Consider the following 57,671-nt stretch of genomic DNA (forward strand, 5'->3'; position numbering starts at 1 on the left):
TCGGTGTCAAGGGCTGGATCATGGCCCACCTCTCGCACTCGTACCACTCGGGCGCGTGCCTGTACTTCACGTTCGCGTACCTCGACGAGGGTGACGCCATCGCGCACTACGACGTGGTCAAGCAGGCCATCCAGCAGGCTTTCATCGACGCGGGCGGAACGCTGTCGCACCACCACGGAGTGGGCCTCGAGCACGCCCCGTGGATGGAGCAGGACATCTCGACCGAGGGCGTCAAGATCATGCGTGGCCTCTTCGGAGCTGTCGACCCCGGTCGCCACTTCAACCCGGGCAAGGTTCTTCTCGACGAATGAGCCGCGCCCGTCTCGGCGGGCCAGTCGGTGCGGCGGGTCTCGTCGTCGCCGGGCTGGCGTGCCAGGAGGTCGGCGCAGCCTTCGCCGTGCTGCTGTTCCCGAGCGTCGGCGCTCTCGGTATGGTGGCGCTGCGCCTCACGTTCTCCGCGCTCATCCTGCTCGCCATCGCCCGCCCGTCCGTGCGCGGCCGCAGCCGCGGCGACTGGATGACGGTGGTGCTGTTCGGCGCGGCCCTCGCGGTGATGAACGGGTTGTTCTACGAGGCGCTGGCGCGCATCCCGCTCGGGGCGGCCGTGACCATCGAGGTTCTGGGGCCGCTCGTGCTCTCGGTGGCCACGAGCCGACGCGCATCCAGCTGGCTCTGGGCGGTGCTCGCCTTCGTCGGCGTCTTTCTGCTCGGGCAGGGCAGCTTCGGCGAGCTCGACCCCGTGGGCGTGCTGTTCGCCGCGGGAGCCGGTGCGACCTGGGCCGGCTACATTCTGCTGTCGTCGCGCACGGGCAGCCGATTCGCGCGCCTCGACGGCCTCGCCCTGGCCATGGCGATCGGGGCCGTTCTCACGCTGCCGCTGGGGCTCGCCGCAGCCGGCCCCGTGATCGTGCGTCCGGACATCCTGCTTCTGGGCGCTGCCGTCGCCGTGCTGTCATCGACGATTCCTTACGCCCTCGAGCTGTTCGCGCTGCGTCGCATCCCCTCGTCGACCTTCGCCATTCTCATGAGCCTGGCGCCGGCGATCGCGGCCCTCGCCGGGGTGGTGCTGCTGGCCCAGCACATCACGCTCGTCGGAGTGCTCGCCATCGCGCTCGTGGTGACCGCCAGCATCGGAGCGGTGCGCAGCGCGGGGCCGGGAGCTACTCCCGTCGCTCGTGCCGACGTGGTCTGAGCCGCGCAGGGGCATCCTTCGCCTCGGGGAACGTGCACGTGAACGCGCCGTCGTAGCCGAAGAGAAAGCCGAATCGACGGTTGGTAACGGTGAGACTGATGCGGTAGACGCCGGCCTCATCGTCGAAGCTCTCGCGGAGCTCGGCCCGTCCGCTGAAGATCATCGGAAAGCGGAACGCAATCGGTCCCTCGTAGAAGCGCTGCGCATCTGAGCGCAGCAGCAGGGAGCCATCGTCGTTCACCGTGAGGTCGAGGTCTACCGCCAAGTGCTGGTGCGTGCCGAGGTAGTCGATCACGCGCCCCGCACGCTCGCTTTAGATCATGGTGGCATCGAAGCGATGCGGCCGAGAGACCGCGCCGTATGTGCGCACGAAGGTGATCGTTTCGCGCCCCAGCGGATCGAGGTAGGGATAGTTCTCGACAGTGAACGGAACGTCGGTGCCTTGGATGGGCACCAGGATGTTGCGGATGCGCCCGACCCACAGAAAGGGAATCGTCCACCAGGGTCCGCGCCGGATGCGGCTCATCACGCCTGTTCCCACACACGCGTAGCCGGCCTCGAGGCCCACTCCGAACCGGCGCCGCATCATCGGGTGGAGCCTCGCGAAATCGTCGCCCAGGGCGGTTTCGAAGATACCCGTCATCACTCAACCAGTCCCGAGAGAGATGCTGGTGCGTCACTCATCGCGTCGTGCGAGCGCGGAGACCGTGCCGGGCGTGACAGGCAGCGTGAGGCCTTCGGACGCTCGGTTTTCCAGAGCGCGGCGACGGATGCGAGGGGCCAGGATTCCGGCGGTGTTCCGGTCTCGGCCCAGATGCGCAGCCGGTCGAAGCTCCAGGCTGTCATCCACCACACCACCCGTCGCAGCACTATGCGGTCGAGCAACGCTCCAGCCCGGCCAGCGAAGGGCACGTAGTCATAGCCCGTGGTGAAGGTGGTCGAGCCGTCGGTATTCGGCTGATAGCGCCAGTAACCGCGGCCGGATGCGAGTGGAGAGATGGGATCGTGGGTCGAGAACACGAGTGCCGAGGTTCGGGTGCCGCGCGCACCGGTGCGCTCGCCGAGGGAGACTCCGGTGCCCCGAATGGTGTGAAACGGCAATCGCCGTTCGTACCGGAACCGCGAGGGGGTGTCGGCCTCCGCCGGCGGCTCCGTGGTCTCGGGCGCGATCAGACTGAACCGTAGGTCCCAGCGCGAATGCAGTTGCGGGGTCTGAGTGAGCCGCCAGACCTCGTCGATGTCGGCCCTGATCGTGGTCTCGACATACAGTGCGCGATTCTGTCGAACCATAGCGTGCTCCTCCAGAATCATTCTGCTTGCCAGCGTAGTGTCGGTGCAGCAGACCATCGACCCGGAGGACCCCCCCATGCCACTGACAGGCGAGTACGAACCGAGCACGTCCGACTGGGCGCGCAAGCAGGTCGAGGAGTACGAAGGCTCGGGCGGCACGAGTGGCACCACGCTACGGGGCATGCCCGTGATCGTGCTCACCTCCGTCGGCGCGAAGTCGGGCAAGCTGCGCAAGACGGCCCTCATGCGTGTCGAGCACAACGGTGAGTACGCGGTCGTCGCCTCACTCGGAGGCGCCCCGAAGCATCCGGTCTGGTATTTCAATCTTCTGGCTCAGCCGCACGTCGAGCTGCAGGACGGACCGGAGAAGCGCGATTACCTCGCGCGCGAAATCACCGGTGAGGAGAAGGCCCTGTGGTGGCAGCGAGCCGTCGATGCTTACCCTGACTACGCCGATTACCAGAAGAAGACCGAGCGCGAGATCCCGCTGTTCGTGCTGACCGCGAAGGACTACGAATGACGAACCAACAGCCTTTCGACAATGTCACCCCTGCGGGCTGGTTCCCGGATCCTTCCGGTGGGCCGGGGAGCCGATGGTGGGATGGGCAGAAGTGGACGGAGCACGTCTCCGACCCCACCCTTTCGACCTTCGCTCCAGTAGGAGCGCCGCGACGAGTGGCTCAGGGCACTCCCGTCTACACGCCCTTCATCTGGCTGATCACGCTGCTTCCCCTCGTCTCGATCCTCGTCGTCGCCCTGTGGGACACCGATGCGTATATGCGCGCCTCGCTCAACTCCGCGAGCGATCCCTTTGCCCAATTCCGCGACCCGGGGTACCTGCTCATTCAGGCACTCGGGTTCGTCTTCTACGGCGTATCGGTGCTGCTTGCCTACTTCGACTTCAAGACGCTGAGTGCGCGAGGCTTCGACCGACCGTTCCACTGGGCGTGGACCTTTCTGGGCTCGACCGTGTACATCATCGGCCGAACGGTCATCGTTCGGCGTCGGGCGGGCGGCGGCGCGATGGTGCCCATCTGGATCACCATCGGCGTCTTCGTTCTGTCGATGATCGTGGCGACGGTCAAGATCGTCGACATGGTGTCCGTCGCGATGTCGTACGTGAAATCGTACTGACGCGGAATTCTCCCAAGTCGCCTGGATGGTCGGCCGGGCACACCCGCAGGGCCTATCGTCGAGTCAAGGGTCACCCGGGCTCTCGAAACGAGGATGCACCATGGGCGAGAAATCAGCACGCAAGGCCGTTGCCAAGCCGGCAGCACGCTCTCTCAAAGAGAAGCGAGCAGACAAGAAGACGAAGAGCGGCGCGGCGAATCACTCCTCCGACGCCGTGACCAACGTCAAGAAGAAGTAGCGCCTCAGGCTCAGAACGACAGCGGCGAGCTCGCCGAGAATCCCGGCAGAATCAGGAATGTCGCACTGCCCGTCGGTGTGGCGTACTTCATCAGGTCGTCGTTCTCGTCGAGCCGCTGCTGCGTGACGACGAATGTGCGCAGGGTGTTTTGGAAGCAGATGAACGCCAGGCCCGCATCGGCCTCACCATTCGGCAGCAGCCCGTCGTCGAACGCGTATCCGCGCCGCAGCATCAGCGATGATCCGGTGAACGAGGGGTGTGCCGCGCGCGCGTGACTGCGCAGCGGGGTGATGAATTCGCCCTCTGGCGTCTTCGCGTTCAGATCGACCTCGCCGTCTTTCGGCCCACCCGAGAGCGGTGTTCCGTCGATGCGCTCGCGGCCGATGACGCGCTCCTGCGCGGGCGTACCCAAGGCAGCGAATCGGGCCGTATCGAGGCGCAGCCGCCGGATGACGCACACGGTGCCCGCTGCCAGCGCAGCGTCGGCGGCCCCAGACCCGATCCACACGTTCTCGGCGAGTTCCTCGTCGCCGTGCGGCACGATGACACCGTCGAGGAAGCCGAAGGGGTTGCGCACCACGCCACGTTCACCGTGGCCTCGGAACAGGCGCTGACGCCACCGCGGGGTCGCACCCGGCACCAGAGTGAGCAGATCGTCGCCCACAGCCGTGAGCACGCTCGGATCGTCTGAGTAGAGCGCGAGCAGAAGGTCTCCGCCACGACGGTGAGGCTCGATGGTCTCGTCGCCGGCAAAAGAGGGCAGGTCTTCGGCGCCGGGCAGCGACGCGTCGCGCGCCGCAACGATCCGCGGGCCCAGGCCGACCGTGACCGTGAGATCGCCCGGGCCGTCGGGCAGAACGTCTGTCGGCGTCGCCTTCGTCGTGAGCTCGAGGATGCGCTGTCCGAGTGCGCCGAGCCAGGAGGTGTCGGTGCCGTCGAGGTCGCAGACGAGCAGCAGGCCGAAATGCTGAGGAGTCGCGGGCCTGGCTATTCCCGCCTGATACCGGCCGCTGGCGAGCACCGGCTGGCCGGACGAACCAGCGGGCGTGCCACCGGCATCCGGTTGCTGTGTCTCGCCGGGCCAGGAGCCCGTGGCCGTGAGCGCGCCCGCGGCGCCGGCGGCACCAGCGCCCACCGCGACGCCGAGCGCTCCGAGCAGCGCGCGACGGCTGGGGCCTTTGGCAGGTTCTGCGTCCGTCATCGGGTTCCGGTGCTGCTGACGAGCAGATCGGCGGCGGGAAGCGTGACGCTGGTCGTGTTGAAGGAGCCGGCGGGGCCGCTCGTCGGGAGTGCATCGGGAACAGCGGTCAGGTCGCCGTCGAGGTTGGGCTGAAGCACGGGCCGCCCCACCTTGAGGAAGGACACTCCGGCGGGCACCTGCACCTGGGGCAGGGCGGAGGCCGCTACGCCCGCAGAGGCACCGGCAGAGCAGGATGCCGCCAGGTCGCCGGGCAGCAGGCTGAGGCCGGTGTCCGGGGTGATGCAGGTGGTGGTCGTGGGGCTGCGCGTGGCCGCGACGTCGGCGACATCGACCCCGTTACCGGAGAGGGCGTTGTCGGTCAGGCGCGTTCCTGTCGTGGCGATGTCCTCGGTGTTCGACAGTTGCACGCCCGAGACGCTGTTGCCGGAGACGAGGTTGCGCTCGAGGGTGTCACTCTGTGCCCCTGAGAGACCCACGCCGATGCCGAACCCGCCCTGCGCCTGAGCGGGCGAATCCGCCGAGTTGTTGTCGGAGATCACATTGCCGACCACGGTTGCGCCGCGCTGAGGAACGAAGGCCTCCTGATACCAGCTGAGCAGGGTGAGCCCCACACGATTGCCCGAGAACCTGTTGCCCGTGATGACCACGGAGTCGGAGGCATTCGCGTTCTCATAGCCGATGGCATTGCGCTCCGCCACGTTGCCCGAGACCAGGATCGAGCAGTCCTGGCATTGGCCGACGTAGAAACCAGAATCCGCCGAACCGGAGGCGTAGTTGTTGCTGAGCACGCCGTTCTGCGAGTTGAAGGCGTAGATGCCGTAGAGGCCGTTGTTCGTGGCGGTGACGTGATCGACCTCGAAGCGCTGCAGGGGAGGGAACTTGGCCGGGTCGAGCTTCTGGTAGCCCGTGAGGTTGTGTGCCTGGGGGCCGTTCTCATCGTGCATTCCCGTGACGAGCACACCGTTGAATGTGTGCCTGGTGACCGTGAGGTTCTGCACGCGCACACCGTCGGCGATCACTTGGATTCCGTTTGCGCGGAGGCCCTCGCCATCGATGATCACTCCGTCGCGGTCGAGGCCGCGCAGGGTGATGTTCCTCGTCGACACGGTGACCTCTTCGGTGTAGGTGCCGGGGGAGATGAGCACCATGCCGCCCTCGGGCACCTTGTCGACCGCCTCCTGAATCGTCGCGGCATCGGCCGGAACACGCACGGTCGTCGACGACGAGCTCGTGGGGCCGGATGGGTTCTCACTGACGGCGCAGCCGCTCAGCGTGACAACGAGTGCGAGTGCCAGTACTGCGGGGAGGATGCGAAAATTCACATCGCGAGTTTATCGTCACAGAGGTGGCGACTTCGCTCGACTTTCTTGGCCGTCGGTTCAGACTCCGGTTGTGCCGAAGAGCAGACCGAGCAGATAGGTGACGGCGGCGGCCCCATAGCCGATGGCGAGCTGGCGCAGGCCGCGTTTCAGCGGAGAGGCGCCCGAGAGGATGCCCACGATGGCTCCGGTGCCGAGTAGCGCCAGGCCCACGAGCACCGCCGCGATCAGTAGCGCCGGAAGGCCTTCGATGCCGAACAGATAGGGCAGAACGGGAATGATCGCGCCCGAGGCGAAGAAGCAGAAGCTCGAAAGGGCGGCGCTCAGCCCTGTGCCGACAGCTTCGTGCTCATCGCTTTCTGCGTGAACGGTGGGGTCGGCCGTCAGAACGAGGTCGTGGGTGCGCAGCACTTCGCGTGCATGCTCCTCTGCTTCGGTCTCGCTCATGCCCCGTGCTCGGTACACGAGAGCGAGCTCATTGGCATCCACATCGAGGTCGGCGACAGCCGTACGGGCCTCGGGGTCTGGAGTGGACGACTCCAAAAGCTCGCGCTGCGAGCGCACCGAGACGTACTCGCCGGCCCCCATCGAGAGAGCGCCGGCCAGCAGACCCGCAATTCCGGTCAGCAGCACCACGTGGGTTGGCACGCCGCTCGCCGAGATTCCGATGACGAGGGCGAGATTCGACACAAGACCGTCGTTCGCGCCGAAGACTGCTGCCCGGAACGTTCCCGAGAGCCGCATGCGCCCCCGGGTCGCCAATCCACGCACGACCTCTTCGTGGATGCGCTCGTCTGCGGCCATCGCGGCCGTCGCGTCGGTGTCGGTGTCATAGGGCGACCGCCCCTCGGCTCGCTGCGCGAGAGCCAGTACGAAGACAGATCCGAAGCGTCGGGCCAAGAAACCGAGCACCCTGGTACGCAGGGCACCACGCATCGATGCCCCCGCCCGATCTCCGAGAAGGGCGCGCCAATGAGCTTCATGCCTGGCCTCGGCATCGGCGAGGGCCAGCAGAATCTCGCGTTCCTCACCCGTGCGTCGCTGGGCCAGATCGCGGTAGACGGCGGCCTCGAGCTGCTCGTCGGCGAGGTAGCGCCGCCAGCGCCGGATGTCGGCGGCACGCGGCGAGGCCGTGACCGGCCGTTCAGGAACCGATGCGCTCACCGCAGGTCAGTTCGAAGCGGCGGCGGCGCGCTGGCTCTCCTGGCGCGCGAGATGGGCGGCCTTGCGGGCCTTCTCCTCGTTCAGCTGCTTGACGCGAGCCGCCTCGCGGCGAACCTCGGCCTGCGTTGCGCGCTCGCGCACGAGCCACTCCGGACGGTTCGCCAGCAGGTCCTGGATCTCTGCGGTGGTAAGTGGCTCCGTCACTCCGCCGCGGGCCAGGCCCGAGATGGTGACTCCGAGCTTCGACGCCACGATCTGGCGCGGATGCGGGCCGTTGAGCCGCAGCTGCACAACCCACTCCGGGGGCGTGGCGAGCAGCTCGTCGAGCTGGGTGCGCGACACCGTGCCCTGCTGGAAGTCGGCGGGCGTCGCATCCAGAAGCACGCCGAGCTTCTTGGCCGCGGTGGCGGGCTTCATTGTCTGGGGGGTTTTCGCGGGCGTCATGATGCCAAGGGTAGCCTGAGACCGCACCGGTTGCCCGGTCACAAGCCTTCGAGGAGCCCCGTGGACATCGACCCGACCACCCTGAGATGGTTTTCCGCCGTCGCCACGGAGCTGCACTTCGGCCGTGCAGCCCTCTCGCTGGGAATCGCCCGTACCCGCTTGAGCAAGGCGGTGGTCGATCTCGAGGCGCAGCTCGGCTACCCGCTGTTCGACCGCGAGCAGCCCAGCACGCAACTGACGGATGCCGGTCGCTCGCTTCTCGAAGCCGCCCCCGAGCTGATCGTCGCCGCCGACGAGCGGGCCGCCATTGCCGCGGAAGAGGCGGCGCGGCCTGTTCCCTTCCGCATCTCCTTCGTCCCCGGCGTCACGATCACCAAGTGGACGACGGAGTGGGAGGCGCGCCATCCCGATGTTCCCCTTGTTGTGGTGCCGACGCCCGGCGACGAGGCAGTGTCTGTGCTGCGAGAGAGCGCCGTCGACGTGGCGTTCGTGCGCCTGCCCATCGACCGTGACGCGCTCAGCGCCATCCGGCTCTACGACGAGGTGCCCGTCGTTGTGGTCGCGAAAGACAACCCGTTGTCTGTGCTTGAAGAGGTTCGCCTGGCCGAGCTGGCCGACGAGCACCTCGTGCAGCATCCTGACGAGGTCGAGGGCTGGTCCGAGATCGCCACCGAGATGATCGAGGGGACTCGGCCCGATCTGCCCGAGCCCGCCTCTGTAGAGGACGCGCTCGACCTGGTGGCCGCGGGAACGGGCATCGTCGTGCTGCCGCACTCCGTGGCCCGGTTGCACGCGCGCAAAGACGTGGTGGCACGGCCCGTGCTCGACCTTCCGGAGACGCAGATCGCCCTGTGCTGGCTCACCGGCGACCCGAGCGACCGTATCGAGGAGTTCATCGGGATCGTGCGTGGTCGGCGGGCCACGAGCTCCCGCGCCGCGGGGCCCGGCGTCTCACCGAAGCCATCCACCGGTGAGAAGGCGCCCAAGGCGGAGCCCAAAAAGCCTCGCACGGGGGCGAAGGGCGGCGCGAAGGGCGCAGCCGCCAAGACCCCGCGCCCCCTGGGAACAGCGCGCAAGCCTCGGCCCTCCGGCGGCTACCGTCAAAAGGGCCGCTAGGCGCAAATCGAGTAATGGCTGCCCGAAACTGAGTAATCGATCGGTGTACCGTGCGCGACGCTCACCCATAGCGTGGAGGAGCCCGCGATCGTCGTGAGGCAGCCTCGAGACTCGAGGCGAGCATCCCGGGGGATCCACCGTGAAGAGAACACTGTCCGCCGTCGCGGCGCTGAGCCTGGCCGTTCTGGGGATAGCCGTCGCCCCGAGCGCCGCCTGGGCAGCGACCACCACGGTCTCAGGCACCGTCACCGACGCTGCTCTCAACCCGATCGTCGGGGCAAAGGTGCGCTACCTGACCGCGAACTCGGAGTACGACTTCTATACCGACTCCGCCGGCCACTACGGCGGATCCATCTCGCCGGAGAGCTATGTCGTCAAGTTTCAGGCCGCGGGCTTCGCCGCCGAGTACTTCGATGACTCCGTGACGCTGGCCGGTGCGACCCCGCGCGTGCTGGCGCAAGGCAGCGACACGGTGTCTGATGCGGTGCTCGGAGCCGAGTCGACTCTGTCGGGCACGATCACGGCGTACACCGGTGACCCGGTGCAGGCCGGAGTGCAGCTCTTCTCCGAGAACGACGGCTGGGAGTCCGTGGGTTACGTGCAGTCGTCGTCTGTCGACGGCGGCTACGACTTCGGCGGCCTCGCAGCGGGCAACTACAAGATCTCGGTCGTGAGTCCCGACTCCGACAACCTCGTCGACGAGTGGTATTCCGACAGGCTTACCGAGGTAGAGGCGACGATCATCGCCGTTCCTCCCGTCGGCTCCGCAACGGCCGATGTGCAACTGGCCGAGGGGGCAAGCATCGGCGGAACCGTGAAGAACACCATCGGGTCACCCGTCGACATGCAGCTTTTCGCGAGCAATACCATCCAACCCGATGCTGTGCGGGCCATCACCTCGGGTGGTGTCTATTCGTTCTCCGGGCTCGCCCCCGCCAACTACACGATCAGCACGTATGAACACGACCTCGGGGGATTCTTCGCCGCGCAGACGCTGCCGCCCGTGGCGGCCGTCGTCGGCAGTCCGGCCACGGCAGACATCGTCGTCACGCCTGCGCTCCCCGCTGAGTCCGAGATAACCGATGAGATCGTGCCTCATTCCGGACCGCTTGTTGTCGCGCCGGGTGGAACGTACACGTGGACGGTGCCTTCCGACGAAGACAGCGACGTGTACGCCATTCTCTATTCGACCCCCGTGTACATCGGGGCAGCGCCGGCTGCGGTCAACGGCGTCGCCACCCTGACCCTCACCATCCCGTCGGACACGGCGCCGGGCGCGCACAAGCTCAGTATTTCGAGCTACTCAGACAGCCACGAGGGCACACAGATCGAGCGCGGATACTTCGCGCTCACGGTGCTGGCCGCGACGGGTCCCACCGTCGATCCCGGAACGGATCCCGCGACGGCAGTCGGTGCCGGAGGCGATCCTTCTGAGGGAACGGCTCCGCACGGGGCGGCGGCATCGCTCGCGAACACCGGCCTGCCGGCAGCCCCGATTCTCGCTGTGGCGCCGATGCTGCTTGTCGCCGGTGTCCTCCTACGCACAGTGCACCGCCGCCGCGCCTGAGTAGGCCAGAATTGGGCGGGTGACTTCATCTCGCCGCCTCGGACTGCTTCTCGACGTCGACGGACCTATCGCCAGCCCGGTGACCAGATCCATCAACATCCCGTCGATCGGTCGTGATCTCGCGGCGTTGGCGAACGCGGGCGTTCCGGTGATCTTCAACACCGGGCGATCGGATGCGTTCATCGCCGACGAGGTCGTGGAGCCTCTGCTGGCCGCGGGACTCGAGGCGCACGCGCGTGTCTTCGCCATCTGCGAGAAGGGCGCGACCTGGTTCGCGATCACTTCGGAGGGCGCCGGCGAGTTGTCGATCGACACATCGCTCGCGCCGCCACCCGGATTCGGCGACGATGTGCGTGCCCTCGTGACGGAGCACTACGCCGACCTCGTCTTCTATGACGAGACCAAACGTGCCACGGTCACCTTCGAGCAGCGCCTCGACGTATCGAAGCACGCTTTCCTGGCGCGCCAGCTCGAGATCGACGAAGCCGCGATCGCGCTCCTGAACGAACGCGGTTTCGGGGCGCGACGAGGCTCGGCCGACTATCCCGACGCATCCGGTGCCGTGCAGTATCGGGCCGACCCGTCGATCATCTCGACCGACTTCGAGTCGATCAGAGTGGGCAAGGATTTCGGGGCCGAGCGCGCGCTGATGCTGTTGGAGGGTGCTGACCCGATGCCCACCGAGTGGCGCACGATGGGCGACTCCCGCGGCGACTACGCCATGGCCGCGTGGTTGCACGAGCGCGGCGAGACCGTGGCGCACGTCGACGTGCGCCCGGAGGACGGCATTCCCGAGACCGACTACCCGGTTCTCACGGCGGGCGACCTCATCCACGACGACGCGGGAGCGGCGTTCCTCGCCCGCTGGGTCGAGATGCTCGGTGACGACAGCCTCAGCGACGTCGATCTAGCCGGATAGCTTGCGATCGTCACAGGCGTCGGATGCGTGCGGCCGTTCCCCGAGTCACGGCCAGCAGATCTGCGGGTGCGAGCTCGATGTCGAAGCCGCGCCGCCCGCCTGACACGAGGATCGTGTCGAACTCCAGCGCCGAGTCGTCGAGCACGGTCGGCAGGGCCGTTTTCTGCCCGAACGGGCTGATACCGCCGACCACATAGCCGCTCTTGCGCTCGGCGAGGGCGAGATCGGCCATGGCTGCCTTCTTTCCGCCGAGGGCCGAGGCCAGCGCTTTGAGGTCGAGCATGCCGCTCACGGGCACGATGCCGATTCCTAGCCCCGCATCGGTGTCGACCATCAGGGTCTTGAACACTCTCTCGGCTTCGATTCCGAGCGCCGTTGCAGCCTCGATGCCGAAGTCGGTGACCGCGGGATCGTGTGTGTACGCGTGCGGAACGAACTCAACACCGGCTCTGCTCAGCGCCGTGGTGGCAGCGGTCGTGGGGCCGGACGCAGACGATTTCTTGGACATCGTGCCTAGACCTCGGCCGCGACCAGCAGCGTCTGGTCGAGGAACTCGCGCACGGCGGTGATCTCGTCGCCCACGATGCCGTGCCCGGCGCCCGGATACAGGCGGGCATCGACCTCGGCATGTGTCTCGAGCCAGGTGGCCGTGCGTGCCACGGCCGACGGAGGAATGACGGGGTCGCGCTCGTCACGCCCCCAGAACACCCTGGGTCGCAGCGTCTCGAGCGCGGTGTCGGCGGGGGCATCGCCGGAGATGACAAAGCCCGACAGATTCACCGAGGAGGCGAAGCGTTCCGGCGCGTGGCGCACCAGCTGCAGGGCCATGGCGCCGCCCTGCGAGAATCCGAGGATGGACACGGCGGCGGGCGCCCCATAGGCGGTCTCGAGTCCGTCGAGCCAGGCGAGCACTCCGCGGGCCGCGGCATCCACCCCTGCGGGTTCGGGATTGCCCGGCTCGCCGATCTGGAACCAGGCGAAGCCGTTCTGAATCGGGGCCGGCGCGATGAGCGGCGCTCGCAGACTCGCGCAGACGATTGTGCCGGGCAGATACGGCGCGAGCGAGATGAGATCGGCCTCGTGCGAGCCGTAGCCGTGCATGATCACCAGCAGGGGCGAGCCGGGCAGCCGCGTCGCCAGCTCGTCGCGGGGGATCGACCACATAATGGCCGAATCGTCGATCTGCGGCTGGGTCGAAGAGAAATCGGTCACGCCGACGACGTTACCGGATGCCCGTTCGGGCACCGCGGGTCAGGAGCGGTTGCGGCTGAGCTCGTAGATCTTGACGAGCTCGTCGATCGCGCCGTCGCGGGTCTCGCCGCCGGCCTCGAACATGTCGGTCACATGGGTCTTCAGATGGTTCTCGACCATCAGCTTGTTGAGTGATCCCAGCGACTTCTGAATGGCGAGCGACTGCGTGATGATGTCGAGGCAGTACTCCTCGCTCTCGATCATCTTCTCGAGGCCTCGCAGCTGGCCTTCGAGAATTCGAGTGCGGTGCAGGGCACGCTTCTTGATGTCGTCGATCACCCCGCCAGAATACTCGCCTTGACCGAGTACCTCCCCGGGGTACTTTGCCGAGTTACGTCTGGCAGCGCGGGCACCAGTACACGTCGCGCAGCGTCAACTCGTCGGCGCCCAGCTTGCCGGCCCGGATGCGCGTGCCGCAGCGACGGCACGGCTGATTCTCGCGGCGATAGACCCAGCTCTGTCGACCCGCGCGCAGGTCTCCCGTCGTAGACCTCTCGGTGCGGTCGCGGTTCACCAGAATCGCGCGGTGGGCGAGGGCGATGAGCGGCGGCAGGTCGACCGACGAGACCGGCCTCGTGGGAAGAACACCTCTGAGGAAGCAGAGCTCGTTTGCATAGACATTGCCGAGGCCGGCCAGGTTGCGCTGGTCGAGGAGCGCGACGTGAATCTCCTTGTCGGGGGACGCCGTCATGAGGGTGGCCGCCCGGGCTTCGGATGCCGAGCTCCAGTCGGGCGCGAGAACATCCGGCCCCAGGTGACCGACGACGGAGGCCTCGTCGTCGCGGGCGACGACGTCTATGGTTCCGAGATCGAACCCTACGGCGACCCAGTTCTCGGTGGTGAGGATGAGCCGAGCTGTGGAGGCGGGACGCTTCCATCGTGAACCGGGTCGATAGAGATGCCAGGAGCCCTCCATCTTCAAATGGCTGTGGATGCTCACCTCGCCGACCCGGGTGAGCAGGTGCTTTCCGACGCTGATGACGCCGTCGATCGAGCTGCCGGAGAGGTCGATCTCTGCGTACCGGGGAACCCGGAAATCGGAGACCAGGAGAGTCTGGCCGGTCAGGGCCGCGTCGAGGTGCCGAGCCGTGCGATAAACGGTGTCTCCCTCGGGCATGGTTCCAGCCTACGTGGGCCCGCAGTGACCGGTTGCGGGGGAAAACATCTCGGGACGGGGTGAATTCGCGGGTGAAATCGGCCCGGTTCGATGCTTGTGACCGATTTTCGGAGCAAAAGTCGGCATATTCTCAGCTTTTCAGTGAGAAAACCTCGCGTCTTCTCATCCGGGCGGTGCCGCCCTCAAATCAGACTCCCCACGGAAAGAACTGTCTTGCACTTCAGCGTCCAGAAAAACCCTCGAACCCGGGCACACAAGCGCGGAGCGGCGGCGATCGCCCTCTCCGTCGTCACAGCCCTCGTCGCCGGCGGAATGCTCGCAGGAGCGAGTACCCCCGCCTTCGCTGCCGACGGCAGCGTGTCTGGTCGTGTCTACCGCGACTTCAACTCAAATGGATCGTTCGACTCCGGCAACGGTCCCACGACCGGTATCGCGAACGACAAGGGTCTCGCCGGCGTCGTCGCAACGGCGACGGACGGCCACGGCAAGGTCTGGTCGGCGACCACCCAGGCAGACGGAACCTATTCGATTCCCGTGGTCGATGCATCCGGAACCGCGGTTCGCGTCGCGTTCACCGACGTGCCCGACGAGTACAAGCCGGCCAGTCACGGAGCGGACAACGGCACCAGTGTGCAGTTCGTCTCTGTCGGCGACAGCGGAGTCGACTACGGGGTGAACGCTCCCGATGACTTTTCACAGGGCAACCCCCCGATCGTCACGGCGATCCAGTACGCGGGGCTCAGCTCCTCGCCCGGCCTGTCTGACACACCGGCCATCGTGGCACAGCCCTGGGGCACGAGCTTCACGAGCAACCAGGCGCAGGGCACCGACAGCTATCCCGACCGAGTGGTTCTTGCCACGGTGCCGCAGGTGGGAAGCACATGGGGCTCCTCGTTCCAGGCGAGCACGGGCAGCCTCTTCGCTGCCGCCACCTACAAGCGTCACGCGGGCCTCGGCCCGCTGGGCCTCGGTGGCATCTACCGTGTCACCGGTGCGGTCGAGGCCGATGGCGACCTGGCCCCGTCCGGCTCCTCAGCCGTTCAAGAGTGGCTCGATGTCAGATCGCTCGGAATCGATGTGGGCTCCGTTGCAGCCGACGCGACGCCCACAGCTCAGGGAGGCCGCGGATTGGGCGGGCCAAGCACCCCCACGATCGACGCGGATGCGTTCGTGCAGGCGGGAAAGGTGGGCATCGGCGGTATCGCCGTGAGCACCGATCAGAAGTCGCTGTACTTCGTGAACCTCTTCGACAAGAAGATCTATCAGCTCGACATCAGCGATCCTGCTGTGCAGCCCACCGTCAAGAACGTCATCGACCTCGGCCTCGGCGACGGAGAACGACCTTGGGCTCTGACCGTGCACCGCAACCAGCTCTTCGCCGGCTACGTCGACAGCGGTGAGCAACTGCCCACCGGGTCATCGGCGACGTCCCTGCAGTACCACGTGCTGAGCGCCCCCGAGTCCGCGCTCAACGCCGACTCCACTCCGGCGGCCTGGACCAGTGTGCTCGACGGGTCGCTCGGCTACAAGAAGGGCGACCCGCTGACGGGCGCGAACGTGTCGGCGGATGATCAGAAGGCTCTTCTGCGCTGGAACGCCTGGGTCGACGAATGGTCGGGATCGTGGGGATCGGTCGGTCGGTCGGCGTGGGGCTCTCCCGTGCAGGCATACCCGCAGCCCATGCTCACCGATCTCGACTTCGACACCGACGGATACTTGAACCTCTCGCTGGCAGACCGCACGAGCATCCAGGGCGGAAACCGCAACTACGGCACCGACGACACGACCTACTACCAGACCGTCTCCAGCGGTGACCTCCTGGTCGCCGCCCCGACGGCAACGGGCTACGCGCTCGAGAACAACGGCACGGTCGGCGACCGGCCCGCCTCCGCCACCGCGGGCAACAACGAAGGCCCCGGCGGCGGCGAGTACTACAACGATCGCCAGGCGCTCGGCACGGGCGGCATCCACCACGAGATCGGGTTGGGCGGTCTCGCCACCCTCGCAGGAGTCGACTCGATCGTCGCCACCACCTATGACCCGCTGAACGATGTTCGCGTCACCGGACTCAACTGGTTCCAGCCCTCGACGGGCAATGTGCTTCGCGGATACCAGCAGATCGCTGACGCGGGCGGCGGCTTCACCCCGGGAGCCTCGGGCACGTTCCAGAAGGGCGGCGGGCTCGCAGTTGTGCAGGCTCTTGCCCAGCTCGCCCCCGTGGAGATCGGAAACCGGGTCTGGTTCGACGCCGACCAGGACGGCATCCAGGATGCCGACGAGCCCGCTCTCGACGGCGTGACCGTCGATCTCGTGAATGCAGACGGCAAGGTCATCGGAACCACCACTACGGCCAATGGCGGGGAGTACTACTTCTCCACCACCGATCCGGCGCTCGAGGCAGAAGGCTTCGTTCCCGGCAGCGGAAGTTACACGGTGCGATTCACCAAGCCCGCAACCGGCAACGCCTTCACTGACGACTCGCGCTTCGGCACTGTGAGCTGGAGCGACGTCAGATTCACGACACCCGACCAGGGTGATGACGACACCGTCGACTCCGACGCGATTCCCACCCCCGGAGACGACTCGTCTGCCTCGATCTCGATCCCGACTATCGGAGCGCCGGGCGAGAACAACCACACCTTCGACGCAGGACTTCTTGCCGACGGCACACTCGCCGTGGTCAAGAAGATCTCGGAAGACGGAGGTGTCGCCCCTGCGGGAGCCACCTACACGGTCGATCTGGCCGCCACGGACTTCCGTGGCGACGCACTCGACGTGGGTGCCAACGCGAGCATCGTCGTCGACCCGACTGATCCGGTCGGCAAGACGGTCACCCTCCCGGTCGGCTCGTCGGCCACGATCACCGAGGGGGCGGATGCCACGGTCAAGAGCTATTCGGTGAGTCCGAAGGATGCCGTCAAGGTGACCGGAACGCGCACTGCGCCGACCATCATCACCGTCACGAACACCCTGTTCGCGGATGGCTTCTTCGAGGTCACCAAGTCGGTGACCGGCGCCGCCGCAGGGTCGGTCTCACCTCAGCAGCAGTTCACCGTCAGCTACACCTACCCCGGTCTGGCCGAGCCCAAGACGCTCATCGTCACGCCGGGCGGCAAGGCCACATCGGATGCCATTCCGTACGGCACCGAGGTGACGATCAGCGAGGCGATTCCCACGGGCGCGCCGGCGGACGTTCTCTGGGGAACGCCGATCTGGACGGTCGACGACGGTGCTTCGACTCCGGGCGCCTCGACCACTCTGACCATTGGCGACGGATCGACGATCGCCGTCGGCCTGGAGAACCCGACCACGCAGTTGGTCAACGGATTCTCGGTGACCAAGCTGGTCACGGGCGACGCTGCGGAGTCCGTGCCCGATGACTTCGCCTACACGGTGAACTACACCACACCCGGTCAGGCGGCCAAGCAGCTGACTCTGACCAAGGCCGATTCGGTCAAGACTGTGACGGGCCTTCCGCTCGGCACCGTGGTGACGCTCTCTGAGGATGCGCCTGGTGACGCGGCTCCCGACGTGAAGTGGGGAACCCCCGTGTTCTCCGGTGTCGGAGTCACGCCGAACCTCGATGGCACCGCGAGCTTCACCATCGGCGACGAGCCCGTGCAGGTCGTGCTCACGAACCCCACGGAACTCGTTCTCGGATCGTTCTCGATCACGAAGCAGGTCACCGGCCCCGCAGCGGACACGCTGACCCCCGGCTTCACCTTCACCGGCACCTATCTGCCCGCGGGCGCAGCCGAGCCGAAGCCGTTCTCGCTGACGAACGGCTCGACCTTCACGAGCCCGGACCTGCCTGCAGGAACCGTCGTGACGCTCACGGAGGACGCCCCGCAGGGTGGCTTGCCTGAGCTATCGGGCTGGGCGAAGCCGATCTTCCTGGTCGACGGCCAGCCGATCGGCACTGACGGACCTGTCACGATCACGATCGGCCAGAATTCCACGCTGGCCGTGACTCTGGAAAACCCCACGACGGTGACCCCGAAGGTCTCCATCGTCAAGGGTGATGTCGTCGCTGGTGTCTTCCACAACGCCGACACCATGATCGACGGTGAGTTCTACGAGCCCGGTGAGACTCGCCAGATCAGCATCACGGCGACGAACACGGGAACCGACAGGCTGCGCGAGGTCGTGCTTCACGACGACACGCTCTCGGGTGCCGCCATCCAGTCCCTCGTCTGGACGTTCCCCGACGGCAGCACAGCCACGGCCAGCGTCGTCGACGGAGAACTCACGGCCCGTTGGGACGCCACCTTCGCCCCCGGTACGACCGAGTGGATGCCTGGCGCGACCATCACGGGAACGGCGACTCTCACGGTCGCCAACTCCGATGCAGCCGCTCACGTCGATCGTGTGACGGTAGACGCCAAGGGTTCCGCCACCGGAACTCCGGTGACCGACCATAACGACTACAACGCCTACACCGCGGCGATCCAGGTGATCAAGTACGACGGATCTCTCGCCGACCCTGCGGTCAAGGACACGGCCGGAAACTGGATCGTGCCCACCAAGCCGCTCGCCTCTGCTGCGCAGGACGCGAACGACGCCGACCACGCTGTGGTCTACGAGGCGGGCAAGGCCAAGCACGTGCGCTGGGTCGTGACCAACACCGGCAACACGTGGCTCACGGAGATCAGCCTCGCCGATGCGACTCTGTCGGGGCCGAAGGTCACGAACTGGACGAGCGACCTCAGCGCGTTCGGCGGACCGAGCTCGTACAGCTTCGAGAAAGACGGAACCTGGCACGGCATGCTGCCCCCCGGAGCATCGTTCTTCTCGGACGGCACTCTGACCCTCGGTGTCGCCGACTCGCATGCCGACGACGTGACCGTGGTCGGAACGCCGATCGTTCCCGAGGTCGACGAGAACGGCGTGCCCACGGGCAAGCCTCAGCTCGACGAGAACGACAAGCCGGTGCTGTCGCGGAACCCCGACGGAACGCCGCGCACGCTGACCGATCACGACCCGTTCCACGCGGTCACCCCTGCGGCGGCTTCGGCTGCAGCGCTTCCGAACACGGGGCTCGACCTCGGGGCGGGCGTGCGAGTGGGTCTGCTCGCCCTCCTGACGGCGGTCGCAGGTCTTGGAGCCCTGCTGCTCGTGAGGCGGCGCCGAGTCCAGGAGTAGCCGGCTCTCGTAGCTGACAGACGAGGGGCCCAGGGAACGACACGTTCCCTGGGCCCCTCGCGGCCTAGGAGGCGCGAAGCCGGAGACCTTGCGGAGTCGCACCGAATCCAGCGGACTCGAGGGCGCGCCCGATCTCGGTGCCCACGGCGTAGTGCCCATTGACCTTCTCGACGGTGAGTTTGGCGACGCGGCCGCTGATCACGGTCGACGCGAGGCTCGCACTAGCGCTCGCTAGTTCGTCGTCGTTCTCGGCGAACGAGAGCAGGGTCTTGCCCCCTCGTTCGACGTAGAGCACGAGTCGCCCGTCGACGAGCACCACGAGGGCGCCGGCCTTGCGGCCGGGGCGGTGACCGGTGCCTGAAGGCCAGGGCAGTGCCGCGCCATAGGGGTTGGCCGGGTCTGTCGCCGCCAGCGTTACAGCCCTGCCAGTCACATCCTTCTCGTCGCCCCTCGTGTCGTTCTTGCCTTGGCGCATCTCGGCCATCGCCTCGGCCGTGAAGGAGCGCAGACGATCGATCGTGCCGCCGGTGGCGAATTGGGATGCGCCGAGCGTCTCGACGAAATAGCCGCGCCGGGCACGTCCCGTTTCTTCGAAGCCTGAGAGCAGGCGATACGCAAGCGCGAAGCCGCCCACGATGCGTTCTGCCACGACGGCGCCCTTGGTGACGACACCGTAGCGCTCGAGCAGCATGTCGCCGAGCGCGTGCCCTCGAATCGTCGCATCCGTTTCGGGGGCGGGCAGCAGCGACCAACGGCCGCCGGCAGTGGGTGGGCCGACGCGGGTGGCCATGGTGGGACGCGCGTATGCGCGCCCTCGATAGAGCTTGGATCGGGGTGCGCTGCGTTTCGTGCTGTGGGCCGACCTGCCCCCGCCGGTGAGAGAACGAAGTGGAGCGAGCGTGTCGTTCGTGACGCGCCCCGCCCAGACCAGATCCCACAGTGCTGTCACCAATTCGGCATCATCGACGGCCGATCCCAGCGCGGTGCCGACCGTGTCTGAGAGGGTGCGGAAGAAGAACGCGCCTCCGCCATCCAGAGCGCCGAGCACGGCGTGCTGCAGGGCTGTGGGTTCGAGCGGCTCGGCGAGGGGAATCGTGAGCGGCGCCGTCTCGGCGAGGTGCAGTGCGACCCAGCCGTCGTTGCCGGGCAGCGATCCAGCGCCCGACCAGATGACCTCGCCCGTGGCCGTGAGCTCGTCGAGCATGGCAGGGCTGTACTGCCGCACGCGACTGGGCAGAATCAGGCTCTCCCACGCGGAGGCGGGAATCGGCACTCCGGCCAGCTGGTCGATGACGGCGGCCACGCCGTCGATTCCGCGCAGGGTGCCACCGACGTGCTGCCACGACGGCAGGAAGCGGGCGAGGGTCGTGGTGTCGACGGGTTCGACCTCGTGCCTGAGGGCCGCGAGGGAACGTCGCCTCAGTCGACGCAGCACCTCGACGTCGCTCCACTCGGTTCGCGCAGCATTCGGGGTGTCTGCGCCCAGCGGCCTGAACTCGCCCTCGAGCACGCGCCGGGCGCTCTCGAGCCGGCGCAGCGCATCCAGAACGACGGCGGAGCCCAGGCCGTATCGGACCGCCGCCTCGCTGACCGTGAACGGCGCATGTGTGCGGGCGTAGCGTGCCACGAGGTCGGCGACGGGATCGGGCACGGGTTCGATGAACGCGTCGGGGACGCCGTAGGGAATGGGGGTGCCGAGCGCGTCGCGGAGCCGGCCCGCGTCTTCGATGGCGGCCCAGCGCTCGTCGCCGGCAATGGTCACAACGAGTGCGCGACGTGCGTCGACGAGGTCGGCGAGCAGGGCGGATGCATGGGGTGCGGCTTCGTCGTCGAGCCTCGCCGTGACCTCGGCGAGAGACAGCGGGCCGAGCACTCGGATGAGATCGGCGACGCCTTCGATGTCGTGTGCTTTGCGGTCGGGGGCGAGTCTCTGCAGCTCGAGCTCGGTCTGCGCGATGACACCGGGATCGAGAAGCTCGCGCAGTTCGGCGCGGCCCAGCAGCTCTGACAGAAGGGTCGGGTCGAGCGACAGGGCGGCGGCGCGACGTTCTGCGAGGGGGCTGTCGCCCTCGTAGACGAACGAGGCGACGTAGCCGAAGAGAAGCGACTTCGCGAACGGCGACGGCTGCTGCGTCTCGGCCTCGACCACTCGGATGCGCCGCGCCTCGAGATCGCGGGCGAGACCGATGAGGGCGGGCAGGTCGTAGACGTCTTGCAGGCACTCGCGGATCGTCTCGAGAATGATGGGAAAGCTCGGGAACTTTCGGGCGACGTCGAGCAGCTGGGCGCTGCGCTGGCGCTGCTGCCAGAGCGGCGAGCGCTTGCCCGGGTTCTGCCTCGGCAGCAGCAGTGCTCGTGCTGCGTTCTCGCGGAAGCGCGAGGCGAACAGGGCCGAGCCTCCCACCTCTTGCGTGACGATCTGCTCGAGCTCGTCGGCCTCGAAGAGAAACAGTTCGGCGCCGGGCGGCTCGCTCTCGGTGTCGGGCAGCCGCAAAATGATGCCGTCGTCGTTGGCGACGGACGCACCGTCGATGCCGAAGCGCTCGCGCAGGCGCGCTCCGATAGCCAGGGACCACGGGGAGTGCACCTGCATACCGAAGGGGGAGTGCAGGATGACGCGCCAGTCGCCCAGCTCGTCGCGGAAGCGCTCGATGACGAGGGTCTTGTCGCTGGGCACATGCCCCGTGGCCTCGCGCTGTTCGGCCACAAAGGTGACGAGGTTGTTCGCGGCGCGCTCGTCGAGCCCCGCGCTGGTCGTCATGCGCGCGGACTCCTCGGCATCCGCCCCTGCCAGCTTGCGAGTGAATTCGCCGATGGCCCGGCCGAGCTCTGCGGGCCGCCCCTGGCCGTCGCCGCGCCAGAAGGGCAGACGCCCGGGCTCTCCGAAGGCCGGGGTGACGAGCACGCGGTCGTGCGTGATCTCTTGAATGCGCCAACTTGTGGCGCCCAGCGCGAAGACGTCGCCGACGCGCGATTCGTAGACCATCTCTTCGTCGAGCTCGCCCACACGGTTGCCGCCCTTGGCTGTGGATGCTGTGCCCGAGGCCTGTTCGGATGCGGCGCCCCCGACCATAAAGACCCCGAAGAGCCCACGGTCGGGGATGGTTCCGCCGCTCGTGACCGCGAGTCGCTGAGCGCCCGGGCGGCCCGTCAGTGTGCCCTCATCGCGATCCCACACCAGGCGGGGGCGCAGCTCGGCGAACTCGTCTGATGGATATCGGCCGGCGAGCAGATCGAGCGTGGCCTCGTAGGCCGAGCGGGGGAGGCCGGCGAACGGGGCGCTGCGGCGCACCGTATCGAACCACTCCTCGACGTCGATCGGCTCGAGAGCGCAGGCCGCGACGGTCTGCTGGGCGAGGATGTCGAGGGGGTTCGTGGGCACCGAGAGCGACTCGATGAGCCCTTCTGCCATGCGCAGCGAGGCGACGGCGGAGTGCAGCAGGTCGGCACGGTGCTTGGGGTACAGGATGCCGCGCGACACCTCGCCGACTTGGTGCCCGGCGCGGCCCACGCGCTGCAGCCCGCTGGCGACGCTGGGAGGGGACTCGACCTGCACGACGAGGTCGACGGCGCCCATGTCGATGCCGAGCTCGAGGCTCGAGGTGGCGACGACGCAGCGCAACCGGCCCGTCTTGAGGTCGTCTTCGATGACCGCCCGCTGCTCTTTGGAGACGGAGCCGTGGTGGGCGCGGGCGAGGATCGGCTCGTCGGCGCCGTCTCCCGCGCGGGCGCTGACGCTGGCGGGAAGGCCCTTCGTCTGACCTGCCTGCCCCATCATCTGCGCGGGTGGACGCGATCCCGTTCCCTGAGCCTGAGTGGCGTTCACGCCTTCGAGTCGTTCGAGATAGATCTCGTTGAGCCGGGCTGTGAGCCGCTCGGCCAGTCGGCGGGAGTTTGCGAACACGATCGACGAGCGGTGGGCGAGGATGCGGTCGACGATGCTCTCTTCGACATGTGGCCAGATCGAACCCTGGCCGCCTCCGGCCCCGTCGTCCTCCCGCAAGGCCCCGGCCGCCGAGCCCTCTCGTTCGCCAGCCGAGGGGAGGGCGGTCATGTCGTCGACCGGAACAACTACCCGCAGGTCGAACTTCTTGGTGGAGACTGGTGCCACGATGGTGACGGGTCGGCCGCCGGCGAGAAAGCGCGCCACTTCTTCGCGAGGCCTCACTGTGGCCGAAAGCCCGATGCGTTGCGCGGGCTTCTCTAGGAGCCCATCGAGTCGCTCGAGCGAGACCGCGAGGTGGGCGCCGCGCTTGGTAGCGGCGACCGCGTGCACCTCGTCGATGATGACGGTCTCAACGGTCGAGAGCGACTCGCGAGCCGCCGACGTGAGCATAAGAAAGAGCGACTCAGGCGTCGTGATGAGAATATCGGGAGGGTTCTTCGACTGGCTGCGACGGTCGGCCTGCGTCGTATCGCCGCTTCGAACCCCCACCTGGATGTTCGGGGGCTCGGTGCCGAGACGCTTCGCTGTCTGTGTGATTCCGACGAGCGGGGAACGCAGATTGCGTTCGACGTCGACGGCCAACGCCTTAAGGGGTGAGATATAGAGAACGCGAACGCCCGCCTTCGCCGGCGGAGGCTCAGAGGTGAGTCGGTCGATCGACCATAAGAAGGCGGACAGGGTCTTGCCTGAGCCGGTCGGGGCCACAACAAGGGCGTTCGCGCCTGACGAGACGGCCTGCCACGCTCCGAGTTGCGCGGGCGTGGGCGCGCTGAACGCCCCGCGGAACCACTGTTGCGTCGCGGGGGAGAATCTGTCGAGCACATCGCCCATAGGCTCCATCCTCACGCATACCGCCGACAGCGTGTCCTGCGGCGTCCATGGCTGGCCACGTGGGGTAAGAATGGACTATGAGCGTGAGAACTCCAGACCCCGATCCCGAGTGGACCCCCGAGGGCAGCAACATACCGCCCACGCCGTCACAGAGTTCCAATCCAGGCTGGCTCAGCGATGTCGAGCTCGCCGAGATCAGAAGGCGTCTGCCGCTGCTCTACGTCGAGGCGGTTCCGGTTCGCGTCGATGGCCTGGGCCAGGTGACAGAGGTGGGCATGCTGCTTCGCGCGACTCCCACGGGGTCGATCACACGCACGCTGGTTTCCGGCCGCGTTATGTATGGCGAAACGGTTCGGGATGCCCTCTTCCGCCACCTCGAGAAAGACCTCGGGCCCATGGCTTTTCCTCAGCTGCCCGCCAGCCCGATCCCGTTCTCCGTGGCCGAGTACTTTCCGCTTCCGGGCGTCACCCAGTTCTACGACGAACGCCAGCACGCGGTCTCGCTTGCCTACGTCGTGCCGGTCACCGGAACCTGCGAGCCTCGCCAGGATGCGCTCGAGGTCACGTGGATGTCTCCTCAGGAGGCGGCATCCGACGAGCTGTCCGCCGAATTCGAAGGCGGTCGCGGCTCGCTGCTGAGGGCCGCGCTGGCCTCCGTCGGACGACTGATCTAGATCTCAACGCAGAACGGGCGGAGATTCCGCGTCACCGATACGCAGAGAGCGTCGGTGCGCAGGAATCTCCGCCCGTTCAGGCGAAGCGCGGGCGATTAGCCCTGGGCGCGGCGTCCCTGGCGACGAGCGCCGGCTCCATTGCCACCCGATGCGGCGGCGCCGGCAGCGTAGCCGCCCTGGCCGCCGGTCGACGTGGAGTAGGTGCGCGACGAGCCACCGGCGGGAGCCGCTGAGCGGCCTCCTCCGCTGCCGCCACGACGGGCTCCGCCGGCTGAAGCCGGGGCGCCTGCGGTCGCGGGACGACCCGAGCGGTCGCGACGGGGACGACCCTCGCCGCCGCTGGCGGACGGCGAACCGTCGCGCTGGGCGCGCTTGCGCTGGGCGTTGGCTCCCTGCGATCCGCCCTGGCGGCGCGGGGTGCCCTGAACCTGAACGGCGGCGCGGGGAGCGGGCTTGACCCACTCGGCCAGCTCGCCGACGAGCTCGGTGACGGCGGGGGAGTTCGCGGTGACGCGCTGCGGGGTGACCTGGATGGCCGCCTTGCGGAGCAGATCTGCCGTGTCCTTCTTCTGGGTCGGCAGCATCACAGTGACGACGTCTCCGGCGCTTCCGGCACGGGCGGTGCGGCCCGAGCGGTGCAGGTACGCCTTGTGCTCTGCCGGCGGGTCGACGTGAATGACGAGTTCGATGTCGTCGACGTGCACACCACGGGCGGCGACGTCGGTGGCCACGAGAACCTTCACATCACCGGCGGCGAATGCGGCGAGGTTGCGGTCGCGGGCGACCTGCGACAGGTTTCCGTGCAGGTCGACGGCGGGGATTCCCGCGTCGATCAGCTGGCGGGCCAGCTTCTTGGCGTGGTGCTTGGTGCGCATGAACAGGATGCGACGGCCGGTGCCCGAGGCGAGCTTCTGAACGAGCTCGGTCTTGGCGGTGGCGCCGTCGACCTCGAACACGTGGTGGGTCATGAGCTCGACGTGGCTGGTGGCCTCGTCGACCGAGTGCAGAACCTCGTTCTGCAGGAACTTGCGCACCAGCTTGTCTACGCCGTTGTCGAGCGTGGCCGAGAACAGCAGGCGCTGTCCGCCGCGAGGGGTCTTGTCGAGGATGCGCGTGACGACGGGCAGGAAGCCCAGGTCGGCCATGTGGTCGGCCTCGTCGAGCACGGTGATCTCGATGGCGTCGAGCGACACGAAGCCCTGCTTCATGAGGTCTTCGAGGCGGCCGGGGCACGCGACGATGATGTCGACGCCGGCCTTGAGCGCGGCGACCTGGCGCTGCTGCGAGACGCCGCCGAAGATGGTGGTCGACTTCAAGCCGTATGCGTCGGCGAGCGGCTGGAGCACGGCCGAGATCTGGGTGGCAAGCTCACGGGTCGGCGCGAGCACCAGGCCGAGCGGGCGACCCGAGCGGCGCTGGCCGCCGGAGAGGGCGCCGCCGAGACGGGCGACCATCGGAATGGAGAACGCGAGCGTCTTGCCCGAGCCTGTCTTTCCGCGGCCGAGAACGTCGCGGCCGGCCAGGGTGTCGGGAAGGGTGTCGAGCTGAATGGGGAAAGGCTCGGTGATTCCGGCGTTCGTCAGTGCAGCGACGACGGGCGCGGGAACGCCGAGCGAGGAGAAGGTGGGTGTTGACATAGCTGTTTCGGTGCCTTTCAGGCATCGGATCCGCAGCGTGACACGACGGCATCGCACAGAGATACTGTTTCGCACAGACTCTCTCGGCCATGCCGCGACTGTGCGGAAATGATGGCGAAGGTGCCAGTAGGCACTTCCGTTCGCCGTGAGAAAGTTTTCGCGAATTTCAGGCACGAGGCCCGAACCGCAAGGTGCGTTCTACGACGCAGGGAGCGCACGATCGCGCTCGCAAGTGGTTACAGTCTAGCGCACATACATCTCGCCGACCGGAATGCCGCCGGATACGCGGTTTCCGAGCGGTGCCAGAGGGCACGCCCAGGCCGGGTCGTAGGCGCACGATGGGTTGTAGGCGAAGTTGAAATCGAGCACCAGCGACCCGGGTGTGTCGCCATGCCCCAGGTGCGCTCCCTTGATCGAATCGATGAGGTATCGCCCACCTCCATAGGTTCCTCCCGTGGTGCCGGCGAGGCCGTCGCGAACGGGAATGAACAGTCCGCCGCCGTAGGAGCGCAGGCGCCAGACATCGAGCCTGCCCACCTCGGGGATGCTCGCGTGCCCGATGAGTTCGAACGGCACGACCCCGTCGGTGCCGGTCTCGAAATCGAAGCCGCCCGGCGCATCCGGGGCCGTGATCTCGACCTCGAATCGCCAGGCCGGGTCGTAGGGCGCGACGGGCAGCCCGGTGAAGCCCGCCCGGTCTTCGGGCAGCAGGGGGGTCTGCGGATGCGTGCGGAACAGTTCGTCGCGCCCGTCGCGCCACACGCCGTGGGCGGCTTCGGCGTTCACCAGCGCGAGCACGCGCACCTCGGCGTAGAGGGCGAAGACGCGCTGGCGCCAGTCGGCGACCTGGATGGCGGATGCGGCGGAAGTCATCGGATCAGGCTACGCGGCGATGTCGGGATCGACACCCTCTGCGCCGGAACCCGGAATCGGCTCAGGGTCGAACGCCCATGTCGGCGCGAGCTGGCGCAATCGCGCGCCCCGCCACTGCCAGAACGCCCACATGCCGTACCAGGCGGCCGGCGTCAGCAGGCCCGCGCCGATGATGAGCCGATCTCTGTACAGAGTCTTGCCGGTACCAGCGGGGTCGGGCGAGATCGCCATCTGGTGGTCCCACGTGGTGGGGATGGAAACGGCGCCCGAGACGCCGCGGCCCGAGTCGCGCACGATGCGCACCCCGTCGGGGCGCTCGAGGAAGGAGAGTCTGATGATCTGCTTGCCGAGGGGGATCAGGCCACCGCCCTCGATCTCGACGGGGTGCTGCCCGGGCTGCCAGATCGTGGGAAATCCGTCGGCGCTCAGCGAACGGATCTTCAGAAAAGGACTCGACACCTCGCGAAAGACGGCGGGGCTGCGGATGGCCCGCCATGCGGCATCCGGATCTGTATCGAGCACAAATTTCAGCAGAACTCTCATGTGGGGCCTCCTCAGCCCAGTCTGGGCGGTGCGGCAAATGACGACAAGTCGCGCTGGTGGCATTGCACATGTGCTCAATACGTCGTAATGCAATTGGCGTTCTTGGCGTCGGAGTGCCAGCGTAGAACTCATGACCAAGAGCCTTCCCGTTCTCGACTTCTCCCGTCTCGATGCCTCTGCCGAAGAGGCGGAGGGATTCCGTGATGATCTGCGCCGTGCAACCCACGACTACGGCTTCTTCTACCTCACCGGTCACGGGGTTCCGGAGTCGCTGGTGAGCCGCATTCTCGAGACATCGCGACGCTTCTTCGAACTGCCCGAGGCCGACAAACTCTCGATCGAGAACGTGCTGAGCCCTCAGTTCCGCGGCTACACGCGGGTCGGTGGCGAACTGACGCAGGGAAAGGTCGATTGGCGCGAGCAGATCGACGTCGGAAGTGAGCGGGAGACCGTGGAGCGAGGCGAAGGAGCTCCTGACTACTGGCGGCTCGAGGGCCCGAATCTCTGGCCCGAGGCCCTTCCCGAACTGCAGGATGTCGTCACCCGGTGGCACGACGAGTTGTCGGCTGTCAGCATCCGGCTTCTTCAAGCGTGGGCCCAGTCGCTCGGCGCCGATCCGCACGTGTTCGACGCGGCGTTCGCCGAGCGCCCGTCGACGCTGATCAAGATCGTGCGCTATCCGGGCAAGAGCGACCCGACCCCGAAGCAGGGCGTCGGGGCCCACCGTGACGGCGGCGCGCTCACGCTGCTGCTCGTCGAACCCGGAAAGGGCGGCCTTCAGGTCGCCTACGGAGACGAGTGGATCGACGCTCCTCCGGTGCCGGGTGCCTTCGTCGTGAATATCGGCGAGCTGCTCGAGTACGCCACGAACGGCTACCTGAAGGCCACGGTGCACCGTGTGATCTCGCCCTCCATCGGCAGCGACCGCATCTCGATTCCGTTCTTCTTCAACCCCGCCCTGGATGCGTCGATTCCGGTGATCCCGCTGCCCGCGGCCCTGCAGTCTGAAGCGACGGGAATCACGCCCGATCCGGATGACAGTCCGATTCTCCAGGTGTACGGCGAGAATGTGCTGCGCTACCGACTGCGCGCCCATCCCGACGTCGCCGCGATCCACCACGCAGATCTGCTCTAGCGCTGCTGGTCGAGATCCACAAAAAAGAGGGGCCCGTCGCGCGTAGCGACGGGCCCCTCTTTTTCGTGGATCAGTAGGTTGTGGTGCCGACCATAGACGCGGCGGCCGCGAAGGAGATGATCGAGATGATGATGCCGAGAACGAACAGGACCGCTCCGACGATGATGCCGATCTTTGCGGGCGTGTTCTTGAATCCGGCGGCCTTCGACTGCTGCAGGGCGACGATGCTGATGATCAGGCCGATCAGGTTGAAGACGATTGCCAGTACGAGGCCGACAATGCCAAGTGTCTTTCCCGGATAGTCGGTGCCGGGCGTCGGGGTCTGGAGGTTGCTCACGGTGCGTCCTTTGATCGGGGTGAAATGTCTGGAGTCGGGCATGGGCGCGCGGCCCGTACGAATCGCCCGCCTCGCTGTTGTCTCCATCTTTCTAGTGGAGGTGGGCTCCGGTCGTCAATCGTCATCCGCGAAATGGTCGTCATCAGCTTTCCGGGATATCGACTCGAGTCGATATCCGCAACGACCAATTGACTCCGCTACATTCGAGCAATGACACGAGCCGACATGCGTTCGACGGGCCGGCGCCCGAACACCTCGCCGCGAATCCGCTCGACACTCGGCAGGGCGCCCGGCCGACGAGCCGAACACGAGCGTGTGCCCCAGCGGCGCATCCGGTTCAACCCCTTTCTGATCGGCCTGCTCGGAGCACTGGGTGCCTGTGTCGGGCTCGGGGTGTGGGGCGCCATCGGTTCGCTGTCGACCGTGTTCGTCTACATGGGGATCGCCTACTTCATCGCGCTGGCCCTCGAGCCGCTGATGAAACTGGCCGAGCGGCACAACGTTCCGCGCTGGGTGGCATCCCTGGCGGTCGCCCTGCTCGCGCTCGCGGTAATCGGCGGGGTGGCGCTGGCTATCATCCCGAACCTCGTGCGCCAGGTGAACTACCTGGTCACCCATGCGAGCGAACTCACCGATCAGCTGCTCGCTCAGCCGTGGGTGATCTGGATCAGCGATCAGCTGGGCACTTCGCTCGACGTCGACTCGATCATCAAGGACATCACGTCGTTCCTCTCCGACCCCGACAAGCTGCTCTCGATCGGCGGCGGTCTTCTCTCCGTAGGATCAGGGGTCTTCGAGGGCGTGACCGCGGTCATCGTCGTGACCGTGCTCACGATCTACCTGACCCTCACTCTGCGCGGCGTCATGGCCACCGTCTACCAGGCGGTTCCGCAGTCCCGTCGCGCGGGCTTCATCGAGATCACCGAAGAGATCCTCGAGTCGGTCGGCAAGTACGTGGCCGGCCAGTTCGTGTTGGCGCTGGCCAATGCGACGATCACGCTGATTCTCGTCACGATCGTGGGTGGCCCCGCGCCGCTGCTGCTCGCCCTTGTCGCCTTCGTCTGTGCGCTGATTCCCGTGGTCGGCCCCATTCTCGGAACGACTATCGGTGCGGTGTCCGTTCTCACCGTGAACCCGATCGGCGCCTTGATCTTCGCGATCATCATGCTGGTGTACCTGCAGGTCGAGGCCTACGTGCTTACTCCGAGGGTCATGGCCAAGGCCGTGGCCGTGCCCGGCGTTCTCGTGATCGTGGCGGCCATCGGAGGTGCTGCCCTCGGAGGCATCCTGGGAGCCCTCGTCGCTGTGCCCGTCGTCGCTGCGGGAATCCTGATCTTCCAGCGCGTGATCCGTCCGATTCAGGACGCCAGGTAGCCCCGGAGGCGTAGCGTTGCTGCAGGAGGTTTCATCATGAAAGCAGTCGTCAACGGCACCGTCATCGCCGAGGCACCCAAAGAAGATCTGATCGCCATCGAGGGCAATTGGTACTTTCCCCCGTCGAGCGTGAACTTCGACCTGCTCACGCCCACCGACACGCCGTACACCTGCCCATGGAAGGGCGAGTGCCAGTACTTCAGCGTGAGCGACAGCGGCGTGAGCCTCAAGGATCGTGCGTGGAGCTACCCGAAGCCGTACCCTGCGTCGTTCGACCGCGTGGGCAAGGACTACAGCAACTACGTGGCGTTCTGGAAAGAAGTTCAGGTCACCGAGTAGTTCACGTCACCCAGTTAGGTGCGGCGGAATATCGTGGGAGGTTGGCCGGCCGGGCAGAGGTGCCCCGCCGGCCGGCTGAGTAGCGTCGGGGCATGACAGAACTTCTGCAGCTGCCCACCGGTGACACCGCGCTTCGCGCACTCGACTGGGTGCAGCGCACCGAGGAGCGCTCGATCGCCAACCACAGCGTTCGCACCTTTCTGCACGCCCGGGTGGTGGCGGCATCCGATGGTCTTGTCTCGGGCCAGGACTACAACACCGAGCTGCTCTTTCTGGCGTGTGTGCTGCACGACATCGGAACGACGGATGAAGCCGACGGCGAGCTGCGCTTCGAGGTCGACGGTGCCGATGCGGCCGCCCGCTTTCTCGCCGCCGAGGGGATGCCCGCCGCCGAGACCGATCTCGTGTGGGAGGCGATCGCTCTGCACACCTCCCCTCAGATCGCCGAGCGGCGCGGGCCCATCACCCGGTTGACACGCCTCGGCGTGCGCGGCGACTTCGGCCTCGAGACGGTTGAGGCTGCAGAGCGCCAGGCGATCGAGGATGCCTACCCGCGCCTCGACGTGGAGAAGCATCTCGGCGACGCGGTGCTCGAGCAGGCGCTGCGGAGACCGGAGAAGGCCCCGCGCAACTCGTGGCCGGCGAGCCTGGTGCGTGCCCATCTCGACGATCCGCACAACACGGGAGTCAGCGAGGCATTCTGAACTGCGGGTATCCGCGCCCAATAGGTGCATCCGCTGCTGGTCGAGTTGGGGCGGATGCGCCGAACGGGCGCGGATGCGGTTGCGGGAGGCGTCAGCCTCGGGCCGCCGCCTGGCGGCGGTGTGCCGGGTCGATGTCGCGGCGCTGCCAAGTGATGACATTTGCCGCATCGAACCGCTTGGAGCAGGTGCCGCACGCGAGCGTGCGAGCCGGCTTGCGATAGCGGAAGTGCTGGTGGCCGGCAGGGCAGACACCGGCCCACGGCGCCAGTTCGTCGGCGACCGAGCCGGTGTGCGTGCGCGAGCCCACGTATCCGATGGATGCCGCGATGCGTCGCCATGACGGACCGTGCCCCGCGCGATGACCCGCCATCGCGTGGGCGACCTCGTGCAAGAGCACCTGGTGGATCTCGTCGTCGTCGAACGTGGCGGCAAGGTAGCGCGAGACCGTGATGCGCTTGGTGGTGAAGCTGCACAGCCCCGCGCGGGTCTTCGCATTGTCGAAGCCGAACGACCAGACGTGAGGGTCGAGGTGAAGCGCAATCAGCGCGTCTGCCCAGACGCGTACTTTCGCAAGATCAGCCACGCAAAGACACTAACCCGACCGTGCGACATCGCCTCGCGAGAGAGAGCGTTCGCCGCTCAGGACTCTGCGAGAAAGGACTCGGTGACGGCTACGGCCACGAGTGAACTCTCGAGCTGATCGAGCGAAGCGCCCATCTTCTCGTAGAGAAAGACGGTGGCCTTGAAGTCGACCAGAGCGGCCTCGTAGTCGCCCATGTCGAAGAGCACCTTGCCTCGGGTGAGCTGCGATGCGGCCTCGAGCGGGCCCCACTCGTGCACCCTCGCCTCGTCGACGCACAGCGACAACTCGGAGAGGGCGGCCTGCAGTTTTCCCTGATATTGCTGCACCTGGGCCCGCCGGATTCGAGCTCCGAGCAGCTGCTCCCGGTCTCCCGAGAAACGGGTGTGACGCACGGCCTCGTTCGCCACGGTCCAGGCCTCGTCGAGGCGCCCGAGCAGACGGTACAGCCCGACCTTCTCGTTGAGGGCCGAGAGGCTGCGCAGCTGGCCCAGCTCGCCGAGCCGTGCGGATGCCGCAGCGACGTCGATCTTCTCCCTGAGGTTGCGAGGGTCGTAGCCGGTGATGATGCTCACTAGATCAGGTACTCCGTTGGTAGGCGCGTGGTGCCGCCGCGGCCGATGATCTCGGTCCCGCGGGCTGCGAACAACCCTATCCGGAGGTCGCTGCGAGAGTGACTCGATACAGCGTGTCGTCCCCCGAACGGGGTTCTCCGCGACCATCGGTGTTGTTCGTTATCAGCAACAGGCTTCCATCGCCGGCTGAGTGCACGTCGCGGATGCGCCCGAGCTGGCCTGCGAAGAACTCCCGGGACTGCGCTCCCTGGGTCGGATCGATCGTCCACAGCCTCTCGCCGCCGAGACCGGCCATAAAGACCGTGTCGCCGACGACGGCGATGCCGCTGGGGCTGGCGTCGTCGGTTCCCCACTGCGCGACGGGTGCCACGAACCGCGTATCGGCGCTGTCGATGCCCTCGACCACGGGCCAGCCGTAGTTCGCGCCGGGCACGATGACGTTCAGCTCGTCCCAGGTGTCCTGGCCGAACTCGGCGGCGTACATCGTTCCGTCCGGGCCCCACGCGATCCCCTGCGGGTTGCGGTGGCCGAGGCTGTAGACCGGCGAGCCCGCGATCGGGTTGTCTGTGGGGACCGAGCCCGAGGCATCCAGTCGCAGGATCTTGCCGCCCAGATAGCCCGGGTCCTGAGCGCCCTCGCGCTGGTTCGCGTCGCCCGTCGTGATGTAGAGCATGCCGTCGGGGCCGAACGCGATGCGGCCCCCGTTGTGGTTCGACGCCTTGGGTAGGCCGGTGATGACCTCGGTCGCCGGTCCGAGTGCAAGGGATGCTCCGGCCCCGGTGAGCGGGAACGACACGACCCGGTTGTCGCCGTCGGTCGTGAAATACGCAAAGAGGCGGTGCTCGGCGCCGTCGCCGTGCACAGCGATGCCGAGAAGGCCACCCTCGCCTGCCGCCGCAACGCCGCCCACACCGCCGATGGCGCGTTTCTGCCCCGCAGGGTCGACGAGTACGATCTGCGCGGAGTCGCGTTCAGAGATCAGGATGCCGTCGGCCCCGACGGGCGCGATCGACCATGGCGCCGCGAGGCCGTTGGCAAGCGCGGTCAGCTCGCCAGTGGGCGTATAGGAGCCTGTGAGCGGGGGAGTCGTGGGGGTGGTGGTCGGCGCCGACGTCGGAGTGGCCGACGCGGAAGCCGGCGGCGTCGCCGTCGCGACCGTGCGCTCGGGGCGCGGCGCCTCACATCCGGCCAGCACGAGCAGTGCGACGGCGCTCGCGGCGAGGGCCGAGGTGGTTCGTCGGATGCTCATGGTCGCTCCTGTCTGCGTGCCGTGGTCAGGGCTTGATCTGGAAGATGCTGCGCCCCGGCGGAGGCGACTTGACCGCGGTCTGGTCGGTGACGACGGGCGCACCGGCGATGAAGTTTCGCAGTTCGGCACCCGTGACGACCTTGGATGCGACGGGGTCGCCGGCCACGAGTCGCGGCATTCGCTCGAACGGCAGGGGAGAGTTCGACCCGAACATGACCACGTTGCCAAAGCGCTTGGCTTTCAGCATCTGAGAGTCGAGAACGATCGATACGTGCTCGAAGACGCTCGACAGGGTGGCCGCCTGCCCGCGGGCGAAGGCGAGGCCGGCGCCGTCGGCGACGTTCACCGCGACCATGCCGTCATCGGCGAGCAGCGTGCGGCCGAGAGTGTAGAACTCGGCGCTCGTGACGTGGGCCGGCGTGCGCGCGCCCGAGAAGACATCCACCACCAACAGGTCGACGTTGCCGACCAGCCCGGGCGGGAACGCGGCGAGCACCTCGCGCGCGTCGCCGTGCCGGATGCGGATCTGCGCGTCGCGGGGCAGGGGAAGCTCCCGGCGCACGAGATCGACGAGATCGCTTTCGTACTCGACGGCCTGCTGCCGCGAGCCGGGCCTCGTCGCGGCGACGTAGCGGGGGAGGGTGAGGCCGCCACCGCCGAGGTGAACGGCGGTGATCGCCTCGCCCTCGGGGCGCAGCAGATCGATGCCGTGGCCGATGCGGCGCACGTACTCGAAGTTCAGGTGGGTGGGGTCGTCGAGGTCGACGTGCGACTGCGGCGTGCCATCGACGACGAGCAGAAAGCTGCCGGGCGAGTATCGATCGGACTCGATCCGGGCGTGAAAGCCGCTTTTCGAGAGGGTGGCCGATGGATGCTCGGGCTCGGCCCGATCGGCGCCTCGCGTTGATCTGCTCATGGTTCCAGTATCCCTGCGCCGTGCTCAGGGAACGGGGGCGAACGCGGTTATACCGGAGATTCAGAAACTAATCAAGAAAAGCGGTGGACAGGCGCGTCGGATTCACCTATAGTTGACCTTTGCGCTCCCAGTAAAACCATGCCCTCATATCGCGGTCGGCAGCCATGGTCTTACATCCCCGAACTTCTTGACAAATGTAGGTCGAAGCCGGGTGCGATCGCAAATGAAACATCCTTATTAGTCAACCGACAGTACTGAGACCCGACGGGGTCCACGGAGGTTATTTCCTTGGCTGCTGCGCGCAACGCAACCACCAACTCACCCAAGACCGGGAGAAACGCATCGCGTCTCTCGTTCGCGAAGATCACAGACACTCTGACGGTCCCGGATCTGCTCGCCCTGCAGACCGAGAGCTTCGACTGGCTCGTCGGCAACGACATCTGGAAAGAGCGCGTCGCCGAGGCGAAGAAGGCCGGTCGTCAAGACCTCGCCAACAACTCGGGACTCGAGGAGATCTTCGAAGAGATCTCCCCGATCGAGGACCTCGGCGAAACGATGCAGCTGAGCTTCACCGCTCCGTTCCTCGAGCCCGAGAAGTACACGATCGACGAGTGCAAGGAGCGCGGCAAGACCTACGCGGCGCCCCTCTACGTCGAGGCCGAGTTCATGAACCACCAGACCGGTGAGATCAAGACGCAGACCGTCTTCATGGGCGACTTCCCGCTCATGACCGAGCGCGGCACGTTCATCATCAACGGCACCGAGCGTGTCGTCGTCTCGCAGCTCGTGCGCAGCCCCGGTGTCTACTTCGAGCGCGCCCAGGAGAAGACGAGCGATAAAGACATCTACTCCTCGCGCATCATCCCGAGCCGTGGTGCATGGCTCGAGTTCGAGATCGACAAGCGCGACCAGGTCGGCGTTCGCATCGACCGCAAGCGCAAGCAGAGCGTCACCGTCTTCCTCAAGGCCCTCGGCCTGACGAGCGAAGAGATCCTCTCCGAGTTCAAGGGATACGCATCCATCGAGGCCACCCTCGAGAAGGACACGATCCTCACAAAAGAAGAGGCGCTGAAGGACATCTACCGCAAGCTCCGTCCGGGCGAGCAGGTCGCTGCCGAGGCCGCGCGTGCGCTGCTCGACAACTTCTACTTCAACTCGAAGCGCTACGACCTGGCCAAGGTCGGTCGGTACAAGATCAACCGCAAGCTCGGCATCGAGAGCGCGCTGAGCAACTCGGTGCTCACGGTTGAGGACATCATCGCCACGATCAAGTACCTGGTCGCCCTGCACGACAACCAGACGACGATCCCCGGCACCCGCGAGGGCAAGAAGGTCGACATCCGTCTCGACGTCGATGACATCGACCACTTCGGAAACCGTCGCATCCGCGCCGTCGGCGAGCTCATCCAGAACCAGGTCCGCACGGGTCTGTCCCGTATGGAGCGCGTCGTTCGCGAGCGTATGACGACTCAGGACATCGAGGCCATCACGCCGCAGACCCTGATCAACGTGCGCCCCGTCGTCGCCGCGATCAAGGAGTTCTTCGGAACCAGCCAGCTGTCGCAGTTCATGGACCAGAACAACCCCCTCGCGGGTCTGACGCACAAGCGTCGCCTCTCCGCGCTGGGCCCGGGCGGTCTGAGCCGTGAGCGCGCCGGTGTCGAGGTGCGAGACGTTCACCCGTCGCACTACGGCCGTATGTGCCCCATCGAGACCCCTGAAGGCCCGAACATCGGTCTGATCGGTTCGCTCGCCTCGTTCGCGCGCATCAACTCGTTCGGTTTCATCGAGACCCCGTACCGTCGCGTCGTCGACGGCGTGGTCACGGCGACCATCGACTACCTGACCGCCAGCGAAGAAGACGAGTACATCGTCGCCCAGGCCAACGCGCCGCTCACCGGTGAGGCCCGCTTCGCGGAGAACCGCGTCCTCGCCCGCCGCAAGGGCGGAGAGGTCGACCTGTTCCCGGCCGAGGACATCGGCTACATGGACGTCTCGCCGCGCCAGATGGTGTCGGTCGCGACCTCGCTCATCCCCTTCCTCGAGCACGACGATGCCAACCGCGCCCTCATGGGTGCGAACATGCAGCGCCAGGCCGTTCCGCTGCTGCGCAGCGAGAGCCCGCTCGTGGGTACCGGTATGGAGGGCTACGCGGCCATCGACGCCGGAGACGTGGTCACCACGCTCAAGGCGGGTGTCGTCTCCGAGGTCTCGGCTGACGTCGTCACCGTGCAGCTCGACGAGGGCGGAACGCAGGACTACTACCTGCGCAAGTTCGACCGCTCGAACCAGGGCACCAGCTACAACCACCGTGTGATCGTCGCCGAGGGCGAGCGGGTCGAGGTCGGCCAGGTCCTGGCCGATGGTCCCGCCACCGAGAACGGCGAGCTCGCGCTCGGAAAGAACTTGCTCGTGGCATTCATGCCGTGGGAGGGCTACAACTTCGAAGACGCGATGATCCTGAGCCAGAACCTGGTGAAAGACGACGTGCTCTCCTCGATTCACATCGAGGAGTACGAGGTCGACGCGCGCGACACGAAGCTGGGTAAAGAGGAGATCACCCGTGACCTCCCCAACGTGTCGCCGGAGCTGCTCGCAGACCTCGACGAGCGCGGCATCATCCGCATCGGTGCCGAGGTCCGCCCCGGCGACATCCTCGTCGGCAAGGTCACGCCCAAGGGCGAGACCGAGCTCAGCGCCGAGGAGCGCCTGCTGCGCGCCATCTTCAACGAGAAGAGCCGCGAGGTTCGCGACACGTCGCTGAAGGTTCCCCACGGTGAGCAGGGCACGATCATCGCCGTCAAGGAGTTCTCTGCAGAGAACGACGACGAGCTGGGCTCGGGCGTCAACCAGCGTGTTGTCGTCTACATCGCCCAGAAGCGCAAGATCACCGAGGGCGACAAGCTCGCCGGCCGTCACGGCAACAAGGGCGTCATCTCCAAGATCCTTCCGGTCGAGGACATGCCGTTCCTGGCCGACGGAACCCCCGTCGACATCGTGCTGAACCCGCTGGGAATCCCCGGTCGAATGAACTTCGGCCAGGTCCTCGAGACCCACCTCGGCTGGATCGCCAAGCAGGGCTGGGAGGTCGAAGGCAAGCCCAAGTGGGCTGCCGAGCTGCCCGAGCAGGCCCGCAAGGCTGCTCCGAACACCAAGGTCGCGACCCCCGTGTTCGACGGTGCTTTTGAGGAAGAGATCGCCGGTCTGCTCGACTCGACGACCCCGACCCGCGACGGCGACCGTCTCATCGGCTCCTCCGGAAAGGCCCGTCTGTTCGACGGCCGCTCCGGTGAGCCGTACCCCGAGCCCATCTCGGTCGGTTACATGTACATCCTGAAGCTGCACCACCTCGTCGACGACAAGATCCACGCGCGTTCGACGGGTCCGTACTCCATGATCACGCAGCAGCCGCTGGGTGGTAAGGCACAGTTCGGTGGACAGCGTTTCGGTGAGATGGAGGTCTGGGCCCTCGAGGCCTATGGAGCCGCGTACGCGCTCCAGGAGCTCCTGACCATCAAGTCCGACGACATCCTCGGCCGCGTCAAGGTCTACGAGGCGATCGTCAAGGGCGAGAACATCCAGGAGCCCGGTATTCCCGAGAGCTTCAAGGTGCTCATCAAGGAGATGCAGTCGCTGTGCCTGAACGTCGAGGTCCTCTCGGCAGATGGAACGGCAGTGAGCCTGCGCGACACGGACGACGAGGTCTTCCGTGCTGCAGAAGAGCTCGGCATCAACATCTCCACCCGGTTCGAGTCGTCGTCGATCGACGACATCTGATCCGGCTTAGTTACTTAGCTGACGCAACCTTCAGGAGAAGAGAAAACATTGCTGGACGTTACAACATTTGACGAACTGCGAATCGGTCTTGCCACGGCAGACGACATTCGCAAGTGGTCACACGGTGAGGTAAAGAAGCCGGAGACGATCAACTACCGCACGCTGAAGCCCGAGAAGGACGGTCTCTTCGGAGAGCAGATCTTCGGGCCGAGCCGTGACTGGGAGTGTTCCTGCGGCAAGTACAAGCGGGTGCGATTCAAGGGAATCGTCTGCGAGCGCTGCGGCGTCGAGGTCACCAAGTCCTCGGTTCGTCGCGAGCGTATGGGCCACATCGAGCTCGCCGCCCCCGTTACCCACATCTGGTACTTCAAGGGCGTTCCGTCGCGCTTGGGCTACCTGCTCGACATGGCGCCGAAAGACCTTGAGAAGGTCATCTACTTCGCCGCGTACATGATCATCTCGGTCGACGAGGATGCTCGCCACGAAGACATGCCCGGCCTTGAGAACGAGCTCCGTCTCGAGATCAAGACCCTGTCCGACCAGCGAGACTCCACGATCGCGAACCGCCTCCAGCGGCTCGAGACCGACCTCGCGGCCCTCGAGGCCGAGGGAGCCAAGAGCGACCAGAAGCGTCGCACGAAGGACTCCGCCGAGAAGGAGATGGGACAGACCCGCAAGGCGTACGACGAGCAGATCGGTCAGCTCGAGCGCGTCTGGGAGGACTTCCGCAGCCTCAAGGTCGGCGAGCTCAAGCCGGAGGACGCCGTCTTCCACGAGCTCCAGGACCGCTACGGCCAGTACTTCAGCGCCTATATGGGTGCCGAGGCCATCAAGAAGCGCCTCGAGGCCTTCGATCTGGTGACCGAGGGTGAGAACCTTCACCTGCAGATCGCCGAGGGCAAGGGCCAGAAGAAGATCCGTGCCATCAAGCGCCTGCGCGTGGTGTCGTCGTTCCTGGCCACCGGCAACTCGCCGGCCGCCATGGTTCTCGATGTCGTTCCGGTGATCCCGCCGGAGCTGCGCCCGATGGTGCAGCTCGACGGTGGCCGCTTCGCAACGAGCGACCTGAACGACCTCTACCGTCGTGTCATCAACCGCAACAACCGTCTGCGCCGCCTGCTCGACCTCGGGGCCCCCGAGATCATCGTGAACAACGAGAAGCGCATGCTGCAGGAGGCCGTCGACGCCCTGTTCGACAACGGTCGTCGTGGTCGCCCCGTCACCGGTACCGGCAACCGCGCCCTGAAGTCCCTGAGCGACATGCTCAAGGGAAAGCAGGGTCGTTTCCGCCAGAACCTGCTCGGAAAGCGCGTCGACTACTCCGGTCGTTCGGTCATCATCGTCGGTCCCCAGCTCAAGCTGCACCAGTGCGGTCTGCCCAAGCAGATGGCACTCGAGCTGTTCAAGCCGTTCGTGATCAAGCGTCTGATCGATCTGAGCCACGCTCAGAACATCAAGGCCGCGAAGCGCATGGTCGAGCGCAGCCGTCCGCAGGTGTGGGACGTGCTCGAGGAGATTATCCGCGAGCGCCCCGTTCTGCTGAACCGCGCACCGACGCTTCACCGACTGGGCATCCAGGCCTTCGAGCCTCAGCTCGTCGAGGGCAAGGCCATCCAGCTGCACCCGCTCGTCTGTGCGGCGTTCAACGCCGACTTCGACGGCGACCAGATGGCCGTGCACCTGCCGCTGTCGGTCGAGGCCCAGGCCGAGGCGCGCATCCTGATGCTCGCGTCGAACAACATCCTGAAGCCGTCCGATGGCCGCCCGGTGACCCTGCCCACACAGGACATGATCATCGGTCTGCACCACCTCACCACGGTGAAAGAAGGGGCGATCGGCGAAGGCCGCGCGTTCTCCTCCGTCGCCGAGGCGATCCTGGCGCATGACCAGAAGTCGCTCGACCTCAACGCACCCGTGAAGATCCGTCTGCACGACGTGCACTTCGGCGAGAATGAGGGCCCGGCCGACTACGTCGACGGACCCGTCATCGTCGAGACCACGCTGGGTCGCGCCCTCTTCAACGAGGCGCTTCCGGCCGACTACCCGTACATCCAGGCTGTGGCCGACAAGGGCCAGCTCTCGGAGATCGTCAACGACCTCGCCGAGCGCTACCCCAAGGTCGAGGTCGCTGCATCGCTCGACCGCATCAAGGACGCCGGCTTCTACTGGGCCAGCCGTTCAGGTGTGACCGTTGCGCTCTCCGATATCCTGACTCCGCCGAACAAGCGCGAGATCGTTCAGGGCTACGAGAAGCAGGCCGCCAAGGTTCAGGGCCAGTTCGAGAAGGGTCTCACGACCGACCTCGAGCGTCGCCAGGAGCTCATCCAGATCTGGACCAAGGCAACCGAGGAGGTCGCGCAGGCCATGCGCGACAACTTCCCGAAGGACAACACCATCAACCGCATGGTGACCTCCGGTGCTCGTGGTAACTGGCTGCAGGTGCGCAACATCGCCGGTATGCGAGGCCTCGTGAACAACCCGAAGGGTGAGATCATCCCTCGCCCGATCATCTCGAGCTACCGCGAAGGACTCTCGGTCGCCGAGTACTTCATCGCGACGCACGGTGCCCGCAAGGGTCTGGCCGACACGGCCCTCCGTACGGCCGACTCGGGTTACCTCACGCGTCGTCTCGTCGACGTGTCGCAAGACGTCATCATCCGTGAAGACGACTGTGGCACGACCAAGGGTCTCGATCTGCCGATCGCGATCGAGGGTGCAGACGGCAAGTGGACCAAGGACCCGAACGTCGAGAACTCGGTGTTCGCCCGGTCGCTTGCGGCCGACGCGATCGACTCCAAGGGCACTGTTGTGGCCGAGGCCGGCGACGACGTCGGAGACGTTCTGATCGACAAGCTGGTTGCGGCCGGAGTGAACATCATCAAGGTGCGCTCCGTTCTCACGTGTGAGTCGGCCGTCGGTGTGTGTGCTGCCTGCTACGGCCGCTCGCTTGCCACGGGTCTGCTCGTCGACATCGGCGAGGCCGTCGGCATCATCGCGGCCCAGTCGATCGGTGAGCCCGGAACGCAGCTCACGATGCGTACGTTCCACACCGGTGGTTCGGCATCCGCAGATGACATCACGCAGGGTCTGCCCCGTGTGCAGGAGCTGTTCGAGGCTCGTACCCCCAAGGGTGCGTCCCCGATCGCCGAAGCCGCAGGCCGCGTGCACATCGAAGACACCGACCGCAGCCGCAAGGTCATCCTCACGCCCGACAACGGCGATGAGCCGATCGCCTACCCGGTGCTGAAGCGTTCGACGCTTCTCATCGAAGACGGTCAGCACGTCGAGCTCGGACAGCAGATCATCATCGGTGCTGTCGACCCCAAGGAGGTTCTGCGCGTCAAGGGTGTCCGCGAGGTGCAGAAGCACCTCGTCGGCGGCGTCCAGGGCGTCTACCGCTCGCAGGGTGTTCCGATTCACGACAAGCACATCGAGGTCATCGTTCGTCAGATGCTCCGCAAGGTGACTGTCGTCGAGCACGGTGACACCGACCTGCTGCCGGGCGAGCTCGTCGACCGGGCGCGTTACAACACGCTCAACCGCGAGGCGCTCACTCAGGGCAAGAAGACGGCATCCGCTCGCCAGGAGGTCATGGGTATCACCAAGGCGTCCCTCGCGACCGAGTCGTGGCTGTCGGCCGCGTCGTTCCAGGAGACCACGCGTGTTCTCACGCAGGCCGCCATGGAGGGCAAGTCCGACCCGCTGATGGGTCTGAAGGAGAACGTCATCATCGGTAAGCTCATCCCCGCCGGAACGGGACTGCCGCGTTACCGCGACGTCGCCGTCGAGGCGACCGATGAGGCGAAGGCGGAGCGTTACCCGAACCGCATCTTCACCGACGACGCGTCGTTCTCAGAGGCCGACCTGTCGTTCGTCGACTTCGACAGCTTCTCGAGCGACGACTACACCCCGGGAACCTACAACTAAGTAGCTCCTGCACAGAAGAGCCCCTCGCCGTTCGCGGTGAGGGGCTCTTCTGCGTTACTGGGCCCGCCAGGCGACCGGATGCGGCCCAGCGGCCGCGAGGGCCGGCATCCGATCGATGACGGCCGGGTCGGACCCGGCAAGAAGCACGATGTTGCCCGCCTCGCGACCGTCGAGCACGGCGGACGGGCCGATCATCGCTACGACGGGGAAGACCTCGGAGAGCGCCGCGATCTGTGTCTCGCTCCGAGCCAGGTCTGCGTCGTCGGCCACGTTCACGAGAACGGTTCCGCCGGGGGCCAGAACGCTCCGCACAGCCTCGAAGAAGGCCGGTGTCACGAGATGAGCGGGAGTCTCGAGGCCTGCGTACACGTCGCAGACCACGATGTCGGCACGCGCGCGCCACATCGATTCGGGTGCCGCGAGCGTGCGGAGCGCGACGAGCGCATCGTTCTCGATCAGCCCGATCTCCGCGGATCGGGGCAGGGGAGCTTCCTCGAGAACGAATGGCACGAGCCCGCTCTCGTGTTCCACTGCGAGCTGGTGCGACCCCGGTCGAGTCTCGGCGACGTAGCGTGCAAGCGTGAGCGCCCCGGCCCCCAGATGCAGCACGCTGATCGGTTCGGCCGCGTGCGCGGCCAGGTCTATAGCCGTTCCCATGCGTCTCACGTAGTCGTAGAAGAGGTGACGTGGATCGCGCGGCGAGATGTGTGATTGCGGCATCGAATCGAGGCTCAACGTCAGCGCTCCGGCGACGAACGGATCGGGTGTCAGCCGGGCGACCGTCTTCGACGGCAGCATCCTCTCAACAGCCTCTGGCACAGGCACGAGCCTATGCCGTCGGTGCATCAACAGCGGTGACCTCCAACGTAATAAACTGAGCCGCGACAGGCGACGACGACCGTCGACGGTGGGGCGGGAGTTCAGGTGAGTGCTGGGTTGATGCGCGTCGAGTGGCACATGCCGGTGACGCTTCACATTCACCCCGATGTCATCGATCCGAAGGCGAGCCAGCTTCGACGATCGGCCGATGGCGTCGTGCAGCTGCTGGTGGGGGCCGAGGTATCTGTGAAGGTCTGGCTGCGGCATACCGGTATGCCGGTTTCCGCGCACGTGGGCGAGGTCATCGGCGGCGTCACGTCGATGGAGCTCGACGACACGGCAGGCATCGACGACGACACGGTTCTTCACGCCGACGGAATCGTCGCCGCCGGCGACGCGGTGATTCAGCCGCTGATGCGAACGGGCAACGATGTCGACGACACGATCATCGGTCAGCCTGCCCTTGCGGGTGCCGAAATCAGACAGGCCGACATCGACGACCAGACCATCCTGGGGCAGCCGGCCGCGATGGCCGACGTGATCGATGATCCGGATGCCTCCGCCGATACGGTCATCGGCCCGGGGCGATCCCGTCCGGAGTCACCGACAGGCGGCGCTGCACCTGCCTCCGCGCCCGTCGTGACCGGCACGCCCCTTCTTCCCCCTGCACTGCCAGCCATCCCGAGCATCTCGGCCAGTGCACACGTCAATGCCGGGGTTTCCCCGACCGGCAGCCGACGAACGCGGATCGAGCCGGCCGGGGCATCCGGCGGTGCCACAAGCATCCTCGCTGTGTCTTTTCCCGACGGCCGTACTGTCGCCCTCGACCGCGCCGTCTACGTCGGTCGATCCCCGAAGAGCCCGCGCATCACATCAGGTCTCGTGCCCGAACTCGTCGCCGTGCCGTCGCCTCGGCGCGAGGTCAGCTCGACCCACGTCGAAATTCAGCAGGAGGGCCGTGCCGTCGTTGTGCGCGACCTCGGATCGACGAATGGAACCCGGGTGCGTGCGCCCGGCGCCGCCCCATCGTTGCTCAGCCCCGGGGCGAGCCGCGTGGTCGCGGTCGGAACTCTGCTCGACCTGGGCGACGACGTCGTGCTCGAGATCGTCGAGCGATCGGGCGCATCGTGGTGAGCGTTGCAGCCTCGACCGTGGGTGCGGCCACCATCGCGCTTCCTGACGGCGGAGGCCACCTGGGGCTCTCGTGGGCCGCCCAGACGAACACCGGGCTGAAACGCGCCGGCAACCAAGACAGCTATCTTGCTGCGGCGCCCGTCTTCGCTGTCGCCGATGGCATGGGAGGCCACGCTGCCGGCGACGAGGCGAGCGCGGCCGTCGTCGCGCGGCTCGCCGAGAACATCTCGGGCGACTTCGCTTCGACAGACGAGATCGCCCAGGCGCTCCGTCAGGCGAGTGACGACATCGGTGCGATCGCCGGCATCCATGACCGGGCCGGATCCGGTACGACCGTCACCGGAATCGCGCTCACCATGCAGGGGCAGAAGCCGTACTGGGCGGTCTTCAATATCGGCGACTCCCGCGTGTACTCGCTCGTCGACGGGGTATTGACGCAGCTGACGGTCGATCACTCGGCCGTACAGGCGATGGTCGACTCGGGCCGAATCACCGCGATCGAGGCGGAGTCTCATCCGAACCGGAACATCATCACGCGAGCGGTGGGATTCGGCAAGAACCCTGTGCCTGATCTGTGGTTTATCCCGGTCTCGCAGGGCTCCCGGCTCCTGATCTGCTCCGACGGACTCACGAAGGAGGTCGATGTCGATCTCATCCGCCTGCTTCTGTCGGAGGCGACCGACGCCGACGATGCCGCCGGTCTGCTCCTCGAGGCCGCGCTTGCAGCGGGTGGACGAGACAACGTGACCACCCTCGTCGTCGAGGTGGTACGAAGCGACGATGACGCCGACGCCGACACCACTCTTCCCCGCTTCGACTGAGTCGTGTCACCCTGATTGGGGGCACGCGGTTCGACGTTCGGAGTAGACCATGCCGGTGATGGCATAGGTACAGTGGGGGGACGGCTTTCGGGGGACAGTCAAGAGGTTTTCGCCCCGCCCCACGTACCCGTCTCGAAAGAGGAACACCCATGGCTCGCAGGCTGCCGTCACAGCCGCCGGTTCTCGCGGGCTACACGCACCTTCGCGCGCTGGGCAAGGGTGGCTTCGCCGATGTCTTCCTCTATGAGCAGGCGCTGCCTCGGGCCGACGTCGCCGTCAAGGTTCTGCTGCCCGGCGTGGCCAGCAACAGCGTGCGCGCGATGTTCCTCTCCGAGGCGAATCTGATGTCGCAACTCGCGACGCATCCGTCGGTCGTCACTGTTCACGCTGCGAGCATCGCGCCCGACGGCCGCCCGTATCTCGTTATGGAGTACTGCCCGTCGTCGTTCGGCACGAGGTACAAGACCGAGCGCATTCCCCTGGCAGAGGTGCTCACCGCGGGAGTCAAGATCGGCAGCGCGCTCGAGAGCGCCCACCGGCTCGGCTTTCTGCATCGCGACATCAAGCCGTCGAACATTCTCATCACGCAGTACAACCACCCCGTGCTCGCCGACTTCGGCATCGCGGCCACTGTGGCCGAGGCCGACCGCGATGAGGCCGAGGGCATGAGTGTGCCGTGGTCGGCGCCGGAGGTGCTGCAATCCGAGACACGAGGAACGGTGCGCAGTGAGGTCTGGTCGCTGGCGGCGACCCTCTACTCCATGCTGGCCGGCCGCAGCCCCTTCGAGTATCCGGGCAAGAGCAACACTCGCGACGATCTGCAGCGTCGCATCGTCGGTCGCGACCGGGTGCCGCCCACGGGCCGACCGGATGTTCCCGCCGAGCTCGAAAGGCTCCTCGCCTCGTGCATGAGCAAGAGCCCTGCAGCGCGCCCGGCGAGCGTGCTCGAAGTGGTTCGTGGCCTGCAGCTCATCGAGTCGACGCTCTCGCTTCCGCAGACGTCGGCCGACATCTCGAACGAGGCATTCCCGCGTGCATCGCAGCGGGCAGCGACGGCGGCGCCGCTCACGAAGGCGGCGCAGGGCGGCGTTTCGGTGCGCGGTGCCGGCGAGGCACGCGCGCGTCACCGCGGACGCCGGGGAGACACGGTGCGAGACTCGACCGATTCGAGCGTGACCGTCATCAGGCAGGCGACGGCCGCCAGGGCACAGCCTCTGCGCAAGCCCGGGGTGATTGCGGCCGTCATCGGCAGCGCAGTGGTGCTGGTGGCTGCGGTCGTCGCGGCGGTCGTGCTCGTACTGGGTGCGCTCAACACGTCGATTCCGAACGTCAGCGACATCCGCGCGAGTGCCGACGCCGGCACCATCGTCTTCTCCTGGCGCGATCCGGGCCTCGCAGACGGTGACCTCTACGTGATCCGCTCCGCGGACGGCTCGACGTCGACTCAGTCGGCGAACGAATTCACGGTTCAGGCCGAGCCTCAGGTTCCCGAGTGCATCACCGTGCGCGTCTCGAGAGACGGCCGACTCGGCGATCCGTCGGCCGAGAAGTGCGCATCGGCCGGAGACGGCGGATGATCTTCCGCTGGCTCCGCGCACACGCCTCCCAGGCGATCACCACGGCGAGTGTGCTCGTCGTCACCGCCGTCGTGCTCGCCATCGCGCTCGTGTCGACGGGCTACACCGAACAGAAACTCGAACTCGACGACGCGTCGGTCTGGGTGACCAACGGCTCGCGTCAGGTGGTCGGGCGTGCGAACACCGACGTTTTCGAGCTCAACACGGTGGTGACGAGCGAGGGCAGCGACATCGATGTGCTGCAGCGCGGCGAGACCGTGCTCGCGCACAACCACACGAGCAATACCCTTCAGATCATCGATCCCGCGTCGTCGCAGGTCACTTCCACGATTCCGCTGCCGGCGGGCGACCCCGATGTCACGCTCGTCGACGGCCAGGTCGTCATTCACTCGGGAACCACGGGCGAGGTCTGGGTGGTGCGCGAGGCCAATCTCGATGCATTCGATTCCACGGCGCAGCCGCTGCTCAGCCTCGATGCGGGCAGCGTCGTGGCCGTCGATGATACGGGCACGCTGGTGGGTTTCGACCGTCAGTCGCAGCGGCTCGTGACGGCCGATCTCTCCTCCGGTGCCGAGCCCCGCTCCGAGGCGGTCGCCGGTCTCGACCTGCAGGATTCCGACGAGCTTCAGATCACGCGTACCGGCGGCGTCGCATCCGTTCTCGATGTGACGAGCCGTGAGCTGGTGGTGGGCGGAACGCAGGTCGACCTGTCTGATCGCATCGCCTCGTCTGCCGAGCTTCGGCTGGCCGCGCCGACCACGGCAGGCGGGGCTGTGCTGCTGGCCTACACCGGCGGGCTGCTCGGCATCGATACGTCGTCGGGCGCCGTCGAGCAGCTGGTCGACGGCACCGATGGCCGCCCGACGCAGCCGCTCGTCGACGACGGATGCGTGTACGCGGCCTGGGCCGACGGCTCGACCTGGCAGCGTTGCGGGTCGACGGATGCGGTGCGCGGGCAGCTGGCCGGTGTCTCGGCCGACGACGATCTGGCGTTTCGCAGCAACGGACGCTATGTCGTTCTGAACGATCGCGGCGCCGGCCGAGTCTGGGCGGTGCAGCACGAGAACCGACTCATCGACAACTGGAGCCAGCTGATCGACGACGACGATGATCCTCAACAAGACAACGAGGTCGACGACGACACTCCGCCCGAACTGGTCAAAGACCAGCAGCCGCCCGTGGCCAACCCCGACGACTTCGGCGCCCGGCCCGGCGTATCGAGCATTCTGCCTGTGCTTCTCAACGACTACGACCCGAACGGCGACGTTCTCTCGATCACGGCGACCTCCGAGATCGACCCCGCGATCGGGCGGATCGACCTCGTCAGCACGGCGCAGCAGCTCCAGGTCACGCTGACGCCGCAGGCATCCGGAACCTTCTCGTTCGACTACACCATCTCCGACGGCCGTGGCGGCACCGCGTCGAGCACTGTCTCCGTGACGGTACGCGCGCCGGGTGAGAACTCGGCGCCTGTTCAGGCGAGGACGACGAAGGCGACCGTGGCTGCCGGGGGCGTCTTCACCGCGAACGTGCTCGGCGACTGGTACGACCCCGACGGTGACCCGATGTACCTGGAGGACGCGCAGACGGGCGAGCCCGACCGCGTATCGTTCTCGCCGGCGGGAGAGCTCGACTTCCGCGACGGAGGCACCGCGGCGGCGGAGAAGGACATCGGCCTGCAGGTCTCCGACTTCAGCCTGTCGGGTACCGGTCAGGTGAGGGTCACCGTGTCTGATCCCGGCTCCGTTCCGATTCTGACCGATGGATTCCTGGTGCAGGGCTACACCGGCCAGGAACTGCAGATCGCTCCGCTCTCTCACGTGCGCGGGGGCACGGGTGTCATTCGCCTCAGCAATGTCGCCGACTACCCCGAGGCGAAGATCACACCCAACTACGCCAAGGGCACGTTCCGCTTCCAGGCTCAGAACGCGGGAGTGCACTACCTGTCGTACTCGGTCACCGACGCGGCGCAGCAGACGGCGACGGGCATCATCCGGGTCGACATCGCCGCGGCACCGGATGCCTCGACCAAGCCGATCACGGTTCCGACGGTCGCGTTCCTCTACCAGCAGCAGACCGACATGGTCGACGTGCTGGCCACCGACATCGACCCTGCCGGGGGAGTGCTGAGCATCGCGGGTGTAACCGGCGTTCCAGCGGGATCCGGCGTCGTCGTCGAGGTCATCGAGCACCGCATCCTGCGCGTCAGGCTCAACAACCCTCTCGACGCACCGGTGACGTTCACCTACACGGCCACGAATGGATTCTCGAGCGCCGAGGGTGTCGTCACTGTGTACCAGGTGCCAGAGCCGAAGAGGCTGCAGGCGCCCGTCGCAGTGGCCGACAGCGTCTCGGTGCGTGTGGGCGAGGTCATCGATATTCCCGTGGTGGCCAACGACGAGCATCCGAATCGCAAGCCGCTCGTACTCGACCCCGAGCTCGTGCAGAACGTTCCGGCGGGCGGCGGGCTGCTGTTCGTCTCCGGCAACCACCTGCGCTATCTGGCGCCCGACGAGCCGGGCGACTACACGGCCATCTACCGTTTGGACACGACGGCAGACGTGCAATTCGACACCGCCCAGGTGACGATAGCGGTGAGAGAGGCCGATGCCGCCACAAACACGGCGCCGGTGCCGCCGACCCTGTCGGCCCGCGTTCTGGCCGGCGACACCGTCACGATTCCGGTGCCGCTGGGCGACATGGATGCCGATGGCGACTCCGTGAGGCTGGTCGGCGCCGCCTCGAATCCGTCGCAGGGCAACGTGACCGTCGCGGGCGACGTGCTGAACTACACGGCGGGTGCCGCATCACAGGGAACGGACACGTTCTCGTATGAGGTGGTCGACAGCCTCGGCGCACGCGCGACCGGCATCGTTCGGGTGGGCGTCAGTCCGAGTTTCGACACGGCGAGCCTTCCCGTCGCGGTCGACGACGTGGTCGTCACGACCCCGGGCACCGCCATCACCGTGCGGGTGCTGGAGAACGATTCCGACCCGAATGCCAGCCCGCTTCACGTCACCGGCGTGGAGTCCGCCGTCGTCGCCGTCGATGTGCCCAAGTCGGCTGACCGCATCACGTTCCATGCGCCCGAGGCCGAGGGCGACTACGCGGTGCTCTACACGATTCAGAACGACGGCGGCCAGCAGGCGTCTGCCTGGCTTCGCGTTCGAGTCGACGCCGACGCGCCTCCGGTGCGGCCGGAGGCCGACGACACCGTGCTGAATCTGACCGACATTCAGGGCCGCGACGAGGTCACGGTCGATGTGATGCGCAGGGTCTTCTATGCGGAGGGCGATGTCGGTTCGCTCGCGCTGTCATTGGTGCCGGGGTACGACACGACGGCGTCGGTGCTGCAGAACGACCGGGTGCGCGTCACCGTGCAGCAGAAGAGCCAGATCATTCCGTTCGTCGTCTCCCGATCCGACGATCCCAGTGTGAACGCCACCGCGTTCATCTGGGTGCCCGGTCTCGAAGACGCGCTGCCCGAATTGCGCACGACGGCCAAACCGCTGCAGGTTCTCAGCGGCGACACGTTGTCGATCGACATCAACGACTACGTGGTCGCGGCCGGAGGCAGGCAGGTGCGTCTGACCGACGAGGCCACAGTCAAGGCAAGCAACGCCGACGGAACGAATCTCGTGGTCGACTCCCGCACCCTGCGGTTCACGAGTCGCGACGGGTACTGGGGCCCGGCATCCCTGTCGTTCGAGGTCACCGACGGGTCTGGTCCCGATGATCCGAACGGGCACAAGGCCGTGATCGTGCTCGCGATCACCGTCACCCCTCGTGACAACCAGCCCCCCGTCTTCTCCGGCGCCCAACTCGGACTGCAGCCGGGTGACAGCCGAGTGATCGAGCTCCGCGACCTCACCAAGTATCCGTATCCCGACGACCTGGATCAGCTCGTCTACGCGCTCAACTCCCAGCCGGGCTCCGGGTTCTCTGCATCGCTCTCGGGCACGCAGCTCACGGTCGCGGCGGCACCGGATGCCAAGGTCGGCAGCGGCTCAGAGTTCACGGTGGGCGTGCGCGATGAGAAGAGCGAGGGAAAGGCCGGCATCGTCAGACTCTCGGTCGTCACCTCGACTCGACCCCTCGTGAGCCCCGGGGCCGACAGCCTCACGATCCGTCGCGGCGAGACGGCGACCATCCCCGTTCTCGAGAATGACGCGGCCACCAATCCGTTCCCCGACAAGCCTCTGACCGTCGTCGCCGTACAGGGAGCCGTGCCGGCCGGTGTACAGGTCACTCCGAGTGCAGACAAGAGCACGCTCTCTGTCACCGTGTCGCCTCAGCTCGACCTCAAGGCCACGGGCCAGGTGACGATGCAGTACCAGGTCGCCGACGCCACGAAAGACCCGGCGCGCGCCACCTGGGGAACGGTCACGATCACGATCGTCGACGTGCCGGACCAGCCCGTGGCACCTGTGCTCTCCGGTGCCGGGTTCGTGAACGGACAGCTCAGTGTGTCGGCGGCGCCCCTTCCGTATCCCAACGGAGCCCCCATCACGTCGTTCATCATCCGCAGCGACGACAACGGCGGATACTCGAAAGACTGCGGCGCCTCGGCCACCTGCCTGCTCACCGACCTGCAGGCGGGCAAGAACTACACGTTCTACTCGATCGCGGTGAACCAGTACGGGCAGTCGGCGCCCAGCGCTCGCAGCGCTCCGATGCGCAGCGACTACATCCCCGCGCCCCCGCAGCAGGTCACGATCACCCGTGAGGCCGCCGACCAGACGCAGTCGAATGAGGGCTACGTCATCGTGTCGTGGAAGCCGATCGCCGACCCGACCCCGGGAAGCGCGGTGCAGCGCGTGCAGGTGCAGATCGGGGGATCGACGGTCACGCTCGACCGCTCGGCGACCTCGTTGCGCTACAAGGGTGTTCCTGGCACCGAGTACACGGCCGAGGTGTGGGCCGAGAACGGTGCCGATGCGCTCTATCCCGGTCAGATCCCGTGGAACAGGTCGAACTCAGGCACCGTCACCGCCGCGGGTCGTCCCTCTGCCACCGCTGTCTCGGCGACGATCGTCGACAACGCCGGATCCGTGCGGGTCGACTGGTCGGCCTTCGGTGCCAACGGCGGATCGAACGTGACGTACTCGGTGGTGCGCTACGAGGCGACGGCGTCCGTGCCGAGCTGCAGCCAGGCATCCGGTTCGCCCGCCGTCTCGCCCGGCGTTGTTCTGCCGAGCAACCACGACGACATCGGATCCCGGTTCGTCTACGTCGTCTATGCCGACAATGGGTGGGGCTGTTCTTCGGCGCAGACAGGCAGCGTGCGAGTGCTGGTGCCGCCTGATCCGCCGACGGTGTCTCTCACGTATCAGAGCCCCGTCGATGGCCTCTATGGCGTGGCCGTGGCGAGCGCCACGCCGACTCCGCTGCCGAACACCAACGCGTCGGAGTACACCGTGCAGGTGTCGGGCGGTGGGGCGGTCTCGGCCGGATCGCCGCTGACCGGAGCCGGCCCGTGGACCTTCACCTCGTGCATCACGAGCGATGGAACCACCCGATGCAGCGAAGCCGCAGCGCCCACGAATGCTCTCAGCCCCGTGAACGCGAACGCGACGGTCACCTCGTGCGTGGCCGGCAGTTCCGTGTCAGCGGCGCTCGAGAGCCCCGGCTCCGTCTCCTGGACTTTCCAGTACTCCTTCAGATCGTCGGTCGCCGGTATCCCCGGAATCTGGTCGAGCTGGTCCGACGATCCCACGGTGCCGGCACTGAGCGGATTTGAGGACTCCCAGGAGGTGGTCGTTCGCACGATCGGCAATGGGGGAGACTTTACGAACGGTACCGACCAGAACGAGCTGCGCCAGCGCGGCAGCGGCAAGCTGTGCGGCTGAGGCCCCGGCGACGATGACATCAGGAGTACGAGCATGACCATGACCCGCGAACAGGCCGTCTGGTTCGCCGACGTGTTCGGTCGACTGGTATCGAACGTCGAGCGCGTCGTCTTCGGCAAGACCCACGTCGTGAAGCTGGCCTTCGCCACGTTGCTGAGCGAGGGGCATCTCCTGCTCGAGGACTCGCCGGGCACCGGAAAGACCTCGCTGGCTCGAGCCATGGCGCAGACCGTGCAGGGAACGTCGAGCCGAATCCAGTTCACCCCCGATTTGCTGCCGGGCGACGTCACCGGTATGAGCATCTACGACCAGAAGCAGGGCGTGTTCGAGTTTCACCGCGGCCCGATCTTCGCGTCGATCGTTCTGGCCGACGAGATCAACAGGGCGAGCCCCAAGACACAGTCGGCCCTGCTCGAGGTCATGGAAGAGGGCCGAGTGACGATCGACGGCGCCACCCACGGCGTGGGCCGCCCCTTTATGGTCGTCGCGACACAGAACCCCATCGAGCAGGCGGGAACCTACCGACTGCCGGAGGCCCAGCTCGACCGCTTTATGATGAAGGCCTCGCTCGGCTACCCCGACCGCTCGTCGACCATCGCGATTCTCGAGGGCGCGGCGACACGCACGCACGACAGCACCATTCCAGCCGTAGTGACGAGCGCCAACATCGTCGAGATGGCCGATCTCGCCCGCACCGTGCACGTCGGTCACGCCGTGCTCGACTATGTCGCCGACATCGTGGATGCGACGAGGGGCGCTGTCGAGGTTCGTCTCGGCGCGAGCGTGCGCGGCGCCGTAGCCCTCGTGCGTACATCGAAGACGTGGGCGGCGGCACAGGGGCGGCACTTCGTGACCCCCGATGATGTGAAGACGCTCGCAGAGAACGTGCTGGCCCACCGGCTGGTGCTTGATCCCGAGGCGGAGTTCGACGGCGTCACCGCCGCCAGCGTCATCGGGCAGATCCTGCTCGAGACCCCGCCGCCCACCGACAGGGCGCAGTCGGTGTGAGCGATGAAGCACGGCGCGCGACCGAGGCCGACGGCTCCGGGGCATCGGAGCGACCGCGGCGCGAGGTACGCGCGAGAAGAACGGCGTTCGGCCGCAGAGCCGCGCGCCGCGCACGCGAGCAGGCGGCATCCGGCGCGACCGAGTCGCAGCGCGACCTCACGGGCCTGACCGGAACCAACGCGTACACCAGAACGCGGGCGGCGGGGGACGCAGTCGACGACGTTCGGCTGACCGCGCGTCTTCGGATGCGCCGCGCCGCGCGGACGATTCGAACATCGGCGGAACGCGCCGGGCGATGGGTTTCGGCGACCGTGACGGGCCTCGGGCTTTCGATCGCTGTCGTCGTCGTGCTCGGCGGCCTCTTCGGGTACCTGCTCGGGTGGATCGAGCTCGTCGTGGTCGCGTTCACCGGTTTCGCGCTGCTTGTTCTCGGGGTCTTCTTTCTCCTTGGACGCAACTCGTACGACATCGGGCTCTCGATCGACCGCGACCGGGTTGTGGTCGGCGAGGTGGCGCGCGCGACGCTCACCGTGCGCAATCCCAGTCGCTTCCGCCTTCCGCCCGTGAAGTCGGAGGTGCCTGTGGGGCGGGGACTGGCCGAGTTCTACCTCGGAGGCATCCCCAGAGATGGCAGAACGATCAGGGAGTTCTCCATACCGACCTCGCGGCGCGGGGTGGTACGGATCGGCCCCGTGCGAACGGTCAGGGCGGATCCCGTGGGCCTCCTGCGCCGCGAATACGTGTGGACCTCGCACCTTGATCTGTTCGTGCATCCCGTGACCGTTCCGATTCCCGCCACCAGCACCGGACTCATCCGCGACCTCGAGGGCAACCCCACCCGCGATCTCACCGATTCCGATGTCTCGTTCCATGCGCTGCGTGAATACGCCCCAGGCGACGATCGTCGGCACATTCACTGGAAGAGCACGGCCAGAACGGGCCAGCTCATGGTTCGTCAATTCGAAGAGACGCGGCGCAGCCACCTGGTGATCGCCCTGTCGCTGGCCAGCGCCGACTACCACTCCGAAGAGGAGTTCGAGCTCGCCGTGAGCGTTGCCGGTTCGATAGGCATCCGAGCCATCCGAGATGCGCGCGATGTCTCCGTTCTCGCCAGCGACGAGACACCCGAGTTCGCCCGGCGGGCTGTGAACACCCCGAAGCGGCTCAGCTCACTCAGCAGGGCGAGGCTGCTCGACGATCTCGCCCGCGTCGATCACAGCCCGCGGGCCTCGGGCCTCGTCACCCTCGCGCGGGGCAGCGCGGAATCGGTCTCCGGGGCATCCGTCGCCATCATCGTCTGCGGCTCGGAATCGACTGCAGCGCAACTGCGAAGCGCTTCCGCCGCGTTCCCTCCCGGAGTCGAGGTGCTCGCGATCGTCTGCAACCCGGGAATCGTTCCCAGTCTCCGTCAGGTCGGCGAACTGCGCGTCCTCACCGTCGGCTACCTCGATGACGTGCAGAAGGCTCTCGCGAGGGCCGCATCGTGAGACGACCACCCGCCTTCGACCGACGGTCCGCCGCGGCCGACACCGTGTTCTTCGTGGTGTTGATGGCTGTGGCAGCGTCGACGCTGTGGCCCGTCTATCAGACTCCTCGGCTCATCGCTCTGGCCGCCGCGGCACTCGCTCTGGGTGTCGTCGTCGCCTGGACAGGCGCGCTGCTGAGGTGGCCCGGCTACGTCGTCTTCGCAGCATCCGTCGCCGTCTTCCTGGTCTTCGGCGTGGCTCTTGCCGTGCCAGGACGAGCGATCTTCGGGGTGCTGCCGAGCTTCGACGGCGTGCGCGACCTCGTGACCGGAACCGCCCTGGCGTGGAAGCAGCTCGTCACGGTCGACCTCCCCGTCTCGAGCTACCAATCCCTTCTGGCGCCAGCGCTCGTGCTGCTTCTGGGCGGAACCGTGCTGGGCCTGTCGCTCGTGCTGAGATCGCGGCGTGGCGATATCGCCGTGCTCATTCCTGTCGCCGTCGCCGTCACGGGCCTCGCGCTCGGTCCGGAGGTCGCGTGGTCTCCCTTCGTTCCGGCAGTCGCGTTTCTCGTGGTCGCCATCACCTGGATGACCTGGCGTGCGCGACGAGCGAGGCGACGGGCGATCGCTTTGCTCGCGGGCCAGACCGAATCGGATGCTCGGGCGCCCGGGTTCGCTCCCGACCGACGAGGGTCGGCGCGCCCGGTGATCGCAGCCGTCATCGTGCTCGCTGTCGCCGTGGTGGCCGGGGTCTCGGCTGCCGGGGTGTTCGCGCCCCAGGGGTCGCGCGATGTCGTGCGGTCGGCGGTCGAGCGGCCTTTCGACCCGCGCGACTACGCGAGCCCGCTCAGCGGATTCCGCTCGTACTGGAACGCTGAAGCGGCGGGTGCGCCGCTCTTCGATATCGAGGGACTTCCCGACGGTGCGCGCATCCGACTCGCCGCACTCGACACCTACAACGGCGTCGTGTACAGCGTCGGCGACGAGTCGAGCGACAGTGCATCAGGCTTCTTCGCCCGCGTGCCGTCGACGATCGACAGAACGGGCGAATCGGGGACGCCCGTGTCTGCCACGATCGTCGTGTCCGGGTATCGAGGAGTGTGGCTTCCGACGACGGGCGACGTGGAACGGGTCACCTTCAGCGGATCGCGCGCCTCGCAGCTGGCCGACGCGTTCTACTACAACCGCACGTCGAATACTGCGGCCGTTCTGGGCGGAGTTCGGGAAGGCGACAGCTACACGGTCGAGGCGATCGTGCCGTCCGCACCCGATGACGACGAACTGCGAGCGGCTCAGCCGGGCGATGCGTCCGTGCCGCAGCCGAGTAATGTTCCCGATGCCATCGCGACCGCGGTCGCCGACGACACCCAGGGACTCGACGCACCCGGCGAGAAGCTGGCGGCCGTCGTCGACGCGATCAAGGCATCCGGATACATCAGCCATGGCACCGACGACGGCCGGCCCTACAGTCGTTCGGGTCATTCTGCCGATCGGATCACGGAGTTGTTGACAGCGCCGTTGATGCTGGGCGATGCCGAGCAGTACGCCACGACGGTCGCGCTCATGGCCGACGAGCTGGGTTTTCCCGCTCGGGTGGTCTTGGGCTTCGCGCCTCCGGCCGGCACCAGCACGGTGACAGGCTCGGATGTGTCGGCCTGGGTGGAGGTCGATCTCGCGGGTTACGGATGGGTCGCGATCGACGCGACGCCCGAAGACCGGCCGATTCCCGAGAAGCTGCCGGATACCAAGCAGCAGGTCTCGAGACCGCAGGTGGTCATCCCGCCGCCGCCCGCAGCGGACGACACGCCTGTCGAGCCCAACCGACCGGAGGCCGATCAGAAGAAGGCGGACGACCCCGATGCGTTCTGGCCCGCGGTGCTCGGCATCGTGCGCGTCGTGGGCGTCGTCGCCCTGGTGGTCTTGATCGTCTTCGCGCCGGTGATTCTCATCGCGGGTGCAAAACTGGCGCGACGCCGACGTCGCCGACGGAGACCGGATGCCGTCTCCCGGATCGCCGGCGGATGGCAGGAGCTCGTCGACACCGGTCTCGACTACGGCTATGACGTGCCGGCGACCGCGACCAGGCTCGAGGCCGCGCGGGCCGTCGGCGCCGTCGACCTGCAGACATTCGCCCGACGGGCCGACGCGGCCGTCTTCGCCGACGAGCGGATCGACGTTCGCGAGGCCGACCAGTACTGGTCGGACCTGGCGATACTCAGGGTCGCGTGGGCAAGGGAATACACTCGGTGGCAACGCATCCGTGCCGCAACGCGACTTCGATCGCTGTCAGCACGTTCAGGTGCGTCCGGTCGAGGGGGAGAGCGTCGTGGCTGAGCCTGGGCTCCCTCCTTTTCCCGGCGCAGCAGACACCGGAGTCTGGAACGCGCGGTCCTCGCGAATTCCGTACGTCGAGCCGTGGCCGCTGCCAGAGGAACAGGCGGAGTCGACGCCCGCCCCGCCGTCGACGTTCGTTCTCGAGTTCAGCAC

At 66.8% G+C, this 57,671-nt stretch carries 43 protein-coding genes and 1 pseudogene (2 of these 44 cut by a window edge); 24 read left to right on the top strand and 20 right to left on the bottom strand.

The annotated features are described in order from the left end of the window. Both TZ00_RS05885 and TZ00_RS05890 read left to right on the top strand, forming a co-directional pair. Window positions 1–311, top strand: the final stretch of a protein-coding gene (locus tag TZ00_RS05885) for an FAD-binding oxidoreductase (RefSeq protein WP_044439946.1). 1,357 nt of this gene lie to the left of the window's left edge; 311 of the gene's 1,668 nt are visible here — the last part of the coding sequence; its start codon lies off the left edge, out of view; the stop codon is at window positions 309–311. After that, on the top strand, window positions 308–1,192 hold the full coding sequence (locus tag TZ00_RS05890) for an EamA family transporter (protein ID WP_044439947.1): 885 nt from the start codon (window positions 308–310) through the stop codon (window positions 1,190–1,192). The genes TZ00_RS05885 and TZ00_RS05890 overlap by 4 nt, the downstream gene beginning before the upstream one ends. Here TZ00_RS05890 and TZ00_RS05895 read toward each other — a convergent pair. Beyond that, window positions 1,161–1,835: pseudogene (locus tag TZ00_RS05895) on the bottom strand (DUF4166 domain-containing protein). The gene TZ00_RS05890 and the pseudogene TZ00_RS05895 sit on opposite strands and share 32 nt — an antisense overlap. Beyond that, a complete protein-coding gene (locus TZ00_RS05900) occupies window positions 1,835–2,482 on the bottom strand; it encodes a hypothetical protein (protein ID WP_044440401.1) in 648 nt (215 codons plus the stop codon). The pseudogene TZ00_RS05895 and the gene TZ00_RS05900 overlap by 1 nt, the downstream one beginning before the upstream one ends. Before the next feature lie 76 nt (window positions 2,483–2,558). Between TZ00_RS05900 and TZ00_RS05905 the strand changes: the two genes are divergently transcribed. From TZ00_RS05905 to TZ00_RS20085, 3 genes are all read left to right on the top strand, one after another. Then, window positions 2,559–3,002, top strand: a complete 444-nt coding sequence (locus TZ00_RS05905; protein WP_044440403.1) for a nitroreductase family deazaflavin-dependent oxidoreductase — start codon at window positions 2,559–2,561, stop codon at window positions 3,000–3,002. Beyond that, window positions 2,999–3,616, top strand: a complete 618-nt coding sequence (locus TZ00_RS05910; protein WP_044439949.1) for a DUF2510 domain-containing protein — start codon at window positions 2,999–3,001, stop codon at window positions 3,614–3,616. The genes TZ00_RS05905 and TZ00_RS05910 overlap by 4 nt, the downstream gene beginning before the upstream one ends. 100 nt (window positions 3,617–3,716) lie before the next feature. Beyond that, window positions 3,717–3,854: a hypothetical protein gene (locus tag TZ00_RS20085; protein WP_166428661.1), complete on the top strand. Its 138-nt coding sequence runs from the start codon at window positions 3,717–3,719 to the stop codon at window positions 3,852–3,854. Window positions 3,855–3,864: 10 nt separating this feature from the next. On the opposite strand, the gene TZ00_RS05915 is transcribed toward TZ00_RS20085, so the two are convergent. The 4 genes from TZ00_RS05915 to TZ00_RS05930 are packed head-to-tail and all read right to left on the bottom strand — an operon-like array spanning window position 3,865 to window position 7,982. Further along, window positions 3,865–5,055 carry a Dyp-type peroxidase gene (locus TZ00_RS05915; RefSeq protein ID WP_052521331.1) on the bottom strand — a complete coding sequence of 397 codons (1,191 nt, stop codon included), beginning with the start codon at window positions 5,053–5,055 and terminating at the stop codon, window positions 3,865–3,867. Next, the gene (locus TZ00_RS05920) at window positions 5,052–6,377 is read right to left on the bottom strand and encodes a right-handed parallel beta-helix repeat-containing protein (RefSeq protein WP_052521332.1); all 1,326 of its coding nucleotides are present in this window, start codon (window positions 6,375–6,377) and stop codon (window positions 5,052–5,054) included. Before TZ00_RS05920 ends, TZ00_RS05915 begins: the two co-directional genes overlap by 4 nt. Window positions 6,378–6,434: 57 nt before the next feature. Then, window positions 6,435–7,538, bottom strand: coding sequence for a VIT1/CCC1 transporter family protein (locus TZ00_RS05925; RefSeq protein WP_044439951.1), 1,104 nt, complete (start codon window positions 7,536–7,538; stop codon window positions 6,435–6,437). A 6-nt stretch (window positions 7,539–7,544) separates the two neighbouring features. Next, on the bottom strand, window positions 7,545–7,982 hold the full coding sequence (locus tag TZ00_RS05930) for a DUF5997 family protein (RefSeq protein WP_044440410.1): 438 nt from the start codon (window positions 7,980–7,982) through the stop codon (window positions 7,545–7,547). Window positions 7,983–8,042: 60 nt separating this feature from the next. Between TZ00_RS05930 and TZ00_RS05935 the strand changes: the two genes are divergently transcribed. The 3 genes from TZ00_RS05935 (at window position 8,043) to TZ00_RS05945 (ending at window position 11,584) form a co-directional block, all read left to right on the top strand. Next, window positions 8,043–9,098, top strand: coding sequence for a LysR family transcriptional regulator (locus TZ00_RS05935; protein ID WP_044439953.1), 1,056 nt, complete (start codon window positions 8,043–8,045; stop codon window positions 9,096–9,098). A 139-nt stretch (window positions 9,099–9,237) separates the two neighbouring features. After that, the gene (locus TZ00_RS05940; protein ID WP_044439954.1) at window positions 9,238–10,665 is read left to right on the top strand and encodes a carboxypeptidase-like regulatory domain-containing protein; all 1,428 of its coding nucleotides are present in this window, start codon (window positions 9,238–9,240) and stop codon (window positions 10,663–10,665) included. Window positions 10,666–10,684: 19 nt separating this feature from the next. Beyond that, complete coding sequence (locus TZ00_RS05945) at window positions 10,685–11,584, top strand: hypothetical protein (protein WP_338010786.1); 900 nt, start codon at window positions 10,685–10,687, stop codon at window positions 11,582–11,584. A 10-nt stretch (window positions 11,585–11,594) separates the two neighbouring features. On the opposite strand, the gene ybaK is transcribed toward TZ00_RS05945, so the two are convergent. The 4 genes from ybaK to TZ00_RS05965 are packed head-to-tail and all read right to left on the bottom strand — an operon-like array spanning window position 11,595 to window position 13,952. Then, a complete protein-coding gene (ybaK, locus tag TZ00_RS05950) occupies window positions 11,595–12,092 on the bottom strand; it encodes a Cys-tRNA(Pro) deacylase (RefSeq protein ID WP_044439957.1) in 498 nt (165 codons plus the stop codon). Window positions 12,093–12,097: 5 nt separating this feature from the next. After that, entirely contained in the window at window positions 12,098–12,796 is a 699-nt protein-coding gene (locus TZ00_RS05955; protein WP_238579594.1) for an alpha/beta hydrolase, read from the bottom strand. Between the two features lie 39 nt (window positions 12,797–12,835). Further along, on the bottom strand, window positions 12,836–13,114 hold the full coding sequence (locus tag TZ00_RS05960; protein ID WP_044439959.1) for a metal-sensitive transcriptional regulator: 279 nt from the start codon (window positions 13,112–13,114) through the stop codon (window positions 12,836–12,838). Window positions 13,115–13,166: 52 nt separating this feature from the next. Beyond that, entirely contained in the window at window positions 13,167–13,952 is a 786-nt protein-coding gene (locus TZ00_RS05965) for a DNA-formamidopyrimidine glycosylase family protein (protein WP_044439961.1), read from the bottom strand. Window positions 13,953–14,165: 213 nt separating this feature from the next. Here TZ00_RS05965 and TZ00_RS05970 point away from each other — a divergent pair, with 213 nt between their 5' ends. After that, window positions 14,166–19,094, top strand: a complete 4,929-nt coding sequence (locus tag TZ00_RS05970; protein ID WP_044439963.1) for a DUF5979 domain-containing protein — start codon at window positions 14,166–14,168, stop codon at window positions 19,092–19,094. Window positions 19,095–19,158: 64 nt separating this feature from the next. Here the strand turns inward: TZ00_RS05970 and TZ00_RS05975 are convergent, their stop codons facing one another. After that, on the bottom strand, window positions 19,159–23,871 hold the full coding sequence (locus TZ00_RS05975) for an ATP-dependent helicase (protein WP_044439965.1): 4,713 nt from the start codon (window positions 23,869–23,871) through the stop codon (window positions 19,159–19,161). 77 nt (window positions 23,872–23,948) lie between these two features. Here TZ00_RS05975 and TZ00_RS05980 point away from each other — a divergent pair, with 77 nt between their 5' ends. After that, a complete protein-coding gene (locus TZ00_RS05980; protein ID WP_044439967.1) occupies window positions 23,949–24,545 on the top strand; it encodes an NUDIX hydrolase family protein in 597 nt (198 codons plus the stop codon). Between the two features lie 95 nt (window positions 24,546–24,640). Here the strand turns inward: TZ00_RS05980 and TZ00_RS05985 are convergent, their stop codons facing one another. The 3 genes from TZ00_RS05985 to TZ00_RS05995 form a co-directional block, all read right to left on the bottom strand. Beyond that, the gene (locus TZ00_RS05985) at window positions 24,641–26,182 is read right to left on the bottom strand and encodes a DEAD/DEAH box helicase (RefSeq protein ID WP_044439969.1); all 1,542 of its coding nucleotides are present in this window, start codon (window positions 26,180–26,182) and stop codon (window positions 24,641–24,643) included. 243 nt (window positions 26,183–26,425) lie between these two features. Continuing rightward, on the bottom strand, window positions 26,426–27,055 hold the full coding sequence (locus tag TZ00_RS05990; protein ID WP_044439971.1) for a DUF1684 domain-containing protein: 630 nt from the start codon (window positions 27,053–27,055) through the stop codon (window positions 26,426–26,428). A 9-nt stretch (window positions 27,056–27,064) separates the two neighbouring features. Then, complete coding sequence (locus TZ00_RS05995) at window positions 27,065–27,598, bottom strand: hypothetical protein (protein ID WP_044439972.1); 534 nt, start codon at window positions 27,596–27,598, stop codon at window positions 27,065–27,067. Between the two features lie 130 nt (window positions 27,599–27,728). Between TZ00_RS05995 and TZ00_RS06000 the strand changes: the two genes are divergently transcribed. Further along, complete coding sequence (locus TZ00_RS06000; RefSeq protein ID WP_044439974.1) at window positions 27,729–28,733, top strand: isopenicillin N synthase family dioxygenase; 1,005 nt, start codon at window positions 27,729–27,731, stop codon at window positions 28,731–28,733. Window positions 28,734–28,803: 70 nt separating this feature from the next. Here TZ00_RS06000 and TZ00_RS18710 read toward each other — a convergent pair whose 3' ends face one another. After that, window positions 28,804–29,070 carry a hypothetical protein gene (locus tag TZ00_RS18710; protein ID WP_139368631.1) on the bottom strand — a complete coding sequence of 89 codons (267 nt, stop codon included), beginning with the start codon at window positions 29,068–29,070 and terminating at the stop codon, window positions 28,804–28,806. A 210-nt stretch (window positions 29,071–29,280) separates the two neighbouring features. On the opposite strand from TZ00_RS18710, the gene TZ00_RS06010 reads away from it, so the two are divergent. The 3 genes from TZ00_RS06010 (at window position 29,281) to TZ00_RS06020 (ending at window position 31,487) form a co-directional block, all read left to right on the top strand. After that, window positions 29,281–30,444 (top strand): AI-2E family transporter, encoded by a 1,164-nt coding sequence (locus tag TZ00_RS06010; RefSeq protein ID WP_052521335.1) that lies wholly within the window; start codon window positions 29,281–29,283, stop codon window positions 30,442–30,444. A gap of 36 nt (window positions 30,445–30,480) precedes the next feature. Beyond that, window positions 30,481–30,783 (top strand): DUF427 domain-containing protein, encoded by a 303-nt coding sequence (locus tag TZ00_RS06015; RefSeq protein WP_044439976.1) that lies wholly within the window; start codon window positions 30,481–30,483, stop codon window positions 30,781–30,783. A gap of 92 nt (window positions 30,784–30,875) precedes the next feature. Continuing rightward, window positions 30,876–31,487 (top strand): HD domain-containing protein, encoded by a 612-nt coding sequence (locus tag TZ00_RS06020; RefSeq protein ID WP_052521336.1) that lies wholly within the window; start codon window positions 30,876–30,878, stop codon window positions 31,485–31,487. Window positions 31,488–31,578: 91 nt separating this feature from the next. Here the strand turns inward: TZ00_RS06020 and TZ00_RS06025 are convergent, their stop codons facing one another. The 4 genes from TZ00_RS06025 to TZ00_RS06040 all read right to left on the bottom strand — a co-directional run bounded on the left by TZ00_RS06025 (window position 31,579) and on the right by TZ00_RS06040 (window position 34,807). After that, on the bottom strand, window positions 31,579–32,070 hold the full coding sequence (locus TZ00_RS06025; RefSeq protein WP_044439978.1) for a SprT-like domain-containing protein: 492 nt from the start codon (window positions 32,068–32,070) through the stop codon (window positions 31,579–31,581). A gap of 56 nt (window positions 32,071–32,126) precedes the next feature. Next, window positions 32,127–32,642 carry a hypothetical protein gene (locus TZ00_RS06030; protein ID WP_238579595.1) on the bottom strand — a complete coding sequence of 172 codons (516 nt, stop codon included), beginning with the start codon at window positions 32,640–32,642 and terminating at the stop codon, window positions 32,127–32,129. A gap of 76 nt (window positions 32,643–32,718) precedes the next feature. Further along, on the bottom strand, window positions 32,719–33,891 hold the full coding sequence (locus TZ00_RS06035) for a PQQ-dependent sugar dehydrogenase (RefSeq protein WP_044439981.1): 1,173 nt from the start codon (window positions 33,889–33,891) through the stop codon (window positions 32,719–32,721). A 25-nt stretch (window positions 33,892–33,916) separates the two neighbouring features. Next, complete coding sequence (locus TZ00_RS06040) at window positions 33,917–34,807, bottom strand: spermidine synthase (RefSeq protein ID WP_044439984.1); 891 nt, start codon at window positions 34,805–34,807, stop codon at window positions 33,917–33,919. 288 nt (window positions 34,808–35,095) lie between these two features. Between TZ00_RS06040 and rpoB the strand changes: the two genes are divergently transcribed. Beyond that, entirely contained in the window at window positions 35,096–38,584 is a 3,489-nt protein-coding gene (rpoB, locus tag TZ00_RS06045) for a DNA-directed RNA polymerase subunit beta (RefSeq protein ID WP_044439987.1), read from the top strand. Between the two features lie 48 nt (window positions 38,585–38,632). After that, window positions 38,633–42,511, top strand: coding sequence for a DNA-directed RNA polymerase subunit beta' (locus tag TZ00_RS06050; RefSeq protein WP_044439989.1), 3,879 nt, complete (start codon window positions 38,633–38,635; stop codon window positions 42,509–42,511). A gap of 54 nt (window positions 42,512–42,565) precedes the next feature. Here TZ00_RS06050 and TZ00_RS06055 read toward each other — a convergent pair whose 3' ends face one another. Then, complete coding sequence (locus TZ00_RS06055; RefSeq protein WP_152631095.1) at window positions 42,566–43,330, bottom strand: spermidine synthase; 765 nt, start codon at window positions 43,328–43,330, stop codon at window positions 42,566–42,568. A 138-nt stretch (window positions 43,331–43,468) separates the two neighbouring features. Between TZ00_RS06055 and TZ00_RS18715 the strand changes: the two genes are divergently transcribed. The 8 genes from TZ00_RS18715 to TZ00_RS19925 form a co-directional block, all read left to right on the top strand. Beyond that, window positions 43,469–44,464 carry an FHA domain-containing protein gene (locus TZ00_RS18715; protein WP_152631096.1) on the top strand — a complete coding sequence of 332 codons (996 nt, stop codon included), beginning with the start codon at window positions 43,469–43,471 and terminating at the stop codon, window positions 44,462–44,464. Continuing rightward, on the top strand, window positions 44,461–45,285 hold the full coding sequence (locus TZ00_RS06065; RefSeq protein ID WP_044440425.1) for a PP2C family protein-serine/threonine phosphatase: 825 nt from the start codon (window positions 44,461–44,463) through the stop codon (window positions 45,283–45,285). Before TZ00_RS18715 ends, TZ00_RS06065 begins: the two co-directional genes overlap by 4 nt. Window positions 45,286–45,434: 149 nt before the next feature. After that, a complete protein-coding gene (locus tag TZ00_RS06070; RefSeq protein ID WP_044439991.1) occupies window positions 45,435–46,862 on the top strand; it encodes a serine/threonine-protein kinase in 1,428 nt (475 codons plus the stop codon). After that, window positions 46,859–52,711 carry an Ig-like domain-containing protein gene (locus TZ00_RS06075; protein ID WP_052521339.1) on the top strand — a complete coding sequence of 1,951 codons (5,853 nt, stop codon included), beginning with the start codon at window positions 46,859–46,861 and terminating at the stop codon, window positions 52,709–52,711. Before TZ00_RS06070 ends, TZ00_RS06075 begins: the two co-directional genes overlap by 4 nt. A 33-nt stretch (window positions 52,712–52,744) precedes the next feature. Next, entirely contained in the window at window positions 52,745–53,719 is a 975-nt protein-coding gene (locus tag TZ00_RS06080) for an AAA family ATPase (RefSeq protein ID WP_044439992.1), read from the top strand. Next, the gene (locus tag TZ00_RS06085; RefSeq protein ID WP_238579596.1) at window positions 53,716–55,206 is read left to right on the top strand and encodes a DUF58 domain-containing protein; all 1,491 of its coding nucleotides are present in this window, start codon (window positions 53,716–53,718) and stop codon (window positions 55,204–55,206) included. The genes TZ00_RS06080 and TZ00_RS06085 overlap by 4 nt, the downstream gene beginning before the upstream one ends. Then, window positions 55,203–57,518: a transglutaminase-like domain-containing protein gene (locus TZ00_RS06090; RefSeq protein WP_052521340.1), complete on the top strand. Its 2,316-nt coding sequence runs from the start codon at window positions 55,203–55,205 to the stop codon at window positions 57,516–57,518. The genes TZ00_RS06085 and TZ00_RS06090 overlap by 4 nt, the downstream gene beginning before the upstream one ends. Next, window positions 57,511–57,671: the beginning of an FHA domain-containing protein gene (locus tag TZ00_RS19925; RefSeq protein ID WP_161793736.1), read on the top strand. It continues 298 nt past the right edge of the window; only the first 161 of its 459 coding nucleotides appear in the window; it begins with the start codon at window positions 57,511–57,513; its stop codon lies off the right edge, out of view. Before TZ00_RS06090 ends, TZ00_RS19925 begins: the two co-directional genes overlap by 8 nt.

It is taken from the genome of Agreia bicolorata (genome assembly GCF_000938265.1).
GTDB classification, from domain to species: domain Bacteria; phylum Actinomycetota; class Actinomycetes; order Actinomycetales; family Microbacteriaceae; genus Agreia; species Agreia bicolorata.

What these genes read in the sequence shown, in the direction of transcription:
- TZ00_RS05890 (WP_044439947.1), top strand. Translation starts at nt 308, where the DNA reads ATGAGCCGCGCCCGTCTCGGCGGGCCAGTCGGTGCGGCGGGTCTCGTC.
- TZ00_RS05900 (WP_044440401.1), bottom strand. Translation starts at nt 2,482, where the DNA reads ATGGTTCGACAGAATCGCGCACTGTATGTCGAGACCACGATCAGGGCC.
- TZ00_RS05905 (WP_044440403.1), top strand. Translation starts at nt 2,559, where the DNA reads ATGCCACTGACAGGCGAGTACGAACCGAGCACGTCCGACTGGGCGCGC.
- TZ00_RS05910 (WP_044439949.1), top strand. Translation starts at nt 2,999, where the DNA reads ATGACGAACCAACAGCCTTTCGACAATGTCACCCCTGCGGGCTGGTTC.
- TZ00_RS20085 (WP_166428661.1), top strand. Translation starts at nt 3,717, where the DNA reads ATGGGCGAGAAATCAGCACGCAAGGCCGTTGCCAAGCCGGCAGCACGC.
- TZ00_RS05915 (WP_052521331.1), bottom strand. Translation starts at nt 5,055, where the DNA reads ATGACGGACGCAGAACCTGCCAAAGGCCCCAGCCGTCGCGCGCTGCTC.
- TZ00_RS05930 (WP_044440410.1), bottom strand. Translation starts at nt 7,982, where the DNA reads ATGACGCCCGCGAAAACCCCCCAGACAATGAAGCCCGCCACCGCGGCC.
- ybaK (WP_044439957.1), bottom strand. Translation starts at nt 12,092, where the DNA reads ATGTCCAAGAAATCGTCTGCGTCCGGCCCCACGACCGCTGCCACCACG.
- TZ00_RS05965 (WP_044439961.1), bottom strand. Translation starts at nt 13,952, where the DNA reads ATGCCCGAGGGAGACACCGTTTATCGCACGGCTCGGCACCTCGACGCG.
- TZ00_RS05975 (WP_044439965.1), bottom strand. Translation starts at nt 23,871, where the DNA reads ATGGGCGATGTGCTCGACAGATTCTCCCCCGCGACGCAACAGTGGTTC.
- TZ00_RS05980 (WP_044439967.1), top strand. Translation starts at nt 23,949, where the DNA reads ATGAGCGTGAGAACTCCAGACCCCGATCCCGAGTGGACCCCCGAGGGC.
- TZ00_RS05985 (WP_044439969.1), bottom strand. Translation starts at nt 26,182, where the DNA reads ATGTCAACACCCACCTTCTCCTCGCTCGGCGTTCCCGCGCCCGTCGTC.
- TZ00_RS05990 (WP_044439971.1), bottom strand. Translation starts at nt 27,055, where the DNA reads ATGACTTCCGCCGCATCCGCCATCCAGGTCGCCGACTGGCGCCAGCGC.
- TZ00_RS05995 (WP_044439972.1), bottom strand. Translation starts at nt 27,598, where the DNA reads ATGAGAGTTCTGCTGAAATTTGTGCTCGATACAGATCCGGATGCCGCA.
- TZ00_RS06000 (WP_044439974.1), top strand. Translation starts at nt 27,729, where the DNA reads ATGACCAAGAGCCTTCCCGTTCTCGACTTCTCCCGTCTCGATGCCTCT.
- TZ00_RS06010 (WP_052521335.1), top strand. Translation starts at nt 29,281, where the DNA reads ATGACACGAGCCGACATGCGTTCGACGGGCCGGCGCCCGAACACCTCG.
- TZ00_RS06015 (WP_044439976.1), top strand. Translation starts at nt 30,481, where the DNA reads ATGAAAGCAGTCGTCAACGGCACCGTCATCGCCGAGGCACCCAAAGAA.
- TZ00_RS06020 (WP_052521336.1), top strand. Translation starts at nt 30,876, where the DNA reads ATGACAGAACTTCTGCAGCTGCCCACCGGTGACACCGCGCTTCGCGCA.
- TZ00_RS06035 (WP_044439981.1), bottom strand. Translation starts at nt 33,891, where the DNA reads ATGAGCATCCGACGAACCACCTCGGCCCTCGCCGCGAGCGCCGTCGCA.
- TZ00_RS06040 (WP_044439984.1), bottom strand. Translation starts at nt 34,807, where the DNA reads ATGAGCAGATCAACGCGAGGCGCCGATCGGGCCGAGCCCGAGCATCCA.
- TZ00_RS18715 (WP_152631096.1), top strand. Translation starts at nt 43,469, where the DNA reads ATGCCGGTGACGCTTCACATTCACCCCGATGTCATCGATCCGAAGGCG.
- TZ00_RS06070 (WP_044439991.1), top strand. Translation starts at nt 45,435, where the DNA reads ATGGCTCGCAGGCTGCCGTCACAGCCGCCGGTTCTCGCGGGCTACACG.
- TZ00_RS06075 (WP_052521339.1), top strand. Translation starts at nt 46,859, where the DNA reads ATGATCTTCCGCTGGCTCCGCGCACACGCCTCCCAGGCGATCACCACG.
- TZ00_RS06080 (WP_044439992.1), top strand. Translation starts at nt 52,745, where the DNA reads ATGACCATGACCCGCGAACAGGCCGTCTGGTTCGCCGACGTGTTCGGT.